The organism is Actinokineospora lacus (genome assembly GCF_053813445.1).
On the sequence record NZ_JBQERA010000001.1, the window covers coordinates 613,079 to 669,349 of the forward strand.

At 71.7% G+C, this 56,271-nt stretch carries 50 protein-coding genes, 3 tRNA genes and 1 pseudogene (2 of these 54 only partly in view); 34 read left to right on the forward strand and 20 right to left on the reverse strand.

The features are described 5' to 3' along the window. Together ACTG9Q_RS03020 and ACTG9Q_RS03025 are read left to right on the forward strand one after the other, a co-directional pair. Positions 1-1,474 carry the 3' portion of a tetratricopeptide repeat protein gene (locus ACTG9Q_RS03020; protein ID WP_455571008.1) on the forward strand. Its footprint begins 713 nt before the window's first position, so the window shows 1,474 of its 2,187 coding nt (coding positions 714-2,187); the start codon falls outside the window, past its left edge; it ends in the stop codon at positions 1,472-1,474. 168 nt (positions 1,475-1,642) lie between these two features. Beyond that, positions 1,643-2,344, forward strand: coding sequence for an SDR family NAD(P)-dependent oxidoreductase (locus tag ACTG9Q_RS03025; protein ID WP_455571009.1), 702 nt, complete (start codon positions 1,643-1,645; stop codon positions 2,342-2,344). Positions 2,345-2,347: 3 nt separating this feature from the next. Here ACTG9Q_RS03025 and ACTG9Q_RS03030 read toward each other — a convergent pair whose 3' ends face one another. Both ACTG9Q_RS03030 and ACTG9Q_RS03035 read right to left on the reverse strand, forming a co-directional pair. Then, positions 2,348-3,481, reverse strand: coding sequence for a metallophosphoesterase (locus ACTG9Q_RS03030; protein WP_455571010.1), 1,134 nt, complete (start codon positions 3,479-3,481; stop codon positions 2,348-2,350). Between the two features lie 9 nt (positions 3,482-3,490). Continuing rightward, positions 3,491-4,027 carry a PaaI family thioesterase gene (locus tag ACTG9Q_RS03035; RefSeq protein WP_455571310.1) on the reverse strand — a complete coding sequence of 179 codons (537 nt, stop codon included), beginning with the start codon at positions 4,025-4,027 and terminating at the stop codon, positions 3,491-3,493. Between the two features lie 420 nt (positions 4,028-4,447). Between ACTG9Q_RS03035 and ACTG9Q_RS03040 the strand changes: the two genes are divergently transcribed. Beyond that, positions 4,448-4,651, forward strand: a complete 204-nt coding sequence (locus tag ACTG9Q_RS03040; protein ID WP_455571011.1) for a cold-shock protein — start codon at positions 4,448-4,450, stop codon at positions 4,649-4,651. Between the two features lie 80 nt (positions 4,652-4,731). On the opposite strand, the gene ACTG9Q_RS03045 is transcribed toward ACTG9Q_RS03040, so the two are convergent. Further along, a complete protein-coding gene (locus ACTG9Q_RS03045) occupies positions 4,732-5,082 on the reverse strand; it encodes a hypothetical protein (protein ID WP_455571012.1) in 351 nt (116 codons plus the stop codon). Positions 5,083-5,626: 544 nt separating this feature from the next. Between ACTG9Q_RS03045 and ACTG9Q_RS03050 the strand changes: the two genes are divergently transcribed. From ACTG9Q_RS03050 to ACTG9Q_RS03115, 14 genes are all read left to right on the forward strand, one after another. After that, on the forward strand, positions 5,627-5,872 hold the full coding sequence (locus tag ACTG9Q_RS03050) for a hypothetical protein (RefSeq protein ID WP_455571013.1): 246 nt from the start codon (positions 5,627-5,629) through the stop codon (positions 5,870-5,872). A 328-nt stretch (positions 5,873-6,200) separates the two neighbouring features. Then, positions 6,201-6,273, forward strand: a tRNA-Glu gene (locus ACTG9Q_RS03055). 15 nt (positions 6,274-6,288) lie between these two features. Beyond that, positions 6,289-6,362: transfer RNA gene (locus ACTG9Q_RS03060), tRNA-Asp, on the forward strand. A gap of 34 nt (positions 6,363-6,396) precedes the next feature. Beyond that, positions 6,397-6,473 (forward strand) — tRNA-Phe (locus ACTG9Q_RS03065). Between the two features lie 578 nt (positions 6,474-7,051). After that, positions 7,052-8,572: a sugar transferase gene (locus tag ACTG9Q_RS03070; protein WP_455571014.1), complete on the forward strand. Its 1,521-nt coding sequence runs from the start codon at positions 7,052-7,054 to the stop codon at positions 8,570-8,572. Between the two features lie 25 nt (positions 8,573-8,597). After that, the gene (locus tag ACTG9Q_RS03075) at positions 8,598-9,659 is read left to right on the forward strand and encodes a Gfo/Idh/MocA family protein (RefSeq protein WP_455571015.1); all 1,062 of its coding nucleotides are present in this window, start codon (positions 8,598-8,600) and stop codon (positions 9,657-9,659) included. Further along, complete coding sequence (locus ACTG9Q_RS03080) at positions 9,656-10,651, forward strand: SDR family NAD(P)-dependent oxidoreductase (RefSeq protein WP_455571016.1); 996 nt, start codon at positions 9,656-9,658, stop codon at positions 10,649-10,651. Before ACTG9Q_RS03075 ends, ACTG9Q_RS03080 begins: the two co-directional genes overlap by 4 nt. Further along, positions 10,651-11,769, forward strand: a complete 1,119-nt coding sequence (locus tag ACTG9Q_RS03085; RefSeq protein WP_455571017.1) for a DegT/DnrJ/EryC1/StrS family aminotransferase — start codon at positions 10,651-10,653, stop codon at positions 11,767-11,769. The genes ACTG9Q_RS03080 and ACTG9Q_RS03085 overlap by 1 nt, the downstream gene beginning before the upstream one ends. Then, complete coding sequence (locus ACTG9Q_RS03090) at positions 11,766-13,799, forward strand: glycosyltransferase (protein WP_455571018.1); 2,034 nt, start codon at positions 11,766-11,768, stop codon at positions 13,797-13,799. Before ACTG9Q_RS03085 ends, ACTG9Q_RS03090 begins: the two co-directional genes overlap by 4 nt. Positions 13,800-13,801: 2 nt before the next feature. Beyond that, positions 13,802-15,622 (forward strand): asparagine synthase (glutamine-hydrolyzing), encoded by a 1,821-nt coding sequence (gene asnB / locus ACTG9Q_RS03095; RefSeq protein ID WP_455571019.1) that lies wholly within the window; start codon positions 13,802-13,804, stop codon positions 15,620-15,622. Next, positions 15,619-16,266: a NeuD/PglB/VioB family sugar acetyltransferase gene (locus ACTG9Q_RS03100; RefSeq protein ID WP_455571020.1), complete on the forward strand. Its 648-nt coding sequence runs from the start codon at positions 15,619-15,621 to the stop codon at positions 16,264-16,266. Before asnB ends, ACTG9Q_RS03100 begins: the two co-directional genes overlap by 4 nt. Beyond that, positions 16,263-17,366, forward strand: a complete 1,104-nt coding sequence (locus ACTG9Q_RS03105) for a DegT/DnrJ/EryC1/StrS family aminotransferase (RefSeq protein WP_455571021.1) — start codon at positions 16,263-16,265, stop codon at positions 17,364-17,366. Before ACTG9Q_RS03100 ends, ACTG9Q_RS03105 begins: the two co-directional genes overlap by 4 nt. Before the next feature lie 272 nt (positions 17,367-17,638). Continuing rightward, positions 17,639-21,601, forward strand: a complete 3,963-nt coding sequence (locus tag ACTG9Q_RS03110) for a DUF4082 domain-containing protein (protein WP_455571022.1) — start codon at positions 17,639-17,641, stop codon at positions 21,599-21,601. A gap of 24 nt (positions 21,602-21,625) precedes the next feature. After that, positions 21,626-22,669, forward strand: coding sequence for a glycosyltransferase family 2 protein (locus ACTG9Q_RS03115; protein ID WP_455571023.1), 1,044 nt, complete (start codon positions 21,626-21,628; stop codon positions 22,667-22,669). A 9-nt stretch (positions 22,670-22,678) separates the two neighbouring features. Here the strand turns inward: ACTG9Q_RS03115 and ACTG9Q_RS03120 are convergent, their stop codons facing one another. The 4 genes and pseudogenes from ACTG9Q_RS03120 to ACTG9Q_RS03135 all read right to left on the reverse strand — a co-directional run bounded on the left by ACTG9Q_RS03120 (position 22,679) and on the right by ACTG9Q_RS03135 (position 24,802). Next, on the reverse strand, positions 22,679-23,158 hold the full coding sequence (locus ACTG9Q_RS03120) for a hypothetical protein (protein ID WP_455571327.1): 480 nt from the start codon (positions 23,156-23,158) through the stop codon (positions 22,679-22,681). A gap of 13 nt (positions 23,159-23,171) precedes the next feature. Next, a pseudogene (locus ACTG9Q_RS03125) lies at positions 23,172-23,342 on the reverse strand (NucA/NucB deoxyribonuclease domain-containing protein); the annotation flags it as partial. 80 nt (positions 23,343-23,422) lie between these two features. Continuing rightward, on the reverse strand, positions 23,423-24,307 hold the full coding sequence (locus ACTG9Q_RS03130) for a hypothetical protein (protein ID WP_455571024.1): 885 nt from the start codon (positions 24,305-24,307) through the stop codon (positions 23,423-23,425). Positions 24,308-24,316: 9 nt separating this feature from the next. Next, positions 24,317-24,802 carry a SigE family RNA polymerase sigma factor gene (locus ACTG9Q_RS03135; protein ID WP_455571025.1) on the reverse strand — a complete coding sequence of 162 codons (486 nt, stop codon included), beginning with the start codon at positions 24,800-24,802 and terminating at the stop codon, positions 24,317-24,319. A gap of 102 nt (positions 24,803-24,904) precedes the next feature. On the opposite strand from ACTG9Q_RS03135, the gene ACTG9Q_RS03140 reads away from it, so the two are divergent. Next, positions 24,905-25,435 (forward strand): MOSC domain-containing protein, encoded by a 531-nt coding sequence (locus ACTG9Q_RS03140; protein WP_455571026.1) that lies wholly within the window; start codon positions 24,905-24,907, stop codon positions 25,433-25,435. Positions 25,436-25,438: 3 nt separating this feature from the next. Here ACTG9Q_RS03140 and ACTG9Q_RS03145 read toward each other — a convergent pair whose 3' ends face one another. The 5 genes from ACTG9Q_RS03145 to ACTG9Q_RS03165 form a co-directional block, all read right to left on the reverse strand. Beyond that, positions 25,439-26,215 (reverse strand): glycosyltransferase family 2 protein, encoded by a 777-nt coding sequence (locus tag ACTG9Q_RS03145; RefSeq protein ID WP_455571027.1) that lies wholly within the window; start codon positions 26,213-26,215, stop codon positions 25,439-25,441. Further along, entirely contained in the window at positions 26,212-27,648 is a 1,437-nt protein-coding gene (locus tag ACTG9Q_RS03150; protein ID WP_455571028.1) for an oligosaccharide flippase family protein, read from the reverse strand. Before ACTG9Q_RS03150 ends, ACTG9Q_RS03145 begins: the two co-directional genes overlap by 4 nt. Continuing rightward, positions 27,645-28,970, reverse strand: a complete 1,326-nt coding sequence (locus ACTG9Q_RS03155) for an O-antigen ligase family protein (RefSeq protein WP_455571029.1) — start codon at positions 28,968-28,970, stop codon at positions 27,645-27,647. The genes ACTG9Q_RS03150 and ACTG9Q_RS03155 overlap by 4 nt, the downstream gene beginning before the upstream one ends. A 4-nt stretch (positions 28,971-28,974) precedes the next feature. Continuing rightward, on the reverse strand, positions 28,975-29,910 hold the full coding sequence (locus ACTG9Q_RS03160; RefSeq protein WP_455571030.1) for a hypothetical protein: 936 nt from the start codon (positions 29,908-29,910) through the stop codon (positions 28,975-28,977). 181 nt (positions 29,911-30,091) lie between these two features. Then, positions 30,092-31,684, reverse strand: a complete 1,593-nt coding sequence (locus ACTG9Q_RS03165) for a hypothetical protein (protein WP_455571031.1) — start codon at positions 31,682-31,684, stop codon at positions 30,092-30,094. A 182-nt stretch (positions 31,685-31,866) separates the two neighbouring features. On the opposite strand from ACTG9Q_RS03165, the gene ACTG9Q_RS03170 reads away from it, so the two are divergent. Continuing rightward, positions 31,867-32,985 carry a right-handed parallel beta-helix repeat-containing protein gene (locus ACTG9Q_RS03170; RefSeq protein WP_455571032.1) on the forward strand — a complete coding sequence of 373 codons (1,119 nt, stop codon included), beginning with the start codon at positions 31,867-31,869 and terminating at the stop codon, positions 32,983-32,985. On the opposite strand, the gene ACTG9Q_RS03175 is transcribed toward ACTG9Q_RS03170, so the two are convergent. Both ACTG9Q_RS03175 and ACTG9Q_RS03180 read right to left on the reverse strand, forming a co-directional pair. Next, on the reverse strand, positions 32,986-33,954 hold the full coding sequence (locus ACTG9Q_RS03175) for a TolB family protein (protein WP_455571033.1): 969 nt from the start codon (positions 33,952-33,954) through the stop codon (positions 32,986-32,988). After that, positions 33,951-35,174 (reverse strand): MFS transporter, encoded by a 1,224-nt coding sequence (locus ACTG9Q_RS03180; RefSeq protein ID WP_455571034.1) that lies wholly within the window; start codon positions 35,172-35,174, stop codon positions 33,951-33,953. Before ACTG9Q_RS03180 ends, ACTG9Q_RS03175 begins: the two co-directional genes overlap by 4 nt. Positions 35,175-35,310: 136 nt before the next feature. Here ACTG9Q_RS03180 and ACTG9Q_RS03185 point away from each other — a divergent pair, with 136 nt between their 5' ends. Then, positions 35,311-36,678, forward strand: a complete 1,368-nt coding sequence (locus tag ACTG9Q_RS03185) for a glycosyltransferase family 4 protein (protein ID WP_455571035.1) — start codon at positions 35,311-35,313, stop codon at positions 36,676-36,678. 3 nt (positions 36,679-36,681) lie between these two features. After that, positions 36,682-37,998, forward strand: a complete 1,317-nt coding sequence (locus ACTG9Q_RS03190; protein WP_455571036.1) for a UDP-glucose dehydrogenase family protein — start codon at positions 36,682-36,684, stop codon at positions 37,996-37,998. A 36-nt stretch (positions 37,999-38,034) separates the two neighbouring features. Here ACTG9Q_RS03190 and ACTG9Q_RS03195 read toward each other — a convergent pair whose 3' ends face one another. Next, the gene (locus tag ACTG9Q_RS03195; RefSeq protein ID WP_455571037.1) at positions 38,035-38,787 is read right to left on the reverse strand and encodes a protein phosphatase 2C domain-containing protein; all 753 of its coding nucleotides are present in this window, start codon (positions 38,785-38,787) and stop codon (positions 38,035-38,037) included. 66 nt (positions 38,788-38,853) lie between these two features. Between ACTG9Q_RS03195 and ACTG9Q_RS03200 the strand changes: the two genes are divergently transcribed. Next, complete coding sequence (locus ACTG9Q_RS03200) at positions 38,854-39,063, forward strand: helix-turn-helix domain-containing protein (RefSeq protein WP_455571038.1); 210 nt, start codon at positions 38,854-38,856, stop codon at positions 39,061-39,063. Next, complete coding sequence (locus tag ACTG9Q_RS03205) at positions 39,063-39,575, forward strand: Clp protease N-terminal domain-containing protein (protein ID WP_455571039.1); 513 nt, start codon at positions 39,063-39,065, stop codon at positions 39,573-39,575. The genes ACTG9Q_RS03200 and ACTG9Q_RS03205 overlap by 1 nt, the downstream gene beginning before the upstream one ends. A 42-nt stretch (positions 39,576-39,617) precedes the next feature. On the opposite strand, the gene yczE is transcribed toward ACTG9Q_RS03205, so the two are convergent. Further along, positions 39,618-40,259, reverse strand: a complete 642-nt coding sequence (gene yczE, locus ACTG9Q_RS03210; protein WP_455571040.1) for a membrane protein YczE — start codon at positions 40,257-40,259, stop codon at positions 39,618-39,620. 82 nt (positions 40,260-40,341) lie between these two features. Here yczE and yczR point away from each other — a divergent pair, with 82 nt between their 5' ends. Then, entirely contained in the window at positions 40,342-41,748 is a 1,407-nt protein-coding gene (gene yczR, locus ACTG9Q_RS03215) for a MocR-like transcription factor YczR (protein WP_455571041.1), read from the forward strand. 316 nt (positions 41,749-42,064) lie between these two features. Here yczR and ACTG9Q_RS03220 read toward each other — a convergent pair whose 3' ends face one another. Together ACTG9Q_RS03220 and ACTG9Q_RS03225 are read right to left on the reverse strand one after the other, a co-directional pair. After that, positions 42,065-43,066, reverse strand: coding sequence for a hypothetical protein (locus tag ACTG9Q_RS03220; protein ID WP_455571042.1), 1,002 nt, complete (start codon positions 43,064-43,066; stop codon positions 42,065-42,067). Between the two features lie 166 nt (positions 43,067-43,232). Continuing rightward, entirely contained in the window at positions 43,233-44,417 is a 1,185-nt protein-coding gene (locus tag ACTG9Q_RS03225) for a pyridoxal phosphate-dependent aminotransferase (RefSeq protein ID WP_455571043.1), read from the reverse strand. 95 nt (positions 44,418-44,512) lie between these two features. Between ACTG9Q_RS03225 and ACTG9Q_RS03230 the strand changes: the two genes are divergently transcribed. Next, complete coding sequence (locus ACTG9Q_RS03230; RefSeq protein WP_455571044.1) at positions 44,513-45,721, forward strand: DUF445 domain-containing protein; 1,209 nt, start codon at positions 44,513-44,515, stop codon at positions 45,719-45,721. Here ACTG9Q_RS03230 and ACTG9Q_RS03235 read toward each other — a convergent pair. Then, on the reverse strand, positions 45,711-46,178 hold the full coding sequence (locus ACTG9Q_RS03235; protein WP_455571045.1) for a CGNR zinc finger domain-containing protein: 468 nt from the start codon (positions 46,176-46,178) through the stop codon (positions 45,711-45,713). The genes ACTG9Q_RS03230 and ACTG9Q_RS03235 overlap by 11 nt on opposite strands. A gap of 56 nt (positions 46,179-46,234) precedes the next feature. Between ACTG9Q_RS03235 and ACTG9Q_RS03240 the strand changes: the two genes are divergently transcribed. The 5 genes from ACTG9Q_RS03240 to ACTG9Q_RS03260 all read left to right on the forward strand — a co-directional run bounded on the left by ACTG9Q_RS03240 (position 46,235) and on the right by ACTG9Q_RS03260 (position 51,673). Then, on the forward strand, positions 46,235-46,630 hold the full coding sequence (locus ACTG9Q_RS03240) for a VOC family protein (RefSeq protein ID WP_455571046.1): 396 nt from the start codon (positions 46,235-46,237) through the stop codon (positions 46,628-46,630). A 61-nt stretch (positions 46,631-46,691) separates the two neighbouring features. Then, complete coding sequence (locus ACTG9Q_RS03245; RefSeq protein ID WP_455571047.1) at positions 46,692-47,216, forward strand: PadR family transcriptional regulator; 525 nt, start codon at positions 46,692-46,694, stop codon at positions 47,214-47,216. Beyond that, positions 47,213-47,908: an ABC transporter ATP-binding protein gene (locus ACTG9Q_RS03250; RefSeq protein WP_455571048.1), complete on the forward strand. Its 696-nt coding sequence runs from the start codon at positions 47,213-47,215 to the stop codon at positions 47,906-47,908. Before ACTG9Q_RS03245 ends, ACTG9Q_RS03250 begins: the two co-directional genes overlap by 4 nt. After that, a complete protein-coding gene (locus tag ACTG9Q_RS03255) occupies positions 47,905-50,193 on the forward strand; it encodes an FtsX-like permease family protein (protein WP_455571049.1) in 2,289 nt (762 codons plus the stop codon). The genes ACTG9Q_RS03250 and ACTG9Q_RS03255 overlap by 4 nt, the downstream gene beginning before the upstream one ends. A 142-nt stretch (positions 50,194-50,335) precedes the next feature. Continuing rightward, positions 50,336-51,673, forward strand: coding sequence for a tannase/feruloyl esterase family alpha/beta hydrolase (locus ACTG9Q_RS03260; RefSeq protein WP_455571050.1), 1,338 nt, complete (start codon positions 50,336-50,338; stop codon positions 51,671-51,673). A gap of 247 nt (positions 51,674-51,920) precedes the next feature. Here the strand turns inward: ACTG9Q_RS03260 and ACTG9Q_RS03265 are convergent, their stop codons facing one another. Beyond that, a complete protein-coding gene (locus tag ACTG9Q_RS03265; RefSeq protein WP_455571051.1) occupies positions 51,921-52,721 on the reverse strand; it encodes a helix-turn-helix domain-containing protein in 801 nt (266 codons plus the stop codon). A gap of 238 nt (positions 52,722-52,959) precedes the next feature. Between ACTG9Q_RS03265 and ACTG9Q_RS03270 the strand changes: the two genes are divergently transcribed. The 4 genes from ACTG9Q_RS03270 to ACTG9Q_RS03285 form a co-directional block, all read left to right on the forward strand. Further along, complete coding sequence (locus tag ACTG9Q_RS03270) at positions 52,960-54,219, forward strand: helix-turn-helix domain-containing protein (RefSeq protein WP_455571052.1); 1,260 nt, start codon at positions 52,960-52,962, stop codon at positions 54,217-54,219. After that, positions 54,219-55,133, forward strand: coding sequence for a phosphotransferase family protein (locus tag ACTG9Q_RS03275; RefSeq protein ID WP_455571053.1), 915 nt, complete (start codon positions 54,219-54,221; stop codon positions 55,131-55,133). Before ACTG9Q_RS03270 ends, ACTG9Q_RS03275 begins: the two co-directional genes overlap by 1 nt. Positions 55,134-55,221: 88 nt before the next feature. Continuing rightward, the gene (locus ACTG9Q_RS03280; RefSeq protein ID WP_455571054.1) at positions 55,222-55,398 is read left to right on the forward strand and encodes a DUF397 domain-containing protein; all 177 of its coding nucleotides are present in this window, start codon (positions 55,222-55,224) and stop codon (positions 55,396-55,398) included. After that, positions 55,374-56,271, forward strand: the 5' portion of a protein-coding gene (locus ACTG9Q_RS03285; RefSeq protein WP_455571055.1) for a helix-turn-helix transcriptional regulator. The gene runs 296 nt beyond the window's last position; 898 of the gene's 1,194 nt are visible here — the first part of the coding sequence; its start codon is at positions 55,374-55,376; its stop codon lies off the right edge, out of view. Before ACTG9Q_RS03280 ends, ACTG9Q_RS03285 begins: the two co-directional genes overlap by 25 nt.

Genomic DNA, 56,271 nt, shown 5'->3' on the forward strand with positions numbered 1-56,271 from the left:
GGTGATCGCCTACGGGCTGGAGATCCTGCCCGCCATGGGCTACCTGCACAGCGTCGACATGCTCTACTGCGACCTCAAGCCGGACAACGTGATCCAGACCGGCGAGCAGCTGAAGCTGATCGACCTCGGCGCCGTGCGGCGGGTCGACGACTACGAGAGCCCGCTGTTCTTCACCGCGGGCTATGCCGCCCCGGAGCTGGCCAGGGAGGGCGCGTCGGTCGCCTCGGACATCTACACCGTCGGGCGGACCCTGGCGGTGCTCTCCATCGAGTTCGCCGGCTACACCTCGCGCTACAAGCACACGTTGCCCGGTCCGGACGTGGAACCGCTGTTCGCGCTGTTCGGCAGCTACCACCGCGTGCTGAAGCGCGCGACGCACGCCGACCCGGCCAAGCGGTTCACCTCATGCGGGGAGATGGCCGACCAGCTCACCGGTGTCCTTCGTGAGGTCATGGCGCTGGGCACCGGCAAGCCGCGGCCGGGCCCCTCGGCGGTGTTCGGCGTGGAGACCCGCAGCTTCGGGGTGGGGCTGACCGCGGAGGGGCAGCCCGCGCTGCCGACGCCGGACCCGCAGGAGGTGGCCACGATCCTGCCGCTGCCCTTGGTCGACACCGCCGACCACGCCGCGTCGGCGCTGGCCAGCATCACCGCCACCGAGCCCGCCGAGCTGGCCGCCGCGCTGGCGGCGGCCCCGCAGGACTCGGTGGAGGTGCGGCTGCGCCTGGTCAAGGCCCGCATCGAGCAGGGCGACCTGCGCGCGGCGTCGGGGGAGCTGGCCTCGGCGCGGCGGCTGGTGACCGACCCGGCCGACTGGCGCCCCGACTGGTTCCACGGGCTGATCGCGCTGGCAGGCCGCGCCCCGCAGGCCGCGCGCGAGGCGTTCGACCGGGTCTACGACGCCGTGCCCGGCGAGCTGGCCCCGAAGCTGGCTCTGGCGGTGAGCGCGGAGCTGGCGGGCGACATGTTCGCCGCCGCGCGGACCTATGAGCTGGTGTGGCGCACCGACCGCTCCTACGTGAGCGCGGCGTTCGGCCTTGCCAGGGTGTACCTGGCGCAAGGCGCGCGGACCAGCGCGATCGAGGTGCTGGAAGCGGTGCCGGAGACCTCCAGCCACCACGTGGCCGCCCAGGTCGCGGCCATCAAGATCAAGGCGCGCAAGGGCGACTGGGCCGCGCTGGCCGAGCAGGACCTGCACGACGCGGCGAGCAGGCTGGAGCGCCTGGCCCTCGACGCCGAGCGGCGGACCCGGCTGTCGGCCGAGGTGCTGGAGGCGGCCCACGCCTGGGTGAAGGCCGGGCGGCAGGGTGGCGGCCCGCCGGGGCGCAAGGTGCTCGGGTGCGAGCTGTCGGAGAAGGAGCTGCGGTTCGGCCTGGAGCGGTGCTACCGCGCGCTGGCCCGGCTGGCGTCCACCCCCGAGCAGCGCCACGCCCTGGTCGACAAGGCCAACTCGATCCGACCGCGCACCCTGACCTAGGCGTTTCAGATGTGAGTCGTGATCAGCCGGTCGCAGGCGGTGCGGACGGATCGTTTTGATACCGGTGTGTTCGGGCGTGTCCGGATTGGCGCGCACACCTGAAACACGCCTCAAAGCGGCGGCTGATACCCGCCGGCAGATAGTTCGCCGGTTGGCGAAGCTATGGGTATGAACACTTTGGACGGAAAGGTCGCCCTGGTCACCGGCGGGAGCCGGGGTATCGGGGCGGCGATCGCGGTTGTGCTGGCCGAGCAGGGCGCCGATGTCGCGCTGACGTACCAGTCGGACGCCTCCACCGTGGTCGAGGCGGTGAAGGCGACCGGGCGGCGGGTGCTGGCCCTGCGCGCGGACGCCAGGGACACCGCGGCGGTGGAGCGCGCCGTCGAGGACGTCGTGGCGCACTTCGGGCGGCTCGACGTGCTGGTGAACAACGCCGGGGTGGTCGGGGACCTCGATGACATGTGGGCGGTCAACGTGCGGGCGCCGTGGGTGGCCGCGCAGGCGGCGGCGCGGCACCTGCCCGACGGCGGCCGGATCGTCAACATCGGCAGCAACCTGGCCGAGCGGGTGCCGATGCCGGGGATCACCGCGTACGCGATGACCAAGTCGGCGCTGAACAGCATGACCCGCGGCCTGGCCAGGGACCTCGCCGGGCAGGGGATCAGGGTCACGCAGGTCGACCCGGGCTCGACCGACACCGACATGAACCCGGCGGACGGCCCGAACGGCGACCCGCAGCGCGCGATGATCCCCCTGGGCCGCTTCGCCGCGCCGCGGGAGGTGGCGCTGACGGTGGCGCACCTGGCCGGGCCCGGCGGGTCCTACATCACCGGCACCTCGGTCCTGGTCGACGGCGGGGTGAACGCCTGAGGGTCAGCGCAGTTCCAGGACCGAGATGTCCGGCGGGGCGCCCACGCGGACGGGTGGGCCCCAGAAACCGGCGCCGTTGGTGACGTAGAGCCAGGTGTCGTCCACTTTGGACAGGCCGGAGACCGCGGGCTGCTGCAGGGTCACGAGGTGGTGGAACGGGTAGAGCTGGCCGCCGTGCGTGTGGCCGGAGAGCTGCAGGTCCACCCGCGCCGCGGCGGCGTCCTCCACCTGGACCGGCTGGTGGGCGAGCAGGACGACCGGGTTGGCCGACCCGGCCAGGGCGCGCGGCAGGTCGGGGCCGTCGTCGAAGGACTTGCCCGCGATGTCGGTGATGCCCGCGATGTCCAGCCGCCCGCCGCCGCGGGAGAGCGTCGTGTGGGCGTTGTGGAGGTAGTGCAGGCCGAGCCGGTCCAGTTCGGCCACCCACTGCTGGTACCCGGAGTAGTACTCGTGGTTGCCGGTGACGAAGAAGGTGCCCTCCCGGGACACCAGGTCGCGCAGGGGTGCGGCGGCCTCGCCCAGCTCGGCCACCGTGCCGTCGGCGAGGTCGCCGACCATGGCGACCAGGTCGGCGTCCGCCTCGTTGATCATGCGGACCAGCCGCTCGGTGTGGGCGCGGCCCAGCATCGGTCCCAAGTGGATGTCGCTGACCACGGCGATCCGGAACCCCGAGAACGCCGGGTCCAGGCGGCTGATCGGCACGGTGAAGCGCCGGACGTGCGGGGTGCCCAGGGCGGACAGCACGCCCGTCCCGGCGATGCCGGTGGCCGCCACGCCCGCGACCACCGCGGCCGAGCGGGCCAGGAACAGCCTGCGGCTCTCGTCGGTGTCCGCGTCCTCGGCCTTGGCCACCGTCCTGCGGACCACGAACCGGGGCAGCTCCAGGACCAGGAGCACCACCATCAGGTAGAAGAACACCCCGAACCAGAGGTAGCCCGGCCAGACGAACCAGCGGGCGGCGTCGACGCCGACGAACCGCGGCAGCGCCAGCGTCGCGGCCACCAGGACCGCCAGGGCGGCCAGCGCGACCGTCCCGACGCGGCGCCACCGCGCCGTGCGGGTGGTGTCCCGGACCAGGCGCTTCCATAAGTACCAGTGCAGCAGGACGACCAGGGCCGCGACGACCACCAAGAACATGCGACCAGCCTACGGATTCAGGTCGAGCGGCCGACCGAGCAGGCTCGGGTCGGCGGCGACGCGGCGGATGTCCTCCGCGCGGCCGTGATCGATGAAGTGCTTCAGCTCCACCTGGACGAACACCGCCCGCGCCCGCACCGCGATGTCCCCGACCGGACTGTCCATCCTGCCCTCGGCGCTGACGAACACCTTGCGGCCCGCCACGCCGTCGATGTGGGCGTCGATGAACAGCACCGTGCCCACCGGCACCGGGCGCAGGAAGTCCGTCTCCAGCTTCCCGGTGACCGCGGGCCGCCGCAGCAGGTGGCCGACCGCGGTGCCCAGCGCCTCGTCGAACGCGCACGCGAGCAGCCCGCCGTGGGCGAGGCCGGGCGCGCCCTGGTGGACGTCGGTGACGGTGAACCGGGAGCGCACGGTCAGCTCCGTGCCCGCCGTGGCCCGCAGGTGCAGGCCGTGGTCGACGCTGTCGCCGCAGCCGAAGCAGTGCGCGTAGTGCTCAGGCAGCTCGGTGTCGGGTGCGGGCGCGTCCGGATGGCGCGCGGGCATCTCGGTCTCGACCGGTGGCCAGGAGTTCACTACCGCAGGGTAGGTGCCCTCAGGCGCGGCTGGGGGGTCGGGTGCTGGGCTCGGTGTGGCGCAGCGGCGAATGCCACCGTGGCTGGAGTGTGATTCAGGCCACTAAGCGTGGACAGCTGGGGGTTCATGTTTTGCGCGGGGAACCAATTCGGAGAGTGCGCATTGACGTCACTCGCTTGGCCTAGCGCTAAGCCCGAGAGGCAGTAGAAAGGGGCCGTTCCAGCCGATAACCTAAGCGTTGCTGGCCGTGGATTCTGTGTCGTGCTTTCCACGCTCGCGGAATGAAAACGCGGGCGGGCTGTTTCCGCTGGACTGGGGCGGGGGCGCCGCCCGGGGGCGGCCCGGGGTTGCACGGTGCAACCCCAAGCTCCTGCGATGGAGGCAGGTTTTATGGCACAGGGCATAGTCAAGTGGTTCAACGCCGAAAAGGGCTACGGATTCATCGCGCAGGACAACGGCGGCGCGGATGTCTTCGTGCACTACTCGGAGATTCAGTCGAAGGGCTTCCGTACGCTGGAGGAGAACCAGCGGGTGGAGTTCGAGGTCGGCCAGGGCACCAAGGGGCCGCAGGCCACCAACGTCATCCCGCTGTAAGGGCCGATAAAACGACGTGAGCCCCCGGCCGAATCCGCCGGGGGCTCACGTCGTGGTCGAAAAGGAGTAACGCGGCCCAATCAGCGCTGCATCTGGTAGTGCTCCAGCTGGCGGGCCTCCCAGTCGAGGCGCTGCATGATCCACTCCTGGGCCAGGGCCATCGGGGAGGTCTGGCGGTAGGCGGCCAGCTCGCGGAGCTTCTCGTTGGCGGCCAGGGGCAGGCGCAGCTGGTGCACCTCGGCGGTGCCGAAGCGCCTGCCGGTGGCCGTGGTCTCGGTGTCGCTGTCCGGGGCCAGGGCCGCCAGGTACGACTCCAGTTCGTCGTCGGGCAGCTCGTCGGCCTGCTCGCGCACCGCGGTGCGGTGGCGGCCGGTGTTCTCGCCTACCGGCTTGAGGTCTGAACGGCTGCGTCCGAATGAGGGGAAAGGCACCGGGACACGATAACGAATCGGTTGCGGCGTGCGGATCAGTGTGACCGGCGTCACGCAACCTGACGGGGTGACACATCTCCCAGCCATGGAGAGGCCCCCGCGCCAGGGGGAGGAACGCGGGGGCCGGAGGGGATCTCCACAGGCGCTGACTGGGGGTGTGTCAGCACGACGATTGTTGCACGCGCACGCGTCTCGCGGGAGGGTCCGCTCGGGGAAAATCTCGGCAAAAGTTCACTTGACGTTCGTCTTGTGAGCAACCCTCTCCATCCGCTAGCGCCGCCGCCCGACCGTCCGGCCGGGGGACGCCAGGGGTCCCGGACCCACCGTTGCGGCGCTCGTGGTGACCGCCTGGTCGCCTCCATACCGGCCCATAGCCCGAACGGGTGGCGCGGTTGCCGGTTAACCAGTGTCCAGTCCTGGCGACAACTGGGAAGCGGGTTACACACGGCTACTCAGCGAGTAAGCCCGGTTCACCCCCCAGGGGGCTGTGACCTGAGCGAGATCTCTCATAGCCTCACGCCAAACAAAAAGCCGGGGAGGCAGGATGAGCGGGTCTTTGGAAGTTCGTTCGTTTTTGCTACGTCAGGACAGCTTGGGTGGGTCGGCGAATTTCGCCACCGGTGTGCCCGCGCCCCGTTCTGGGGAAGGGTCCCGCGTCACCGCGGACCAGGTCCGACGAGCGCGCATGGCCGTGGCCTGCGGCGCGCAGGATACCGAAGACTGCCGCGAGCTGCTGGAAATGCTGGGCCTCATCGAGGGGGAAGATGGTCTTCCACCCGTTTGCCGATAGCGCGAACGGCGTGGCGGGCGCAATTTCGATCATGCTTGATCTGACATGCTTGATCTGGGGAGTCGAAACGGCTCCGGTGAATTTCCGCCGGAGCCATCACCCGAACACCGGGTGACGGTTTCCCGAGGACCGCGGCGCCCTCGCCTCGCGCGAGGGTCGGCAGCGGACCGTGCTCAGCCCCCCGCCGGACCTCCGGCACGGGCCGCCACGGGGCGTCGCAGGCGTGTTTGCCCTGGTAGAGCGGTTTAGGGGGTACCCGTTTTGGTTCCCGGGGCGCCGTGTCATAAGCTATGGCTGCTCCCAGCGAACACCGGACGAGCATAGGTCGGCTCCCATCGTCTAGCGGCCTAGGACTCCGCCCTTTCAAGGCGGCAGCGCGGGTTCGAATCCCGTTGGGAGCACGGATAGACAAGCAAGGCCCTGTGGCGCAGTTGGTTAGCGCGTCGCCCTGTCACGGCGAAGGTCGCGGGTTCGAGTCCCGTCAGGGTCGCAAGTTTCGGTGTCGAAGCCGAAGCAGGCGATTTGGCCAGGTAGCTCAGTTGGTACGAGCGACCGCCTGAAAAGCGGTAGGTCGGCGGTTCGACCCCGCCCCTGGCCACCACGAAGCAGCCGAACGGCCCTCCCCCATCGGGAGGGCCGTTTCGCGTGGCGGGGTGTGACCGCCGATCAAGGGCCCAATGGCCACAAAACGACTACCGTGATCTAGGTCACATCACATTACCAGTCTTGGTAATCGGCGCAATTTGCGAAGTGCGGGTGCCGTAGTGCAGGCAGGGCCACTTGGTCGGTCACGGGAAATCCGGCATCCTGTGACGTAGTCGCCCCGGGCCCTGGTGGGCGCGCAGAGTGACGGTCGCGGGTGGCCTGGCCTGACTGTCCTTTGTGATCATGCAACCGGGTCGAGCGGCCACGATGGGCGGCAGGGTGTCCATTTGACGCACGACACAACTACGCAGTGTGTAGTGAAGCGGTACCGGATGGTGAGATCGCGCGCCCGGTTGCGCCAAAACTGACTCTCCGTGTAACGGCATTGCCCGGGGGAACGAATCAGCTATCGCGACCCGAGAACGGCCACCGTCGGCCGAGCTCGGTCGCCCATGACATTCACGGGGTGCGGGGCTCTCGGGGACCACCCGCACCGACCGCGTGAGGCACACCGGACCAACCGGGGGAAATACAATGCGTGACCAAGTAGGGTTCCCGCGCCGAAGATCAGCCACCTGGCCCGCTCCGCCGACGCTCCGGCGGACCCGCGGCGCCCGGGGCAGCCTTCCCGCGGGAGAGCCTTCGTTCCCGCCCGTGGCCGGGTGGGAGCCGCGCTACCGGGCGGGCGTCCTGCTCGGGGACGTGTTCGCCCTGCTCGTCGGCGTGGTCGTCGTCGGCGGGCTGGTCACCGCGCACACCCGGCCGGGGGAGTCGGTCGTGCATCCGGTGACCTTTGTCACTTTTGGCATCCTGGTCGCCGCGTTCGCGGTGAACCGGGTCTGGACTTCCACCGTGCTCGGGCACGGGGTCGAGGAGTTCCGCAGGGTCGGCCGGGCCTTCGTGGCCGCGGCCGTCGTGCTCGCGCTGGCCGGGCTCCTCTTCGACGTCGACCGCATCCGCCCGTGGGTGTTCGCGGTCATCCCCGCCACCGCCCTGCTCGTGTTCCCCCTGCGCTACGCGCTGCGCCAGTTGCTGCACCGGGAGCGGCGGGACGGGCGGTGCCTGCTGCCGGTCATGGCCGCGGGCAGCACCGAGACCCTGCGCGACCTGATCACGCGCACCCGCAACACCCCGTACCTGGGCTGGCGCGTCGACGCCGTCTGCACCACCGACGGCGTCGGTGACGACGAGTTCGAGCTCTCCGGCGTCTCCGTCGTCGGGCGGCTGCCGGACCTGGCCACGCACGCCCGCCGCGGCGGGTACCGGATCGTGGCGGTCACCCCGGACCAGTACTGGACGCCCAAGCGGCTGCAGCAGCTGGCCTGGAACCTGGAGGGCAGTGGCGCGGAGATGGTCGTCGCGCCCGTGCTGATGGAGGTCGCTGGCCCGCGCCTGCACGTCGACCACGTGCTCGGGATGCCCCTGCTGCGAGTTTCGGCGCCCTCGTTCACCGGCGTGCGCCGCGTGATCAAGGACGTCTTCGACAAGGTCGGCTCGTTCCTGCTGCTGGCCGTGCTGACCCCGCTCATGCTGGCCGTCGCCCTGGCGATCAAGGCCGACAGCCGCGGGCCGGTGTTCTACAGGCAGAACCGCGTCGGCAAGGACGGCCGCCACTTCACCATCGTCAAGTTCCGCACGATGGTCACCGACGCCGACAAGCTCCTGGCCAAGCTCACCGAGCAGAACGAGGGCCACGGCCTGCTGTTCAAGATGCGCCGCGACCCCCGGATCACCCGGGTCGGCGCGGTGCTGCGCCGCTACTCCATCGACGAGCTGCCGCAGCTGTTCAACGTGCTCGCGGGCCCGATGTCGCTGGTCGGGCCGCGCCCGCCGCTGCCGGAGGAGACCGCCCGCTACGCCCCGGACGTGCGGCGGCGGCTGCTGGTCAAGCCGGGGCTGACCGGCCTGTGGCAGGTCAGCGGGCGCAGCGACCTGCCGTGGGAGGAGGCGGTCCGCCTCGACCTGCGCTACGTGGAGGACTGGTCGCTCGCGCTGGACGCGGTGATCCTCTGGAAGACCATCCGGGCCGTGTTCTCCGGTCAAGGCGCGTACTAAAAACACCATTTAAGGGGATTTCACCGTGGGAACCATCGGCCTCGCCGTCATCGGCGCCGGGTACTGGGGACCGAACCTGGTCCGCAACGCCCAGGCCACGCCCGGACTGCGCCTGGAGTACCTGTGCGACCTCGACGCCGAGCGCGCGCGCCGGGTCCTCGGGGGCTACTCGACGGTCAAGGTGTCCGACTCGCTCGAGGAGGTGCTGGCCGACCCGGCCGTGCACGCGGTGGCCATCGCCACGCCCGCCAAGACCCATCTGCCGGTCGCCATGGCCGCGCTGGAGGCGGGCAAGCACGTGCTGGTGGAGAAGCCGCTGGCGGCCACCTACACCGAGGGCCGCGAGCTGGTCCAGGCCGCGGAGCGCCGCGGCCTGACCCTGATGCTCGACCACACCTACTGCTACACCCCGGCCGTCGAGCACCTGCGCGGGCTGATCCGCGGCGGCGGGCTCGGCCAGATCCAGTACCTGGACTCGGTGCGCATCAACCTGGGGCTGGTGCAGCCCGACGTCGACGTGCTGTGGGACCTGGCCCCGCACGACCTGTCGATCTTCCTGTCGATCCTGCCCGAGGGCGTGACGCCGGTCGCGGTGGCCGCGCACGGGTCGGACCCGATCGGCGCGGGCCGGGCCTGCGTGGCGCACCTGACCCTGGAGCTCTCCGGCGGGGTCATGGCGCACGTGCACGTCAACTGGCTCTCCCCCACCAAGATCCGCACCATGATCATCGGTGGGTCGGCCAAGACCGTCGTCTGGGACGACCTCAACCCCAGCCAGCGCCTGGCGGTCTACGACCGGGGCGTGGACCGGGTCGCCGCCGAGGACATCGGCGCGGAGGCCAAGGCGCAGACGCTGGTCTCCTACCGCACCGGCGACATGGTCGCCCCCGCGCTGCCGGAGAAGGAGGCGCTGCGCGCGGTGATGGCCGAGTTCCAGTCCTCGATCGCCGAGAGCAGGCCGCCGCTGACCGACGGGCGCTCCGGGCTCAAGGTGCTCGCGATCCTGGAGGCCGCCTCGGCGAGCCTGTCGCAGGGCGGGGCGTTCATGCCGGTGCTGAGCGAGCTGGCCGCGGGGGTGTCGGCATGAGCGGGCAGCCGATCACGGGCCAGCGGGCGCTGGTGACCGGTGGCGCGGGCACGATCGGGTCGGCCGTGGTCGACCGGCTGATCGAGGCGGGCGCGGCCGAGGTCGTCGTGCTGGACAACTTCGTGCGCGGGCGCCGCGCCAACCTCGCCGACGCCGCGGCCAAGGCCGGGGACCGGCTGCGCGTGGTCGAGGGCGACATCAACGACCGCGCGCTCGTCGGCGAGCTGACCCGGGGCACGGACCTGGTGTTCCACCTGGCCGCCATCCGGATCACCCAGTGCGCCGAGGAGCCGCGCCTGGCGCTGGAGTGCCTGGTCGACGGCACCTTCACCGTCATCGAGGCCGCGGCCGAGCACGGCGTGAAGAAGGTGATCGCCTCCTCGTCGGCCTCGGTGTACGGGCTGGCGGAGGAGTTCCCGACCACCGAGCGGCACCACCCGTACAACAACGACACGTTCTACGGCGCGGCCAAGGCGTTCAACGAGGGGATGCTGCGCAGCTTCCACGCCATGACCGGGCTGGACTACGTGGCCCTGCGCTACTTCAACGTCTACGGCCCGCGCATGGACGTCCACGGCCTCTACACCGAGGTGCTGATCCGCTGGATGGAGCGCATCGCCGACGGCGAGGCCCCGCTGATCTTCGGCGACGGCGCGCAGACGATGGACTTCGTGCACGTCCACGACATCGCCCGCGCCAACCTGCTCGCCGCCAGGGCCGACGTCACCGACGCGGTCTACAACATCGCCGCCGCGCAGGAGACCAGCCTGCTGGGCCTGGCCAAGGCGCTGCTGGCCGCGATGGACCGCGACATGGCGCCCGAGCACGGCCCGGAGCGCAAGGTCAACGGCGTCACCCGCAGGCTGGCCGACATCTCCGCCGCCGACCGCGACCTCGGCTGGCGCCCGGAGATCAAGATGGCCGACGGGCTGCGCGACCTGGTGGCGTGGTGGCAGGCGGAGAAGCGCGCGGCGGGAACGGACGCCGTCTGATGGCCATTCCCGTCATGAAGCCGATGCTCGGCGAGGCCGAGGCCCAGGCGGTCGCCGAGGCCGTGCGCTCCGGGTGGGTGGCGCAGGGGCCGCGGGTGGCCGCCTTCGAGAAGGCGTTCGCCGAGCGGGTCGGCGCCGCGCACGGGGTGGCGGTCTCCAGCTGCACCGCGGGGCTGCACCTGTGCCTGCACCTGCTGGGCATCAAGCCCGGTGACGACGTCGTCGTGCCGTCGCTGTCGTTCATCGCCACGGCCAACGCCGTGCGCTACTGCGGGGCCAACCCGGTCTTCGCCGACGTCGACCCGGTGACCGGCAACCTGACCGCCGCGACGGTCGCCGCCGCGCTCACCGAGCGCACCAAGGCCGTCATGGTGGTGCACCAGGCGGGCGTGCCCGCCGACGTGCCCGCGATCCGCGCGGCCGCCGGGTCGATCCCGGTGGTGGAGGACGCGGCGTGCGCGGCCGGGTCGACGCTGCGCGGGCGCCCGGTCGGGGCGGGCGCGCTGCTGGCGGCGTGGTCGTTCCACCCCCGCAAGCTGATCACCACCGGCGAGGGCGGGATGGTGACCACCGATGACCCCGAGTGGGCCACCCGGCTGCGCAGGCTGCGCGAGCACGGGATGAGCGTCTCCGCCGCCGACCGGCACGCCTCCGGCGGCGCGGTGGTCGAGTCTTATGTGGAGACGGCGTTCAACTACCGGATGACCGACGTGCAGGCCGCGATGGGCCTGGTCCAGCTCGACCGCCTCGACGGCATCGTCAAGCAGCGCCGCGAGTTGGCCGCCCGCTACCACGCCCTGCTGGCCCCGCTGGGGCTGCGCGCGATCGCCGACCCGCCGCACGGCACCACGAACTTCCAGTCCTTCTGGGTCGCGCTGCCCGACTCCGCGCCCGGCCTGGCCGCCGTGCTGGCGAGCCTGGCCGCGGCCGGGGTCTCCGCGCGGCGCGGGATCATGGCCGCGCACCTGGAGCCCGCCTACGAGACCCACCCGCACCCGCAGCTGCCGCACACCGAGCGGATCGCGCTGCGCTCGGTGATCCTGCCGCTGCACCACGAGCTGACCGACGCCGACCAGGAGCTGGTCGTCGCCGCGCTGGCCGAGGCGGTGGGCGGGTGAGCCGCCCGGTCGCCGTCGTCGTCGTCACCTACAACAGCGCCGAGGTCATCACCGAGTGCCTGGCCGCGCTGCCCGCCGCCCTCGACGGGGTCGACGGGCGGGTCATCGTGGTCGACAACGCCTCCTCCGACGCCACCACCGAGCTGGCCGCCGCGGCCGACCCGGCGGCCAAGATCGTGCACCGCCCCGGCAACGACGGCTTCGGCGCGGGCGTCAACGCGGGCATCGCGCACGCGCAGGGCTGCGACGTGCTGGTGCTCAACGCCGACGTCCGCCTCGCGCCGGGCTCCGTCGCGCTCCTGCAGAGCACGAACCCGGGCATCGCCGTGCCGAAGCTGACCGACGCCGAGGGCCGCGTGCAGCACTCGCTGCGCCGCGCGCCCACCGTCGCGCGCACGCTCGGCGAGGCCGTGCTGGGAGGCACCCGTGCGGGCCGCTGGCGGCTCCTGGGAGAGACGATCACCCACCCCAGGGCCTACGAGCGCGCGGGCACGCACGACTGGGCCACAGGGGCCGCCTGGCTCGTCTCCCGGGAGTGCCTGGAGGCCGTCGGCCCGCTGGAGGAGCGGTTCCTGCTCTACTCCGAGGAGACCGACTTCATGCTGCGCGCGGGTCGGGCCGGGTTCCCCACCCGGTATGAGCCCGCGGCGCACGCCGTGCACCTCGGCGGGGAGTCGACGACCTCGCCCGCGCTGTGGTCGCTGGTGGTCACCAACAAGGTCCGCCTGCACCGCGAGCGCTTCGGCCACCTCGCCGCGATGGGCATGTGGCTGGCCGCGCTGGCCGACAGCGCCGTGCGTGCCCCCGGCTCGGCCAGGCACCGCCAGGCCGTGCGCGCGCTGCTGTCGATGCGCCGCTGGCCCGCGCCGCTGGACGGCGAGGGGCCGTCCTACATCTGCTTCTCCGCGCAGGACTGGTGGTACCACAACCAGGCGCACTCGGACTTCCAGCTGCTCACCCGCGTCGCCGAGCACCGCAAGGTGCTGCTGGTCAACAGCATCGGCCTGCGGATGCCGACGCCTGCCAAGAGCACCCAGGTGCTGCGCCGGATCACGCGCAAGGCCGCCAGCATCGCCAAGCTGGTGCGCCGCCCGCTGCCGGACGTGCCCGGCTACCACGTCATGACCCCGCTGCCGCTGCCCTTCTACGGCTCCCCGGCGCTGCGCAGGATCAACGCCGTGCTGGTGCGCGCGCAGGTGCGCGCGGTGTCGCTGGCCCTGGGCATCCGCAACCCGGTGATCGTGGCGACCATCCCCACCGCGTGGGACGTCGTGGAGCCGATGAAGCGCCGGGCGCTGCTGTACAACCGCTCGGACCGCCACTCCGCCTTCCCCGAGGCCGACCAGGGCACGATCGCCGCGCTGGAGCACAAGCTCCTCGACGGCGCCGACCACGTGCTCTACGTCAGCCGCTCGCTGCAGGCCGAGGACGCCGTCGGGCAGCGCGCGCACTTCCTGGACCACGGCGTGGACCTCAGGCACTTCCAGCGCCGCGCCGAGCTGCCCGCCGACCTCGCCGCGATCCCCGGGCCGCGGATCGGGTTCTTCGGCGGCCTCGACGACTACCTGGTCGACTTCGACCTGCTGGAGCGCCTGGCCGCGGAGATCCCGGAAGCCTCGCTCGTGCTCGTCGGGGACACCTCGATCTCCATGGAGCGCTTCGAGAAGTACCCGAACCTGCACTGGCTCGGCTTCAAGCCCTACGCCGAGATCCCCGGCTACGGCACGGGCTTCGACGTGGCGATCATGCCGTGGCTGGACAACGACTGGATCACCCACGCCAACCCGATCAAGCTCAAGGAGTACCTGGCGCTCGGGCTGGCCACGGTGAGCACCGACTTCCCCGAAGTGCGCCACTACGCCGACCGGATCGCCGTGGTCAAGGGCCACGACGCGTTCGTCGCGGCCGTGCGGGACGCGCTGAGGACCGGCGGGCTGTCCACCCCGGACGGCCGCCGCGCCTCGGTGCTGTCCGCGTCCTGGGACTCGCGCGCCCGTCAGCTGATGGACCTGGCCGAGAGGCAGCGATAGCGATGTGCGGCATCGCCGGATACCGGCGGCTCGACGGCGCGCCCGCCGACCAGGGGCTGCTCGCCGAGATGGCCAAGGTCCTGCACCACCGCGGCCCCGACGACTCGGGCACCTGGGCGCGCGGCCCGGTCGGGTTCGCGCACACCCGGCTGTCGATCATCGACCTGGGCGCGTCCAAGCAGCCGATGTCCGACCAGGACGTGCACCTGGCGTTCAACGGGGAGATCCTGAACTACCGCGAGCTGCGGTCCTCCCTGGACTACCCGTTCCGCACCGGCGGCGACACCGAGACGCTGCTCGCGGTGTACCTGCGCGACGGTGTCGAAGGAGTGACCAAGCTGCGCGGGCAGTTCGCCTACGCGGTTTTCGACGCGCGGTCCGAGGAACTGCACCTGGTGCGCGACCGCCTCGGCATCCTGCCGCTGTACTACTACCTCGACGACAAGGTCTTCGCCTTCGCCTCGGAGATCAAGGCGCTGTTCCCGGTCATCGGCAGGCCCGAGGTGGACCGGGAGAGCCTGCACGACTACCTCGCCCACCGCTCGGTGCCCGCGCCGCACACCCTGGTCAAGGGGGTGCGGAAGGTGCCGCAGGGCCACCGGCTGACGCTGGGCCGCGACGGGCAGGTCCGGCTGCGGGCGTACTGGCGGCTGCCGGAGTCCGGGGCGCGGCACGTGCGCCCGGAGGAGGCGGTGCGGCTGGTCGGCGAGGCGCTGGACGCCTCCATCGCCGACGCGCTGGTCGCCGACGTGCCGGTCGGGGCGTACCTCTCCGGCGGCATCGACTCCAGCCTGATCGCCGCGCTGGTCGCCGAGGCCCGCGACGGCGCGGGCCTGCACACCTTCAGCGCCGGGTTCGGCGACGAGCGGGTGGACGAGACCCGGTGGGCGCGGCGGGTGGCCGGCCTGGTGGGCAGCGAGCACCACGAGGTCACCGTCACCGCCGAGGACTTCCGCGACTCGTGGGCCAAGCTGAGCTGGCACCGTGACGCGCCGCTGTCCGAGCCCGCCGACGTCGCCGTCTTCCGGCTGGCCGAGCTGGCCCGCCGCGAGGTCAAGGTCGTGCTCTCCGGGGAGGGCAGCGACGAGCTCTTCGGGGGCTACCCCAAGTACAAGTTCGCCGGGCTGACCCGCTTCGCCGGGCTGGCGCCGGGGCGCGGGGCGGTGCTGTCCCGGCTGGAGCGGGCGCTGCCCGCGTCGAAGGCCCGGCTCGGGGTGGCGCTGCGGGCGCTGGCCGAGCCGACGGCGGCCGAGCGGATGCGCGGCTGGTTCGCGCCGTTCACCACCGGCGAGCGGGCGTCGCTGCTGGGCGGGCCGTCCGCGCGCGCGGTGCCCGAGGCGTACACCCGCGGGCGCGGCGACGCGCTGCGCCGGATGCTCTACGCCGACTCGCACGCCTGGCTGGCCGACAACCTGCTGGAGCGCGGCGACCGGATGTCGATGGCGGCGTCGCTGGAGCTGCGCCCGCCGTTCCTGGACCACCGGCTCGTGGAGCTGGCCTTCTCGCTGCCCTCGTCGGTGAAGGTGCGCGGCGGGGTGACCAAGTGGGTCGTCAAGGAGGTCGCCCGCAGGCACCTGCCCGACGAGGTCGTGGACCGGCCCAAGGCCGGGTTCAAGGTGCCGCTGGACGCGTGGTTCCGCGGCGGGCTGCGGGAGATGGCCGCCGACCTGCTGACCGGGCCGTCGTCCTTCGTCGCCGACACGCTCGACGCGGACGCGGTGCGGGGCCTGCTGGACGCGCACAACTCCGGGGACCGCAACGAGCAGCCCCGGCTCTGGACCCTGCTGTCGCTGGAGGTCTGGCACCGGGAGCTGACCCGGTGACCCGTCCGCTGCTGCTGGTCGGCGCGGGCGGGCTGGCGCGGGAGGTCCTCGCCGCGGCCCGCGCGTGCGGCACCTTCATGCCGCTGGGGATGCTGGACGACGCCCCGGAGCTGCACGGTTCCATTGTGGACGGCCTGTCGGTGCTCGGCGGGCCCGACCTCGTCCACGAGCACACCGACGCCCTGGTGCTGGTGTGCGTGGCCAATCCGGCCCGGCCCGCCGCGCGGGCGAAGGTGGTCGCCCGGCTCGGCCTGCCGGAGCGGCGCTACGCCACGCTGGTGCACCCGGCCGCCTCTGTGGCCGCCGGGGTCGAGCTCGGCGCGGGCACCGTCCTGCTGGCCGGGGCCGTGATCACCGCGCCGCAGCGGGTGGGCGCGCACGTGGTGGCCATGCCGCACGTGCTGCTGACCCACGACGACGCCGTCGCCGACCACGTGACCCTCGCCGGTCGCGCCACCCTGGCGGGCGCGGTGACCGTCGGCGAATCGGCCTACATCGGCGCGGGCGCCCTGATCCGCCAGGGCGTCCACATCGGACCTGAAGCGGTCGTCGGGATGGGGGCGGTCGTGCTCGGCGACGTCCCCGGCGGCCAGACCTGGGCGGGCGTCCCGGCCCGACCCCTCATTCGCGAGGAGAAGACATGACCATCCCGTTGGTGGACCTGGCGGCCCAGCACGCCGCCGTGGCCGAGGAGGTCGCCGCGGGCTGGGCGCAGGTCCTGGCCCGCACCGCCTTCGTCGGGGGCCCGCAGGTCACCGAGTTCGAGGCCGAGTACGCCCGCTACGCCGGGGTCCCGCACTGCGTCGGCGTCGGCAACGGCACCGACGCGCTGGAGCTGGCCCTGCGCGCGCTGGACGTCGGGCCCGGCGCCGAGTGCGTGCTGCCCGCCAACACCTTCATCGCCACCGCCGAGGCCGTCGCCCGCACCGGCGCGACCCCGGTCCTGGTCGACTGCGACCCCGACACCGCGCTGATCGACCCCGAGGCCGCCGCCGCCGCGGTGACCGCCCGCACGCGCGCCGTGCTGCCGGTCGACCTCTACGGCCAGGCCGCGCCGGTCGAGCGGCTGCGCGAGCTGCTCCCGGACGGCGTGGCCATCGTCGAGGACGCCGCGCAGTCGCAGGGCGCGACCCGGTTCGGGCAGGTGTGCGGCTCGCTCGGCGACATCGCGGCCACCAGCTTCTACCCCGGCAAGAACCTCGGCGCCTACGGCGACGCGGGCGCGGTCACCACCGCCCGCGCCGACCTCGCCGAGCGGGTGCGGCTGCTGGGCGCGCACGGCTCGCCGCGCAAGTACGAGCACCCGGTGCTCGGGTTCAACAGCAGGCTCGACACGCTGCAGGCCGTGGTGCTCTCGGCGAAGCTGCGCAGGCTCGACGGCTGGAACGCCGCCCGCCGCGAGGCCGCCGACCGCTACACCGCGCTACTGTCCGATGTGTTCGGTGTCACCACTCCGGCTGTCGCTCCGGGGAACGTCCCGGTGTGGCACCTCTACGTGGTGCGGGTCGCCGACCGGGACACGGTCCTGGGCAAGCTGCACGCGGCCGGGATCGGCGCGGGCATCCACTACCCGACGCCGCTGCACCTCACCGGCGCGTTCGCCGGGCTCGGGCTGGGGGTCGGCGCGTTCCCGGCCAGCGAGCTGCTGGCCTCGCAGATCCTGTCCCTGCCGCTGTTCCCGGAGATCACCGTCGGTCAGCAGGAGCGGGTGGTGGCCGAGCTGGCCGAGGCGGTGCGGGTGTGACGGCTGTCGAGAGAGGACTGTTCGAGTAAGCGGTCCTCACGAGCTGTCACCGCGGTGACGAGTGCCGGGACCTCCCGGTAATTGGGAGCACATTCCCTTCCCCCAACAGGGGTAACGGGATGGCGCCTGGCAGCGATGTGTAGTCGAGGTGCTCGGCGCTCTGGGCGATGCTGTCCGCATCTCACTACACAGGGTGACTAGCCGTGGAGGCTCGAATGGACCGTGCGAACGGTCGGGCGCGGACGACCAGAATCGTCCTGTCGGGTTTGCTCGTGGCGGTCGGACTACCGCTGCTGATCACCACGCCCGCCTCCGCGGGTCCCTGTGACGCTCCCACGAACGCCATCGTGTGCGAGAACTCCAAGCCGGGCACCCCGAAGGACAACTGGTTCGTCGAGTCGCCCTACGGCAGCATCGAGGGCTTCGCGACCGCCACCAGCGTCCAGCCCGGCGAGCGGCTGGACTTCAAGATCAAGACGCCGAGCGCGAACTACGTCGTCGACATCATCCGGCTCGGCTACTACCAGGGCAACGGCGGACGGCGCCAGGCCACGCTGAGCCCCGCGGTGCCGCTGCCGCAGACCCAGCCGCAGTGCGGTTACGACAACACCTCCGGCATGGTCGACTGCGGCAACTGGGGCGTCTCGGCGAGCTGGTTCGTGCCGTCGACGGCGGTGCCCGGCTTCTACGTCGCCAACTTCATCCGCAACGACGAGGCGGGCGCCAGCCAGTTCCCGTTCGTCGTGCGCAACGACTCCTCCACCTCCGACATCGTCGTGCAGACCTCGGACCAGACCTGGCAGGCGTACAACAAGTACGGCGACCGGCCGGGGATCAACGAGTTCAACATGTACGAGGGTGGCTTCCCCGGCTCCCCGGACGGGCGCGCGTACAAGGTCAGCTACAACCGCCCGTACCGCAACGCGGGCACGTCGAACTTCCTCAACGCCGAGTACCCGTTGGTGCGCTTCCTGGAGCGCAACGGCTACGACGTCACGTACCTGTCCGGTGTGGACGTCACCAGGAACCCGAACCTGCTGAAGAACCACAAGGTCTACGTCTCCAGCGGCCACGACGAGTACGCCAACGCCGTGCAGCGCGCGGGCATCGAGGCCGCCCGCGACGCCGGGACCAGCCTGTTCTTCGCCACCGGCAACACGATGTTCTGGAAGACCCGCTTCGAGGGCTCCATCGCCGGGCCGAGCACCCCGCTGCGCACGCTGGTCTGCTACAAGGAGACCAAGTCCCCCGGCGGGGTGAAGATCGACCCGCACCCGGAGTGGACGGGCACCTGGCGCGACCCGCGCTCCTCCCCGCCCAGCGACGGCGGCAGGCCGGAGAACGCGCTGATCGGCGCCCTGTTCATGGTCAACGGCTACCGCGCCGACGCCCTGCAGGTCCCCGCCTCCTTCGGCCGCAACCGCCTGTGGCGCAACACCTCGGTGGCCACCGCGACCGGCACGACGACCTTCCCGGCGGGCACGCTGGGCTACGAGTGGGACACCGACCCGGACAACGGCTTCCGCCCGGCGGGCTCGATCCGGCTCTCGGACACCACCGTCAACGTCGACGACGGGATGCTGCTGCTCGACCACGGCCACCTCTACGGCGCGGGTCCCGCCCAGCACAACATCACGCTGTACCGCGACCCGGAGAGCAAGGCGCTGGTGTTCAACGCCGCGACCGTGCAGTGGGCGTGGGGCCTCGACGCCGACCACACCTTCCCCTACGGCGCGCCGCCGACGGCGCCGACGAGCCCGGCGATGCAGCAGGCCACCGTCAACATGCTCGCCGACATGGGCGCGCAGCCGCGCACGCTGATGGCGGGCCTGGTCTCGGCCACCAAGGGCGCAGACCTCACCGGCCCCACCGTCACCGTCACCGGGCTGGCCAACGGCCAGACCATCCCCGCGGGCACCCCGGTGACCATCTCGGGCACCGCGGCCGACGTCGGCGGCGGCAAGGTCGGCGGGGTCGAGGTGTCCATCGACGGCGGCGCGACCTACAAGCGCGCCACCGGCCTGGACAGCTGGAGCTTCCCGTGGACGCCCTCGGCGCTCGGGCAGGCCACGATCAAGGTCCGGGCCTCCGACGACGGCGCCTCCATCGGCAACACGGTCACCATCACCGTCACCATCGGCGCGCAGCAGTGCCCGTGCTCGATCTTCGGCAACGCCGCGCCCGCCACGGTCGACAGCGGCGACAACGCCTCCATCGAGGTGGGTACGAAGTTCACCACCTCGGTGAACGCGACGGTGACCGGGATGCGCTTCTACAAGGCCGCGGCGAACACCGGCCAGCACACCGGCTCGCTGTGGTCCCCCGGCGGGCAGCGGCTGGCCACCGGCACCTTCATCAACGAGACGGCATCGGGCTGGCAGACGCTCAACTTCGCCCAGCCCGTCCAGATCCGCTCCGGCACGCCGTACGTCGTCTCCTACCACGCGCCCGCGGGCCGGTACTCCGTCAACGCGGCGTTCTTCAACGACAAGGGCGCGGGCATCGTGCCGCTGACCGCGCCGCGTTCGGGCTCGGTGGCGGGCGGCAACGGCGTGTACCGCTACGGGGCAGGCTTCCCGGACAGCTCGTTCAACGGCGGCAACTACTGGGTCGACGTCATCGTCACCACCGACACCGCCGACAACGTCCAGCCGCTGATCAACTCGACCGCCCCGGGCAGCAACGCGACCGGCGCGTACATCGACTCCACCATCTCCGCGACGTTCAACGAGGACGTCGACCCCGGCAGCGTGCAGTTCATCGTGCAGGCGGGCGGCAACCCGATCGCGGGCACGGTCAGCACCGACGGCCCCGTGGTGACCTTCACCCCGAACGACCTGCTGCCCGGCAACACCGCGCACTCGGTGACGCTCAACGCCACCGACGGCTTCGGCAACCCGCTCGCGGCGCCGAAGTCGTGGAACTTCACCACGGGCACGAACCTCGGGCCCTGCCCGTGCAACCTGTTCGGCCAGCGCACCCCGGCGACGCTGGACGCCCTGGACGGCGGCGACGTCGAGCTGGGCGTGAAGTTCACCGTGGCGGCCAACGCGACGGTGACCGGCGTGCGGTTCTACAAGGCGTTCAACAACACCGGCACGCACACCGGCTCGGTGTGGACCTCCGCGGGCCAGCGCGTCGCGCACGGGACGTTCACCGACGAGACCGAATCGGGCTGGCAGACGCTGACCTTCGACGAGCCGGTGCAGATCTCGGCCGGGCAGACGTACGTGGCCTCCTACCGGGCGCCCAACGGCCGGTACTCGGTCGACCCGGGCTACTTCGCCGCCCAGGGCGCCGGTCGCGGCATCCTGACCGCGCCGACCTCGCCCGCGGCGGGCGGCCAGGGCGTCTACGTCTACGGCGGCGGTTTCCCGTCGAGCTCGTTCAACCACAACAACTACTGGGTCGACGTCGTCGTCGACACCGATGGCGCCGACACGACCGCGCCGACGGTCACCAGCACGGACCCGGTGGACGGCGCGACCGGCGTGTCGACCGGCGCGGGCATCACGGTCAACTTCTCCGAGGCGGTCAACCCCGCGTCGCTGCAGTTCACCGTGGCGGACGGGCCGGACCCGGTGCCCGGCACGGTGCACCTGGCCTCGGACAACCGCAGCGCGACGTTCGTCTCCACCGCGTCGCTGCCGGGCTCGGCCCAGCTGAGCGCGACGGTCAACGCGGGCGACCCGATGGGCAACCCGATGGCGGCCCCGCACAGCTGGTCGTTCACCACGGCGGGGGCGGGCACGTGCCCGTGCAGCCTGTTCCGGCCGACCGACGCGCCCGCGTCCTTCGCGGTCGACTCACCGGTCGAGCTGGGCATGCGGATCACCCCGTCGGCCGACGGCGCGATCACCGGCGTCCGCTTCTACAAGTCCGCGGGCGACCCGGGCGAGCACACCGGCACGCTGTGGTCGCCCACGGGCACGGTGCTGGCCACCGGGTCCTTCGCCGAGGAGTCGGGCAGCGGCTGGCAGACGATGACCTTCGACGAGCCGGTGCCGGTCACCGCGGGGACGACGTACCTGGTGTCGTACTGGAGCTCGGCGGGCCGCTTCGGGTACACGCCGAACTACTTCGGCGCCGACAAGGTCAACGGGCCGCTGACGGCCCCGGCGTCCTCGCCGTCGGCGTCCAACGGCGTGTTCCAGTACGGCGGCGGCGGAGTGTTCCCCGCCGGACCCGGTAACGGATCGAACTACTGGGTCGACGCAGTGTTCGAGACGAGCTAGCCGTTGTCCGGAGGGGGCGCACCTGTGGCCAGTGTCGATGTGGTCATCCCGTGCTACAAGTACGGATCGGTCCTGCCGGTCGCCGTGCGCAGCGTTCTCGACCAGCCGGGCGTCGACGTCCGGGTGCTGGTCATCGACGACGCCTCCGGCGACGGCAGCGCCGACGTCGCGCGCGGGCTGGCGGCCGAGGACGGCCGGGTGCAGGTGTGGGAGCACCCGGTCAACCGCGGGCACATCGCCACGTACAACGAGGGCCTGCTGGAGTGGGCGAAGGCGGACTACTCGGTCCTGCTCTCCGCCGACGACGCGCTGACCCCCGGCGCCCTGGGGCGGGCCACGGCGCTGCTGGACGCGCACCCGGAGGTCGGGTTCGCCTACGGCAGGCCCCTGCACTGGGACGGCAGCGACCCGCTGCCGGTCGCGCGGACGGCCTCGCGCGGCTGGACCGTCTACAACGGATTCACCTGGCTGCGGCGGCGGTTCTCCCTGGGCGAGGGGTGCATCACCTCGCCTGAGGTGGTCGTGCGCACGGAACTGCAGCAGAAGCTGGGCGGCTACGACCCGGAACTGCGCCACTCCGGCGACATCGAGATGTGGATGCGCTTCGCCCTGCACGCCGACGTCGGTTATCTGCCGGGCGTCGACCAGGCGTACTACCGCAAGCACGGCGCGAACATGTCCACGGCCTACTACGCGACCCAGGTCGGGGATCTGCGACAGCGCCTGGCCGCCTTCGAGAGCACGGTCCGCCGCGCGTCGGGCATCCTCCCCGACCGCACCGCCCTGGACACCCAGGTCCGCCGCGTCCTGGCCCGCGACGCCCTCCGCAGGGCGGGCCGCTCCTACGACAAGGGCCACGCCGACACCGCCCCCATCACCGAACTGGTCGAATTCGCCCGCGAAGCCTTCCCCGCCATCGCCTCCCTCCCCGAATGGCACACCCTCCGCCTCCGCCAACGCCTCGGCACCCGCCGCGCCCGAGCCCTCTCCCCCCTGGTCCTGACCGCCCCGGCCAGGCGCGTCCGGCAGCTCTACCGAGAGGCCCGCTGGGCCCGCCAAGGCGTCTGACGTTTGGGCTCAAGCCGGAACTTGGTAGGTCGGCAGGGGTTGCGCTAGCCACTCTGGATCAAAGGTCAAACCCGTCACCCGTTCGTCAGCGGCGAGGCTGGCCGAGCGCAGGTGCTCAAGGGGGAAGTCGTCGGGCTCCACCCAACCGGGAGACAGGTCATTGGCTCCGGCGGGCCTGCCGATGAACGTGGGGTCGAAGCGCGCCACGAGCTGGCCGTCCATGGCCTGGACGAGTTGGTGGGAGCTGGGACTCCAGTACACCGACAGGAATCGTCCCGCAGGACTGGAGAGTGTGCGGGCGACCTCGGGTGCGTTGCCGACCCACCCGTTCGGCTCGATGGCCAGGACATGCCCGTGGTGCTCCTTGAGCTGGACGAGACCGTAGTCGTCCAGGTGTTCGTTCCGCTCCAGCATGGCGACCTCGAACGGCAGGCTGGTTGGCCTTGGCGTAGCCCGCCGTAACCGCACCGCCCTGGCAACGCTGCTCACGGATGGGGACTTCTTCGGTTCGGGCGCCACTGCCACCCTCATCAGTAGTGGCAAAGGCGTACTCGTCACAACTGCCGCCGTACTTGGGAACGAACTTGCCGCAGGCCGCTGCTCGGTTGGCTGCCTGCTTGGCAGAGTTGCGGGTGAGCACCGAGGGCACACCCGACGACCATGCCAGTGACACGCCAATTCGAGGTGATCACGGAAACTGTAATTGAAGAGTGGCGTCTCCTGTAGGGCTACAGGAGACGCCACTCTGGGGGATCAGCTGAGGGCGAAGCGGTCGGTGGTGACCAGTTCGGCCAGTTGGTCGAGGGTTAGGGGCTGCTTGAGCAGGGGAGGGTTGGAGATGCCCTCGTAGGTGCGGGTTTGGGCGGCGTAGACGGTTGTCCCGTCTGCGTGGCGGTAGGCGGCCCACTGGTCGAAGCGGTTGTCGTCGGTGGGTTGGCTTACCACGCCCACCTTTTTGCCGTTGACGTTCCGGACTTCGCACTTGCCGCCCATGCCCCAGAAGTTCTTGGCCAGGGCACAGGGACTGGCGGGGTCGTTGTTGCCCGCGGTGTGGACTTCCATCAGGAGTTTGCCGTAGCGGCCGTTGGCGCCGACGGGCATTCCCGCCATGTACTCCCAGACCTCGACGCCGTTGATGGTGTCGGCGTACTGGGCTTGGTGGTAGCGGGTCTCGCCGTGGCTTTCGGCCGGGTTGGTCCACTCCAGCGGCGGTGACTGCAGGTGCGCGGGGAGGGCGGCGGTCATGAGGTCCAGCAGTTCGGCGCCGCGGGCGTGCTGAGGGCCCTGGCTGGCGGTGCGGTCGGTCTGGCCATTGGGCCAGGACGGCTTGGTGGGCACGTCCGAGCCGGGCAGGGTTGACACCGGTGAGCTCGGGACCGGGGCGGCCGAGGGGGTGACCTGGACGGTGCTGGACAGCGCGGACCCGGGCTGGGCGGCGGGACCGCCCATGGCGCCTGCCAGGGCGATGGCGCCCGCGGCGATGACGGCGACGCCCGCGGCCGCTCCGCCGCCCATCAGGGCGTTGCGGCGGCGGCGGTGGGCCGCTTGGGCCAAGGACAGGGTCTCGGCGGGGTCCATGGGGGGTGGGGTGTGGGCCATCGCCTGGTTCATGGCGTGACGCAGCTCGTGCTCGTCCATCCGGTCCTCTCAGCGGGTGTGCGCGGGCAGCAGTGCGCGCAGGGTGGACAGGCCGCGGGACGTCTGGCTCTTGACGGTGCCGGTGGAGCACCGCATCGCGGTGGCGGTCTCCTCCACCGACAGGTCTTCCCAGAACCGCAGCACCAGCGCTGTGCGCTGGCGGAGCGGCACCCGGGCCAGGGCGGCCAGCAGCACCATCCGGTCCTCCGGCCGCTCAGCGGCCAGCGACCCGTCGGCGGGCTGGTCGGTCACCCGTTCCCGGTGGAAGAACCCCCGTCTCGACTCGTCGAGGAAGGTACGCACCACGATCTGCCGGGTGTAGGCGTCCAGGCGGTCGCGTCGCGACACCCGGTTCCACACCCGATAGAGCTTGACGAACGCCGACTGCACGAGGTCCTCGGCCCGATGCCAGTCGCCGCACAGCAGATAAGCCGTGCCGCGCATGGCATCCGCCCGCGCCGCGAAGTAGGCGGCGAACTCGCCGTCCCGATCCATCCATCCCCCTGGGGCAGTGCGTAGCTACGCCATAGTCACGCCCGCACGCTCTCGGGAGGTTGCACCCGCGTGGATACTGGGGGCGAATCCTGGGGAGGAACCATGTCCGAGGTCGCGACGGTCGTCGCCGTTTGCCGGGACGGCGAGCACCGGTTCAGCAAGGCGGTCAGCGGGGCGATCACGCTGGTCGCCGGGATCGGCGTCGAGGGTGACGCGCACGCCGGGGTGACCGTGAAGCACCGCTCGCGGGTGGCCGTGGACCCGAGCCAGCCCAACCTGCGGCAGGTGCACTTCATGCACGCGGAGCTGTTCGAGGAGCTGGGGCTCGCCGGGTTCGAGGTCGGGCCGGGGGAGATGGGGGAGAACGTGACGACGCGGGGCATCGACCTACTCGGGCTGCCCCAGGGCACCGTCCTCCGGCTCGGCGCCGATGCCGTCGTGGAGGTGACCGGGCTGCGCAACCCGTGCGCCCAGATCGACAAGTTCCAGCGCGGGCTGCTCAAGCAGGTCGTCCGCCCGGTCCGCAAGGCGGGGATCATGGGGGTCGTCCGCCACGGCGGGCGGGTGGAGCCGGGCGACCCGATCCAGGTCGAGCTGCCCGCCCCGCCGCACCTGCCGCTGGAACGGGTGTGAGGCTCAGTCCCAGTTCGTGTAGTAGCTCTCGGGGTTGACCAGGTAGCGGACGGTCGGCTCGGGGACGTGGCGCACCACCCGGGTGCGCGAGGCGCGGTGGACGAACTCCCAGTCCTCCTTGGGCAGGGTGGCCTTCGTGCGGGGGAGCCTGCTGTAGAGCACCTGGGGGTCGCGGCGCAGGACCAGGCCGTTGGTGTCCACGTACGGGTCGCCGTCGGCCAGGGTGTGGCGGTCGAAGGGGGCGCTGAGCACGTCCACCGGGGTGCCGTCGGCGCGGTGGCGCTCGACGGCGGAGTACGTCAGGTCGGCGCCGGAGCGCAGGGCCGCCAGGGCGTGCTCCAGGTGGTCGGGGCGCCAGGTGTTGTCGTCGTCCAGGAACGCCAGGTACGGCGAGCTGGTCAGGCGGATGCCCACGTTGCGGACCACGCCGACCACGCCGGTGTTGCGGGAAAGGCTCACCGCCACCACGCGGGGGTCGGCGGGCAGGGCGGGCAGGCCGCCGCCGTCGTCCACGACCACGACCAGCTGGTCCGCAAGCGTTTGCGCCAGCGCGGACTCCACCGCCGCAGGCAGCGTCGCCGGGCGCTTGTACGTCGGGATCACCGTGGTGACCAGCGGCGTGGGCAGGTCGAGCCGCAGGCGGGCCACCTCGGCGTCCTCGAAACGGCGCAGCGCGGGCGCGTGCCTGCCCAGCACCAGCTTGGTCTTGGCCTCGTGCATCGGCCAGATCCCGAACGCCGCGCGCAGGGCGCGCCGGGCGGTCGCCGGGAGTCCGCTCATGCCGCCGCTCCTTCCACCTTGGCCCGGCCGGGAAGCAGGGCTCGCATCGGATACACCACGGGCAGGTACAGCAGCGCGGCCACCAGGCCGCCCACCAGCAGCCGGGGCAGCGGGTCGGCGAACACCAGGTGCACCACCACCGCCGACCCGGCGATCAGCACGGCGCCGAGCGCGGGCCGGGCGCAGGCCAGGACGGCGGGGCGCAGCCGCAGCCCGCGCCGCCGGATCACCCAGACGAACGTGGGCAGCACGATCAGCACGGCCACCGCGACCTGGGCGACCGCCGCGCCCCGGATGCCGTCGACCCGCGTGCCGACGACCAGCGCGGGCAGCACCGTGCCCAGCCACAGCGCCTGCAGCCACACCAGCGAGCGGTTGCCGTCCAGGGCGACCAGCAGGTCGTAGCCGATGAACAGCAGGATGCGCACCATCCCCAGCGCGGCCAGCACCTGCAGCGCCACCGCGGCGGGCGCCCACTGCGCGCCGTAGACCACGTGCAGCATGGGCATCGCGTAGCAGGCCAGCAGCGTGCACACCGGCAGCGCCGCGGCCACCAGCAGCCCGGTGCCCCGCGCCAGCGACTGCTCCAGCCGGGGCCGGTCGTCGACCAGGCGCGCGAACCCGGCCAGCGACACCCGCCGCGCCGCCTCGGAGAACACCTGCAGTGGCAGGCTGGACTGGTTGAACGCCATCAGGTACAGCCCCAGGGCGACCGCGTCGGTGTGCGCGCCAATGACGATCTTGTCCACATTGGTCACCGACAGCACGAGCAGGCTCGCCGCCGCGAGCGGGAGCCCGAACCGCACCAGCTCGCGCGCCGTCGCGGGGTCCCAGCCCGGCCGCACCCGCACCGGGCACAGCGCCAGGTAGCAGATGACCGAGACGATGTTGCCCGACACCTGGCCGATCGCGAAGCTCATCGGGCCCGCGCCGCCCACCGCCAGCGTGATCGTCAGGGTGGTGACGACGACGAACGCCGCCCCGTCGCAGAAGAACCTGGTGCGCTGCAGGAACTCCCGGTTGAGGATCGTCGCGGGCACCACGGCGACGCCGTCGAGCACCACCGCCAGGCACAGCACCCGCAGCACGGTCACCGCGTCCGGGCTGCCCATCAGCTCGCAGTAGTACGGCGCGGCGAAGAACACCAGCGTGTACAGGGCGAAACTGCACCCGACGGCGATGGTCAGCGCGGTCGGGGCGAACTCGCGCACGTCGCGCTCCCAGCGCACCAGCGCCAGCGTCACCCCCAGCTCGTTGAACGCCTGCAACAGCGTCAGCGCCACCAGCGCCACGGCGAACACGCCGTAGTCGGCCGGGGTCAGGATGCGGGCGAGGGCGATCCCCGCGATCAGCGTGCCGAGCCGGAGCACGACGGTGTTGAGCAGGCTCCACACCGCGCCCCGGCCGACTCTCGCGCCGACGTCCGCGCTCACCTGGCCACCTCTGTTCTGGGTAAGGCCGCACCAGCGGCGTCTGCTTGGACGATCCGCCAGAGCGCCCCCGCGGCGCCGACGAGGAGGAAGGTGAACCCGGTGGCCACGGCGAAACCGAGCAGGTCGAAGGTCGCCGAGGAGATGCCGGGCACGGCGACGCTGGCCGCGATGGCGACCGCGAGGTCCTTGATCCGCGGGTCCTTGGTGATCAGCCGGGCGCGGAACACGCAGTACCAGGCCGCGCCGTAGAGCCCGATCAGCGCCAGGACCCCGATCACGCCGTTCTGCACGAGCGTGCCGAGGTACTGGTTGTCCAGCCAGCCGTACCTCTCCGGCAGGTAGGTGCCCATGCCGCGGCCGAGTATCAGGTGTTCGGCGATCTCCGAGCCCGCCCGCTCGATGGCCCGGCGGCGGCTCTCCGCGCTGGGGTCCTTGTCGATGGTGGTGAACAGGCTCAGGAGCGTGCCGACGAGGCCGGGGACCATGACCCGCATCGCGCCCAGGAACAGCACGATCGCGAACATCGCCCGCACCCGCCGCTTCGGCGGCATCGCCGGGATGATGAACATCGCCGCGATGGCCAGGGCCAGCACCGCCGAGCGCGACAGCGACTGCATCGAGGCCATCGCCAGGATGCCCAGGCACAGCCACCAGCGCTTGTCCGGGCCGCCGAAGTCCCGGGCGCGCATGGCGTAGTGCAGGGCGAGCGGCACGCCCATCGCGCACACCACGCCGAACTCGATCGGGTGCCCGGCCGTGCCCGCGGGCCTGCGGAAGTTCGAGCGCTCCAGCACGAAGGACATCTCGCCCTGGGACTTGAGGATCGGCGGGGCCAGGTACTGGGTCAGGTCGAAGGCGAAGGAGAACTGGAGCACGCCGACGAAGGCCATGAAGGTCGCGCCGACGACCATCGTCTTGAGCACCCGGTCGAGCCGGTCGAGCCCGCGGACCCCGTCGCAGACCGCCAGGCCGACGGAGAACACCGCCATCAGCGTGATCAGCGTGCGGTCGGCGCCCGCCAACTCGTCGGAGGGCAGGTAGCCGTAGGTGGCGACGCCGTAGGTGGCCAGCTGGGACAGGGCGAAGAGGAACAGCGCCGTGCGCGCGGCGTTGCGGCCCTTGGCCGCGCCCAGCGTCGTCACCAGCTGCGAGCAGAACCACAGCAGGCCCATCACGAAGCCGACCGCCATGCCGGGGGTGACGGCCATGGGCACGCCCTTGAGCACCATCATGGCCGGGATGAAGGTCATCACCAGCGCGTAGACGCAGGCGAGGGTGGCGCCGTCGGCGCGCGGTTTCGCCGGGGCTTGGGTGCCGCTCATGGACTCAGCCGTCGGACTCGGGCTGCTTGGCCTTGGGAGCGGGCCGCATCTTCATCGTCGGCGGCTCGCGCCACTCCTCGGCGGGCCAGGCGCCCGCCTGGTTCGCGCCCGCCTGGGACTTGCCTGCTTGGGACTTGCCTGTCTGGGGCTGGCCTGGCTGGGGTTGGCCTGCTTGGGGTTGGCCTGCCTGGGATTGAACTGCCCCGTTCACCGCGCTGTTGACCGGAAGCTGGACCGGGCGCACCCGCTGGGTCCGCTCGACCACGGCGGGCGCGCTGGTGTGCCGGGGCGCGCCTTGGACCCGCTGGGGCTCACGCGCGGGCGGGGCGCCCTGCGGGGGCGCGGGCTGGGGCTCGTCGTCGTCGGTCTCCGGCTCGTCCCGCCTGCGCTTGCGGGTCTGGTAGCTCTCCAGCCCGAACACCGCGCCGAGGCAGGCCGCGAAGCCCAGCACCATCGCCACGCCAGCGGCGCGCACCTTGCCGCCGGTCAGCGCCTCGGGCGCGGTCGGCGGGACGATCTCGTTGACCCCGATGAACGTGCTCGGCGCGGCGCCGAGGTCCTCCTGGCGCTTGGCCAGCTCGGCGCGAACCCGGTCGAGCACGCTGACCGCCAGCTCCCGCGAGCCCGGCTCGGAGGCGCTCTCGGTGACCACGCTGATGAACGGCCCGCCCTCGTTGCCGCCGCTGAGCTCGAAGGTGTGGTCGGGCTTGTTCGCGCCCAGCTCCTTGACCACCTCGGGGGTGTTGATGCTCTGGATCACGATGGAGGCCGAGATCGCCAGGCTGCTGTCGAAGGCCAGCAGCGGGTTCGTCTGCCCGGTCTCCTTGTCCTCGATGCTGGTCGGCCCGCTGGATGGCGAGGTCAGCACCAGGATGCCGGTCGACTGGTAGTGCATCGGGGTGCTCAGGTAGACCGCGCCCGCCGCACCGACGGTGATCACGAACACTGGGAGCGCGACATACCAGCGCTTCAGCAGTACTAGGAGTGTTTTCCAGAAATCCATTCGTGCCCCAACCCACGACGCAGCGCCTGCTTGTCCATCGCGGCCACCAGGGCGACCGTTACTCCATGTGATCCAGCCCAAGCGCCCGTTAGGCCGTTCAGGCGGATTACATCAGGCCTCATCGGGCTAGTTCCGGCCGATAACGCCACACGCGGTAGGACGTCCCGTCACTCAACGGGGTTGTGAGAACGAGATCACGGTCGCACACCAGGACGGTGAACTTCGACCCCCCGCCCTGCTGGGGCTCGGTGAACCGGCGGCAGCCGGGCTCGTCGGGCTCGGGCACGCCGGGGTCGGCGTCGCCGCGGCCGTAGAAGGCGACGCCGCGCTCGGCGAGGAAATCCGCCACCGTGCCGGTGCGCAGGGCGTCGAGGTAGGCGGCGGAGTTGACCAGGCCCTCCAGGTGCACCAGGGGCCGGGTGAGGTGGTAGCCGACGCTGCCCGCGCGGTCGCCCATGGCCAGCGGCGCGTCGAGCGGGGCCACGGTGTTGAGCTGGGCGGCGACGGCGGGCCCGGCCTCGATGAAGGCCGAGCGCTCGACACCGCCCCTGGCCGCGCGCACCGCCGTGAGCCCGGTGGCGGCCACGGCCAGCACCACCAGCGCCAGGGTGACCAGCTTGCGCAGGGGGACGGCCAGGTTCAGCGCCGGGCCCGCGAGCGCGACGGCCAGCGGCGCCGCGGAGAAGTACCAGGGCCACAGCTGCCAGGACGAGGTGAGGGCGTAGTAGCCGACGGTCAGCACGCCGCCCGCGAGCACGACGGCGCCGTACCGCGCGAGCAGCGCCCGCGGCGCGCGCAACAGCGCCGCGCTGACGACGACCAAGGCCACCGCGCCCAGCAGCGTCGGGACGCCGAAGACGACCGGGGAGAGCAGGAACTGGCCGAGCACGCCGCCGTTGACCCCGCCCCCGCCGAGCGCCTTGGCCTGCCCGGACACCGGCAGCGCGGTGTCGAACAGGGCCAGGTTGACCGCCAGGTACGCCGTCAGCGCGACGGCCGGGACGGCGGCCAGCGCCAGGCCGAGCCGCGCCCACGGCAGCCCCGCGCGCCGCCAGGTGTGCAGGGCGAGCAGGCCGAGCAGGGCCATCGGGAAGACCGCGTCGAGACGGGCCAGGACGGTCAGCGCCATCAGCGCGCCCGCGGACAGCGCCGCGGCCGGGCCGAACCAGGGCGCGGTGAAGCCGTCCGAGCGCAGCCAGGTCGCGGCGAGCCAGAGCAGGCCGAGCAGCAGCAGGCCGGTCTCCATCCCGGAGAACCAGAACGACGGGCCCGCCGTGCCCACGACCAGCAGCGGGACCGCCCAGGCCAGGGTGAGCACCGGGCGGCCGGTGAGCGCGCCGATCCGGTCGACCTGGCGGGCGGAGGCGACGAAGACGGCCAGTGAGACCAAGGACACAGCGATGAGCGCGGCGTGGCCTTGGGCGATGGAGAAGACCGGGACCAGCACGAGCAGCCACAGCGGGTGGTAGCCGTTGGTCGGGTCCAGGGCGTTGAAGGTCGACCCGTCACCCTGCGCGATGTGCCGGGCGACGCCGAAGTAGTAGAACGCGTCGTCGTCGAACAGGCCGACCGCTTGGGGGTAGGGCGCGAGGGCCACCACCGCGAGCCGGATCGCGCCGAGCACGCAGGCCAGTGCCGTCGCTGTGCGCCACCAGGCCACGGTCGTCCGTGGCGCGGGGTCGCGCAGCTCGGCAAGAGTGGCAGCGGGCATCAGCGGGGGTCCGTTCTCGGTGTGGGTCTCCCGGAAAGGGATCGCCCGTCAGGCTGAATCGTTACGCTCCGTCGTTTCTTCTGTTGACATCCGCGCCGTGACCTCATTGTGATCTGAGCGGCGATGTGCATAGAGTGCCGCTGGCGAAGGTCGGGGCGACTGAGCAGAACCGGAAGGAAGTCATGTCCGCGGACTTATCCGCTCGACTGATCACCCGATTGGGCGCGGCCGTGGGGGTCGCGGTCCTGCTCGCGGCCTGCAAGCCGCTGGCGGGCAAGCCCGCGCCCGACCTGCCGGTGCCGACCGACCCCGCGGTGATCCAGCCCGCGCCGACCACCTCGCCCGAGGCGACCACCACCAGCCTGCTGCCGCCCACTTCGGTGACCGCGGGCCGGACCGCGGCGACGGCGACCCTCGCGCCCCCGGCCAAGCGCCCCGCCGCCACCACACCCGTCCCGCCCGGGGCGCTCGCCCCCGGCACGATCCCGGCGCCCGGCCAGGTCGGCTTCCGCGGCGACCGCGGCTCCCTCAAGGTCATCGACGGCCCAAGCTCGGCCCCGCCCGGCACCCAGTGGAACGTCGGCGCCCTGCGCTTCGGCGGCGGCGACGTCACCCTGGAGGGCGTCCTGGTCAAGGGCGGCGTCGAGTACAGCGGCAGCGGCACCCTGACGATCCGCGACTCGGTGATCGAGGGCAACCACCACAGCTGGGCCCCGCTGATGGGCGTCAGCGGCCACATCGATGTCCGCGACACGACGATCACGTACAAGGACAAGCAGTGGCCCGGCCCGGAGTGGGGCAACGGGGTCATCCACGGCGACGCCCGCATGACCGTCATCCGCTGCGACATCTCCGGCGCGCCCGACGGCATCCAGAACGGCGCGGGCAACAGCCTCATCGAGCAGAACCACATCCACGGCATGCTCGTCGCGGGCACCCCGCCCAACAACACCCACAACGACGGCATCCAGAACTACGGCGGCCCGAACCTGAAGATCCGCCACAACCGCATCGACATCAGCGTCGGCGGCAGCGCCTACGACGGCGCCCACCAGAACGCCGCAGTGTTCATCATGCCCAGCGGCCAGTGGCCGTCGAAGAACCTCGAAGTGGTCGGCAACTACCTCTCCGGCGGCGGCTACATCCTGCGCCTGGGCACCCCGATGAGCGGGACCGTGGTCACGGGCAACCGCTTCGGCCCGACGAAGGGCGGCTGGGGCGAGGTGCTGCTCGACGGCGGCGGCATCGCCCAGTGGTCAGGCAACCTCGACGCCGGTGGCAAACCCGTCCCCCAACCCTGATCAGGCCCGCGGCGAGGGCGAGGAGGCGGCCTTGACCAGCTCGCGGGGGGTCCCGGTGCCATCGGCCGCGGAGGCGTAGATCGTGGGCACGCCGCCGGTGGGCACCTTCGCGTAGGCGAGGGTGTGGTCGTCCAGCCAGGTCGCCTGGTCGTCGACGCCGTCGGACCCCGGCAGCTCGGTCTCGGTGCCGGACGCCAGGTCATAGACGAACAAACGCCACCCGCCCAGGCGTCCGGCGCGCTTCTTGTAGGCCACTTTGGACTCGTCGGGGGACAGCGACGGGCACTCGGCGTCCGCGCGGAGCGTGGTCATGGTCCGGGTGGCGAGGTCGCCGCGGACGAGCCAGGTCTTGTCGCCGGAGGCGAGGGTGGCGTAGAAGGTCGTGTCGTCCCCGGCGACGGTCACGCCCCAGTAGTTCTCGTTGGCGCGCTTGTCCGGCCTGCCGTCCACGATGACGTTCGGGAACTCCTCCAGCGACTCCACCAGCGCCCCCGTGCCCAGGTCCAGCACCCCGGTGCGGGTGGAGAACCCGCCCGGCGCGAGGTAGGAGTCGCCGGTCACGAAGACCGTCCAGGACACGACCTGGCCCGAGGCCGAGACCCGCGCCCGGCTCGGCGTCCCCGGCAGCGGCACCGTGCGCACCAGGGCGTCCCCGACGTACACCGCGGCCTCGTACGCCCCCGGCACGCTCATCCGCAGGCAGACCGTGGTGCCGCCGTCGGTGTAGACGCGCAGGCAGGACAGCTCGCCCGTGCTGCGGGCGCCCGAGGGGTCCACTTCGGAGACCAGGTTGCGCCCGCCGCCGTTGTCGACGAACCGCAGGCCGGTGGGCACCGCGGCCCCTGGGGCCGAGGCGGTCGCGCGCTCCGAGCGCACCGTGCCCACCACGTACACCGTCACCGCCGCGATCACCGCGACCATCGCCACGACGCCGATCACGACCCGGTGCCTGCCGAGCCAGTCCTTCACCACGACACCTCCGGGCGGATCACCAGCACGACGGTCACGAGCACGGCCGCGAGCGCCCCGACGGCGACGAGCACGGCGACGGAGAACGGCAGGGTGGTCAACAGCAGGCCGAACGCGACGGAGGACGCGAACCGCGCCAGCGCCTGCCCGGTCTGCACGATGGCGAGCCCGCCCGCGCGCAGCCGCTCGGGCACCAGCGTCGCCCCGTGCGCCATCAGCACGCCGTCGGTGGCCGCGTAGAACAGCCCGTGCAGGGCGACGGTCACCAGCACCAGGGCCAGCCCGCCGACCGGTCCGAGCAGCATCAGGTACACCCCCAGCAGCACGACGTGACCGGCGAAGAACACCCGCCAGCGCCCGACCCGGTCGGCCAGCCTGCCCAGCGGGGTGGCGAAGGCCAGGAACGTCAGCGCGGTGCCCACCGGCATCAGCGCCAGCCAGGTCGGCGACACCCCGGAGACCCGCTGGAGCACGACGAAGACGAACGCGTCGGAGATCGTGGCCAGCCCGAGCAACCCCGCGGCGATGGTGGTCCGGCGCAGGCCGGGGTGACGCAGCAGGCCGACGGTGTCGCGCAGGGTGGCCCGGACCCGGGGGCCGTCGAAGCGGTGCTCGCGGACGAAGAACACCAGCACGATCAGGCCGAGCAGCCCGAAGCAGAAGCTGATCATGAAGATCGGGCCGGGGCTGGTGGTCAGCCAGGTCAGCACCGCGAAGGTGATCAGCGGCCCGATCAGCGCGCCGATGGTGTCCATCGTCCGGTGCACGCCGAACGCCGCGCCGAGCTGGTCGGCGGGCGTCGACAGGGAGATCAGCGCGTCGCGCGGGGCGGTCCGCAGGCCCTTGCCCGCGCGGTCGACGGCCAGCACCCCGCCGAGCCCGCCCGCGGACGCCCCGACGAACGGGAAGGCGAGCTTCGTCACCGCGGAGAGGCCGTAGCCCGCCACCGCGACCGCCTTGGGGCGGCGAACCCGGTCCGACACGTGCCCGCCAACCAGGCGCAGCACAGCGGTCGCGCCGGTGTAAATCCCGTCGAGTAGACCCAGCTGCAGGTAGGACATCTGCAGGTTGAAGATCACGTAGACGGGCAGGAAGGCGGTCACCATCTCCGCGGAGACGTCGGTGAGCAGGCTCACCGTCCCCAGCAGGACGACCGTGGTGGGCACCCGCCCGCGCGCGGAGGGCGCCGAGCCACCGCCCCTGGTCGAGGCCACGTACACCCGAACACCTCCACCGCCGCTGAGCCCTCGTCCTGCACATCGGACAACGACCACGGTCTGTAACAACTTTCCCCCGGCCACCGACCCAGTGGTGTCGGCCCCCACCGTGAGTTTGGCGAGGAATGAGGTTGTCCGCGTGAGCCGGGCCCCGCATGTGTTGATCATCGTGCAGAACCTGCCGGTCCCGCTCGACCGTCGGGTCTGGCTGGAATGCCGCGCCCTGCGGGCGGCGGGCTATGAGGTCTCCGTCATCTGCCCGAAGGGCCCGGACGACCCGGCCCACGCCGTGCTGGAGGGCGTGCACCTGTACAAGTACGCCCCGCCCAAGCAGGCGGACGGGCTGCTCGGCTACGCCTGGGAGTTCCTCTACTGCTGGCTGCGCACGGCCGTGCTGACCCGCAAGGTGCACCGCCGCGCCCGCTTCGACGTCATGCAGGCGTGCAACCCGCCGGACACCTACTGGGCGTTGGCACTGCTCTGGCGGTTGGCCGGGGTGAAGTTCGTCTTCGACCACCACGACCTCAACCCCGAGGTGTTCCGCTCCCGCTTCGGCGAGCCGACCGGCCGCGCGGGCAAGGCCCAGCTGGCCATCCTCACCTGGCTGGAGCGCCGCACGTTCCGCACCGCGGACCGGGTGATCTCCACCAACACCTCCTACCAGGACATCGCGGTCAACCGCGGCAGGGTCGAGCGTGCCCACACCACCGTCGTGCGGTCCGGGCCGGACACCTCGGTCATGCGCCCGGCGTACGTGCCCGACCCGCCGCTGCGCGGGGGCAGGCACCTGGTGGCGTACCTGGGGATCATGGGCCCGCAGGACGGTGTGGACGGCGTGCTCGACGTCGCCGACCGGATCGTGCGCCACCACGGCCGCACCGACGTCCGCTTCGCCCTGCTGGGCTTCGGCGACTGCCTCGACGACCTCAAGCGCCGGAGCGCCGAGCTGGGCCTGGACGAGTACGTCGAGTTCACCGGCCGGGTCGGGCCCGAGCAGATCTCGCGGTACCTCTCCTCGGCGTGCGTCGGGCTCTCCCCCGATCCGCGCAGCCCGCTCAACGACGTCTCCACGATGAACAAGACCATGGAGTACATGGCCTACGCTCTGCCGGTGGTGGCCTACCGGCTCACCGAGACCGTGGTGTCAGCGGGCAACTGCGCGGTCTACGTCGAGCCCGGCGACACCGACGGCCTGGCCGACGCCGTGCTGCACCTGATCGACGACCCCGCCCGCCGCGCGGAACTGGGCACCCAGGGCCGCCGCCGCGCCGAGCGCGTGCTGGACTGGCGCCCGCAGGCCGAGGCGTACGTCGGGGTCTACGACGAGCTGCTGGGCTTCGCCTCGGCCGGTCCCTTCCCGCAGGGGTGGCCCACCGCCGAGCGCCGCGGCGGGGGCGGCACGGCTCCGAAAGACCGGTGGGGCAACCAGCTGGTCGACCTGCGTGACCAGGACGCGCTGCGGAACTTCGCCGCGGCCCGCGTGCCAGAGCAACTTCGGGAGGGGTGAGCGGTGTTCGTACGACGGATCGCCGTGGTCGGGACCGGGTACGTGGGGCTGACGACCGGGGCCTGCCTGGCCTCGCTGGGGCACGAGGTCGTCTGCGCGGACGTGGACGCGGCCAAGCTGGCGCGCCTGGCCACCGGTGAGGTCGACATCCTGGAGCCGGGCCTGGCCGAGCTGGTCGCCGAGGGCATCGCCGCGGGCAGGCTGAGCTTCATCCTCGGCGCCACCGCCGCCGTCGAGGCGTTCCCGGACGGCCCCGAGGTCATGTTCCTCTGCGTCCCGACCCCGATGGGCGTCGGCGGCGTCGCCGACCTGAGCATCGTCGAGTCGGTGGTGGAGGAGGTCCGCGAGCTGCTGCCCGCCGGGTGCGTGGTGGTCAACAAGTCCACCGTCCCGGTCGGCACGGCCGAGCGCACCGAGGAAATGCTGGGCCGCGACGACGTCGCCGTCGTCTCCAACCCGGAGTTCCTGCGCGAGGGCACCGCGGTCTACGACTTCCTCAACCCCGACCGGATCGTCGTCGGCGGCAGCAAGCAGGACGCCGCCGAGCGCGTCGCCGCGCTGTACGCGCGCCTGGGCGCGCCGACGGTGCTGACCGACGCGCCGAGCGCGGAGCTGGTGAAGTACGCGGCGAACTGCTTCCTGGCGATGAAGCTGTCCTATGTGAACGCCGTGGCCGAGCTGTGCGACCGGCTGGGCGCGAACATCACCGACGTGACCGAGGGCATGGGCTACGACAAGCGCATCGGGCAGGCGTTCCTGATGCCCGGCCCCGGGTGGGGTGGGTCGTGCCTGCCGAAGGACACCTCGGCGCTGCTGCAGCTGGCCGACGCGGCGGACTTCGAGTTCCGGCTGCTGCGGGCGACGATCGACACCAACACCCGGCAGCGGCAGCGGATGGTGGAGAAGGTCAGGGTGGCGGTCACCGGGAAGCGGACCGGGTCGCTGTCGCACGTCCGGCTGGGCCTGTTCGGGCTGACCTTCAAGGCGGGCACGGACGACCTGCGCGACTCCCCCGCGCTCGCGGTGGCGGCGCTGCTGCGGCAGGCGGGGGCCGACCTGGTCGGCTACGACCCCTCGCTGGCGGCGGACATCCAGCACCGGGACCTGAACTCGGTCACCGTGGTGGACGACCCGTACTTGGCCGCGAAGGACGCCGAGGCGATCGTCGTGCTGACCGAGTGGCCGGAGTTCCGGTCCCTGGACTGGCCGCGCCTGGCGGAGACCGTCCGCAGGCCCATCGTGATCGACACGCGCAACCTGCTGGACCCGGCGGTGGCCAGGCGCGCGGGCTTCGAGTGGATCGGCCTCGGCAAGAACTAGGGCGCGCCCCGCGGTCACCAGGTGGTGGCCGCGGGCTCAGGCGCGGAAGTCGATCCAGGCCAGGGACTGGTCGTCGTGGTGCTTGGTCCTGGGCCAGCGGGTCCTGCCCGCGTCGGAGTCCTCGGCCGCGCGGACGGCGTCCAGCACGGCGAACGTCCCGCCCGCCCTGGTCATCGCCAGGGCGTCGGGCCAGGTGAGGATTCCGTAGTCGTCCACACCGCAGGACACGCCGTCGCTGGCCAGCAGGACGTCGGTGACCTCCGCGCGCGGCCACCGCGCCCGGACGGCCTGGCGGGCGGCGGCGGGCAGGGCCTCGGCCACCCAGAACCCGCCGTCGCGGTTGCGCAGCTCATCCGCCTGGGCGCCGGACAGCGGGCGCAGGTCGCGCAGCCGGTGGTCGGCGACGACCGTGTGCGAGCCGTCGGGGTGGAAGGCGACCACCGGGCTGTCCCCGAGCACCAGGGCCTCCACACCGGACTCGTCCCAGCGGACCAGCGCGACCGTGCTCGACGGGCTCTGGCCCGGCGTGTGGCCGTGGTGGCGGGCCACCGCCCGGATGGCGCCCGCCAGGTGGTCGGCCAGGTCCACCTCGGCCGCGGCGGTCAGCCGCCCGGCCAGCTGGGCGGCCAGCGCGATCGCGTAGGGCCCGCCCGCCCGTCCCGGATCGGGCGAGGTCGCCCCGTCCAGCAGGATCACCGCCTCGGGCAGCGTGACCACGACGTCCTCGCTCGGCCTGATCACCCCGTCCGGTCCGTGCCCGGCCTGCTCCGCCACCCCGACTTCCGGCATGGCCCGATCCTGCCTTTCGTCAACCAGGGTTGACAATCGCGGGTGTGTCAACCTAGGTTGACGACCATGACCGAAGCGACCCGATTGGCGGACGCGGCGGGCGACCGGGACCCGCGCACCGGGCTCCGCGCCGTCGCCGCGCTGCGGAAGTTGTTGGAGCGGCTGGAGGCCGTGCAGGTGCGCAGCGCGCGCGCCCACGGCTGGTCCTGGCAGGAGATCGCGGCCGAGCTGGGGGTCACCAAGCAGGCCGTGCACAAGAAGTACGGGAGGCAGTGATGTTCGAACGGTTCACCCGGGCGGCCAGGGACGTCGTCACCGGGGCTGTCACCAAGGGGGAGGCGGAGGGGGTGGTCCTGCCCGAGCACCTGGTGCTCGCCCTGCTGGACAGCGAGGGCACCACCGGCGCGGGCGTGCTGGCCCACTTCGGCGTCGACCCCGAGGCCGTGGCCGCGGCGGTGCGGGCGAACGCGCGGCGGGGCGGGATGGGCGAGTCCGACGCCGCCGCGCTGGCCGAGTTGGGCATCGACCTCGACGCCGTCGTCGCCGCGGTCGAGCGGGCGCACGGGACGGGCGCGCTGGCGCCGAGGCGAGCCCGGCGGCGATTTCACACCCCGTTCGCGGCCGAGTCCAAGAAGGTGCTTGAGCGGGCCCTGCGGGAAGCGCTGGACCAGGGAGACCGGTTCATCGGCGACGAGCACCTGCTCCTCGCCCTGCTCGCCGAGCCTGCCGGGGAAGCCCTCGGCCTGAACCACTCGGACGTGCGGGCGCACCTGGCCAAGGCGAGTTGAGCCCTCAGGCGAATGGCGCGGGCGAGAGCGTCTCGCCCGCGCTCACCGCCCGACCGCGGCCTCGGCCCGCGGCTCCCAGAGCACCCACGGCAGCATCGCCTGGGCCAGCGGGCCGATGAGCAGGGCGTACGCGGCCGTGCCCAGGCCCACGGTGCCGCCGAGCGCCCAGCCGGTGAGCAGCACCACCACCTCGATCCCCGTGCGGACGACCCGCAGGGAGAACCGGGAGCGGGCGGCCAGCCCGGTCATCAGCCCATCGCGCGGGCCCGGTCCGAGCCGGACGCCGATGTAGGCCGCGGTGGCCAGTCCATTCAGGACGACCCCGGCGGTGAGCATCGCGGCGCGGACGGCGAGGTGGTCGGGCGTGGGCAGCAGGTACAGGGTCAGGTCGACCGACACCGAGATGACCAGGACGTTGGCGACGGTGCCCACGCCCGGCCGCTGCCGCATCGGCACCCAGCACAGCAGCACGGCCAGGCTCACCAGCGCGGTCACGGTCCCGTAGCTCAGGCCGGTGCGCAGGTGCAGCGCCTCGTGCAGCACGTCCCACGGCGCCAGGCCGAGCGCGGCCTCGATCTGCAGGCCCATGCTCGCCCCGTAGAGCGCCAGCCCGCCGAACAGCTGCGGCAGGCGGCGTCCCGGGCTGACGCGGACAGGGACGTGCTGGAGGTCGAGAGCGGCCATGTCCCCATCTTGACGGGTGATTGGTCTTGGCTCCGATAGCCAATCAGCATAAATTGGCCTGGTGTCTCACCCGATAGGACGCGTGTCCGGTACTCGATTGGCCCGGTTGCTGGGCCGGTGGCAGACCGGCGGCAGGCCGGGCTCCACCGCGCTGGCGGGCGCGCTGCGGCTGCTCGTGCTCGACGGCAGGCTCCCGCCGGGCACCGCCCTGCCCGCCGAGCGCGAGGTCGCCACCGCGCTCGGGGTCAGCCGGACCCTGGTCACCACCGCGTGGGACGCCCTGCGCGCCGACGGCCTGGTCCGCACCCGCCGCGGCGCGGGCACCTGGACCGCGCTGCCCGGACCCGGTCGTCCGATCGACAGCCCAGAGGACCAGCCGCTGGACCTCGCCCGCGCGGCCCCCGCCGCCCCACCCGCGCTCGCCAGGGCGCTCGACACCATCGGCCCGGGGCTGGCCGCCGAACTGGCCGGGCACGGGTACTACGAGTACGGCATGGACGTCCTGCGCGAGCGCCTCGCCGCGCGCTACACGGCCCGCGGCCTGCCCACCGCGCCCGAGCAGATCCTGGTCACCAACGGCGCCCACCACGCCTGGGCCCTGGTGCTGCGCGCCTTCACCGGCCCCGGCGACCGGGTCCTGGTCGACCAGCCCACCTACCCCAACGCCATCGACGCCATCACCGCCGCGCACGCCGTCCCGGTGGCGGTGCCGATCGAGGACGGCTGGGACTTCGACGGCATCGCCGCCGCCCTGCGCCAGGCCGGGCCGCGGCTGGCGTACTTCATCGTCGACTTCCACAACCCCACCGGCCACCACCTCGACGCCGCCGGGCGCGACCGGCTGGCCGCGCTGGCCGCGCGCGCCCGCACCCCGCTGGTGGTGGACGAGACGATGGCCGAGCTGGACCTCGGCGGCGACCCGGCCGCGGGCGCGCCGCCGCTGTCCGGGCCCGGCACGGTCATCTCGATCGGCTCGGCGGGCAAGTCGCACTGGGGCGGGCTGCGGCTGGGCTGGGTCCGCGCCGACGCGGACGTGGTGCGCAGGCTGGTCGCCGCCCGGCACGCCTTCGACCTGGGGTCCCCGGTCGTCGAGCAACTGGTGCTCGCCGAGCTGTACGCCGACCCGGAGCCCGCGCTGATCGAGCGCCGCGCCGACCTCGCCCGCCGCCGCGACGTGCTGGTCGACGCCGTCCGCGCGCACTGTCCCGACTGGACGTTCCGGGTGCCGGGCGGCGGCCTGGGCCTGTGGTGCGCGCTGCCCGGCCCGATCGGCTCGCGGCTGGCCGTCGCCGCGCGGGCGGTGGGGGTGCGGGTGGCGCCGGGCTCGCGGTTCAGCGTCCACGGCGGGCTGGAGCGCTGGCTGCGGCTGCCGTACACCCTGCCGGAGGCCCAGCTGGTGGAGGCCGTGCGCAGGCTGTCGCTGGTCGCCGCCGCCGTCACCGGATCGCCTGTTTCCGATGGTCCGGATGGGCTCATCCCGGTGGCGTGACTGGTGGCGGAGCCGCCACCGCGAGTGCAACGTGGGCCACGGTCACCCGCCATCCGGCCCGGCCCCACGTCGGGCCGGACGGCGGGTGACTCGATGGGCCCCGGCGTCGCGGGGGCATCGCGGCGCCGGGGCGGAGCTCCGATCCCACCGGACGCGGTCGGTGGGATCGGAGGGGTTCGCCGGTCGCGGCTTCCACAGTGGGCCCGGCGATGCCGGGACGCCGCGACGTCACAGAGTCAAAGAGCAACGGGCCAAAGATCAACAGATCAAAGATCAAGGGAATGGCGCAAAGGGCAGACTGGTCCCGCTGGGACGGTCAGTCAGGCCTTGAGGCGGGCGTGTCCGCCGCGCTGCCGGTGGCGTCATCCACCTGGGGATCGGAGACGGGCCAGCCGCCCGCCGGGGTCGCCGCGTGCGCGCGGGTGGCCAGCACGCCGTGTGATCCCCGGGCCTGCCCGCCGCCGTCGTGCGCCCAGGTGCTCATGGACGTGCCGGAGGCGGGGGCCGCGGGGGCGGGCGGGGTCGGGGGCTGGGTGGGACGGTTGGCGGGCGCGGTGCGCTCGCCCCGGCCCGTGCTGTCGACAGTGGTCTCGGCGCGGTCCACAACCGACACGACAGGCCCGCTCACGTAGGCGCGCACCGAGGTGGACGCGGGGGTGGGCGCCGGGGGCGCGGGCTTGGCGGGAGGAGGCGGGGCCGCCGGGCGGACGGCCTCGGCGACGGGCGCGGCCTCGGGGAGCACAGTGGACGGCGTGCCGGGCGCGCTGCCCGGGGCGGGGCCGTAGTCGACACCGCCGTAGGTGATGGTGGGCCTGACCTCGACACCGGGGGTGGAGGACGCCGAGCCGGACGCCGAGCTGCTGGACCCGGCCTGCCCGGATTCGGCCGGCTCGGATTCGGCAGGCTCAGGCTCGGTGAAACTGGTCCCGGCCTGCATGGCCCCCTGCTGCCCGGACCCATCCTGCGTGGACTCGTCTTGCGAAGAGTTGTCCTGCGTGGACCCCGGCCGGGTAAACCCGGGCCATGGGGAACCGGTTTGCGTGGACCCGGTTTGCGGGAACTGTGCGGGGGTGGAGTCGGCCGGGTCGGAGACGACGCCGTGCGCCGCGTTGGCGAGCAGCGCGTCGAGGTCGCTCGTGAGCGTCCGGTCGACCAGCTCATGGGCCAGATCGGACACCGGGCGCCCATCGGCCCCCAATGTGGCCCCCGATGTGGCCGCCGCACTCGTCGCGACGAGCAGCCAGCCGCCGAGGAGCAGGCCGACCACGACGGCGACCCGACTGGACCAGCGCGTGAGGACGGCGCGCATGGTGTCCACCGGCCTCACCCCGCTCAATTCGTCCCGGCGATTCCCGATGCCGTGATCCAGCCACTATCCAGCACCAAGTCGCGTCACCGCACCCTAACCGGGCGGGTTCCACCCGGAAAGACGGATAGCGCTCCCATATCCACAAAAAATGCCGTTACGGACGGTGGAATTCACCTCATCGGGTGACAGCGTTCGAGCCGAGCCCACGCAGGCGCGTCAAAGCCTCGTCGATGACCTCGTCCCGCTTGCAGAAGGCGAACCGGACCAGGTGGCGCCAGCGGTCGGGGTTGTCGGTGAACACCTGCACCGGCACGCCCGCGACCCCGGCCCGCTCGGGCAGCGCCCGGCACAGCTCCAGGCCGTCGGTGAAGCCCAGCGGGCGCACGTCGGCGCACACGAAGTACGTGCCCTCGGCGCGCCGGACCCCGAAGCCCGCCTCGGCGAGGCCCGCGGTCAGCCGCTCGCGCTTGGCCGACAGCGAATCGCGCAGCCTGGCGACCCAGGCGTCCTCGTGGACCAGGGCGTGGGCGACCGCGGGCTGGAACGGCGCGCCGCCGACGAAGGTGAGGAACTGCTTGGCCGCGCGGACCGCGGCGACCAGCTCGGCGGGCCCGCACACCCAGCCGATCTTCCAGCCGGTGCAGTTGTAGCTCTTGCCCGCGCTGGAGATGGTCAGCGTGCGCTCGGCCATGCCGGGCAGGGTGCCCAGGGGGACGTGGGTGTGGCCGTCGAAGACCAGGTCCTCGTAGACCTCGTCGCAGAGGGCGATCAGGTCGTGCTCGGCGCAGACCGCGGCGATCCCGGCCAGCTCGTCGCGGGTGAACACCGTGCCCGTGGGGTTGTGCGGGCTGTTGACCAGCACCGCCTTCGTGCGCGGTGTGACGGCGGCGCGCAGGGCGTCGAGGTCCACCCCGAAGCGGCCGGACTCCTGCTCGGCCAGCGACACGGTGACCCGGGTGGCGCCCGCCATCGCCACGGACGCGGCGTAGGAGTCGTAGTACGGCTCGAAGACGATCACCTCGTCGCCGGGCTCGACCAGCGCGAGCAGCGACGCGGCGATGGCCTCGGTCGCCCCGACGGTGACCAGCACCTCGGTGTCGGGGTCGAAGTCCTGCCCGAAGCGCTTGCGGCGGGTGGCGATGGCCTGGCGCAGCTCGGGCATCCCGGGGCCGGGCGGGTACTGGTTCAGGCCCTCCCCGATGGCCCGCTGCGCGCGCTCCAGCATGGCGGCGGGCCCATCGGTGTCGGGGAAGCCCTGGCCGAGGTTCACCGCCGCGGCCCGCACGGCCAGCGCGGTCATCTCGGCGAAGATCGTGGAGGTGAACGGTCGCAGGCGCGGCACAAGCGGGGTTCGGGGCACGGGATCACATACTCACGGACAATGGCGGGGTGGAGCAACCGACAGCGCTCGCCCCAGTGCCGGCTGAGCAAGAAAAAGCACGCGCCCTGCGCCGGATGAAGCTCGTCGCCCTCGCCTTCCTCGGCGGGGCGACGCTGATCTTCCTGGGGACGACGCTGTGGCAGTCCGCGGGCGCGCCCGGCTGGGTCGGCTACCTCAAGGCCGCCGCCGAGGCGGGCATGGTCGGCGCGCTGGCCGACTGGTTCGCCGTGACCGCGCTGTTCCGCAGGCCGCTGGGCCTGCCGATCCCGCACACCGCGATCATCCCGACGAAGAAGGACCAGCTCGGCACGAGCCTCGGCGACTTCGTGGGCACGAACTTCCTGTCCGAGTCGGTCGTGCGCGAGCGGCTCAAGCGGGTCGGGGTGGCCGCGAAGCTGGGCGGCTGGCTGGCCCAGCGCGACAACGCCGACCGGGTCACCGCGGAGCTGTCCACCGTCCTCGGCGGGATGGTGACGGTGCTGCGCGACGAGGACGTGCAGGCGGTGGTGGAGCAGGCCGTCGTCAAGCGGATCATGGACGCGCCGTGGGGGCCGCCGCTGGGCACGCTGTTGGAGCGCGTCTTCGCCGACGGCTCGCACCACAAGCTGGTCGACCTGATGTGCGACCAGGCCCACGTGTGGGTGCAGGCCAACCAGGGCCAGATCGTCAACGTGGTCTCCGGCCGCGCCCCGACGTGGTCGCCGAAGTTCGTCGACTCGATGGTCGCCGACAAGATCTACGGCGAGGTGCTCTCCTTCACCTGGAACGTCAAGAACGACGTCAACCACCCGATGCGCCTGTCCCTGGACCGCTTCCTCGGCGAGTTCGCCCACGACCTGCAGAACGACCCGAAGGTCATGGGTCGGGCCGAGGCGCTCAAGCAGCAGGTGGTCGACCACCCCGAGGTGCAGAACCTCATCGGCTCGATCTGGGCCACCGCCAAGCGGATGCTCCTCAACGCCGCCGACGACCCCTCCAGCGAGCTGCGCACCCGGGTCCGCGCGGGCCTGATGACCCTCGGCGAGCGCCTGGTCTCCGACGACGCCCTGCGCGCCAAGGCCGACGGCTGGGTCGAGGGCGCCGCGGCCTACGTCGTGCTGAACTACCGCGACGAGATCACCACGCTGATCTCCGACACCGTGCGCCGCTGGGACGGGGATGAGACCGCGCGCAAGGTCGAGCTGCAGGTCGGGCGCGACCTGCAGTTCATCCGGATCAACGGCACCGTGGTCGGCGCGCTGGCCGGGCTGGTGATCTACGCGGTGGCCCAGCTCATAGGCTGAGCTTGGCGCGCTCCCGCCAGGCCCTGGCCTTCTCCCGGTTCCCGCACACCCGCATCGAGCACCAGGTGCGCGAGCGGTTGCGGGAGCGGTCGAAGAAGACCCACTGGCAGTCGTCGGCCGGGCAGATCTTGAAGCGCTCCCACTCCTCGACGACCGCGAGCCTGCTGGCCGCGGCCAGCACCGCGCCGGTGATCTCGGCGGCGACCAGTTTGGGTATGCCCGCGATGAGCTCGACGCGCACGTCGACCGACGGGGGCGGCGGCGCGGGCGGCCCGCCGACGGCGGCGCGCAGACCCGCCCGCACGGCCCGCACGCGGGCGGGCGGCCCGGCGGTCAGCGTCCGGTCGGCCAGCCAGCCCTGCCAGGCCAGCGGGTCGTCCAGCACGTCGGTCCCGCGGTCGAGGTCGAGCGTGTTGAGGAAGTCGAGAACCAGCTCCACGTCGTGGTCGGTGGTCACGACACCACTGTAGGCCCGATACCGGTTGCCGCGGTGAAGGATAACCCCCATAATTCATGACACCGGTTACGAATGGAGGAGATGTGGACGCCACTTCGCCCATCCGGCTCACCACCGTGCTCGACTGCCCCGATCCGGCGGCACTCGCCGACTTCTACCGGCGGGTGCTGGAGTGGGAGGTCGAGCCCGACGTCGAGGAGGACGGCTCGTGGGTCACGCTCGACGGGCCGCTGGGCCGGGTCGCCTTCCAGCGGATTCCCGACTACGTCCCGCCTACGTGGCCGGGCGGCGAGCACCCGCAGATGCTGCACCTGGACTTCAAGGTCACCGACCTGACCGCGGCGCACGAGCGGGTCCTCGGCCTCGGCGCCCGGCTGCTCGACGACACCTACGCCACGTCCTTCCGGGTGTACGCCGACCCGGCAGGCCACCCGTTCTGCCTGACCGTCTGATCATCTTCCCTGGTCAGGCCACTATTCTTCACGTGTATACGCGTGTAGTACAGTGCTCGGCATGTCAATCGGACACGCCTTGCTCGGCCTGCTGGAAACCGGGCCCCGGCATGGGTACGACCTCAAACGCGTCTACGACGAGCGGTTCGGGCACGACCGCCCGCTGGCCTACGGGCAGGTCTACGCCACGCTCTCCCGCCTGCTGAAGAACGGCCTGGTCGAGGAGGGTGGCGTCGAGCCGGGCGGTGGCCCCGAGCGCAAGCGCTACGCGATCACCCACGCCGGGGTCACCGACCTCTCCGGGTGGCTGGTGACCCCGGAGAACCCGCAGGTCTACCTGCAGAGCGCGCTCTACACCAAGGTCGTGCTCGCGCTGATGTCCGGCCGCGCCGCCGAGGACGTCCTCGACGCCCAGCGCGCCGCGCACCTGCGGACCATGCGCGAGCTGACCGCGCGCAAGCAGCGCGGCGACCTCGCCGACAAGCTCATCTGCGACCACGCGCTGTTCCACCTGGAAGCCGACGTGCGCTGGCTGGAGCTGACCACGGCGCGCCTGGCCGAGCTGGCGCGGGAGGTGGCGGCATGACCGAGCCAATCCTGACCGAACCCATCCTGGCCGCGTCGGGCCTGCGCAAGACCTTCGGCAGCACGCCCGCCCTCGACGGCGCCGGGATGTCGGTGCTGCCCGGCGAGGTCGTCGCCGTGATGGGACCCTCCGGCTCGGGCAAGTCGACCCTGCTGCACTGCCTGGCGGGCATCGTCGCGCCCGACGCGGGCTCGGTCGTCTACGCCGGGCGCGAGCTGTCGGCCATGGCCGACAAGGAGCGCAGCGCGCTGCGGCGGGGCGAGTTCGGGTTCGTCTTCCAGTTCGGCCAGCTCGTGCCCGAGCTGTCGTGCCTGGAGAACGTGGCGCTGCCGATGCGCCTCGGCGGGCTCAAGCGCAAGGCGGCGGAGGCCAGGGCGGCGCAGTGGCTGGAGCGGCTGGAGGTCGGCGAGGTCGGTGCCAAGCGGCCCGGCGAGGTCTCCGGCGGACAGGGCCAGCGGGTCGCGGTCGCCCGCGCGCTGGTCACCGGCCCCAAGGTGATCTTCGCCGACGAGCCGACCGGCGCGCTGGACTCGCTCAACGGCGAGCAGGTCATGCGCCTGCTCGTGTCCACCGCCAAGGACACCGGCGCCGCGGTCGTGCTCGTCACGCACGAGGCGCGGGTGGCGGCCTACTCCGACCGCGAGGTCGTGGTGCGCGACGGGAAGACCCGCTCCGTGGAGCTGGTCCCGTGAGCGGGTGGCGCGAGGACCTGGCCATCGGGGTCCGGCTGGCCGTCGGGGGCGGCCGGACCTCGATGGCGCGGTTCGCGCTGAGCGCCTTCGGGGTCGGCATCGCGGTCGTGGTCCTGCTGCTGGCCGCGTCGGTGGGCACGATCCTGGACAACCGCGACGCGCGCGGCGCGGCGGCCTCGGCCGTCCAGGAGCCCGTCCTGGGCGTCGACCCGACGCACCAGGTCCGGCACAGCACGAAGTTCCGCGGCGAGTCGATCCAGGTCCAGCTCTTCCGGGCGACCGGGCCGACGTCGCCCGTGCCGCCCGGGCTGCCCCGGATGCCCACGACCGGGGAGATGTACCTCTCCCCGGCGATGGCCGACCTGCTCGCCGCCCCGGGCTCGGACCTGCTGCGCCCGCGGTTCCCCCAGCAGGTCGCAGGCCTGCTCAGTCCGTCCGTGGTCGCCGACCCCTACGACCTGGTCGTCTACACCGGGCTGCCCGGGGGCGAGAAGGTGGACTACGTCACCGAGGTCTACGCCTTCGGAATGCAAGGCGACGACCGCGTCCTCCAGCCCGACCTCCTGCTGCTGATCCTGCTCGGCGTGGTCGCGCTGCTGGTGCCGGTGTTCATCTTCATCGCCGCGAGCACCCGCATCGCCGGGGCCGAGCGCGACCGGCGGCTCTCCGCGCTGCGGCTGGTGGGCGCGGGCGGCAGGCAGGTGCGCCGGATCGCCGCGGCCGAGACGCTGGTCAGCGCCCTGGCCGGGCTGGTCCTCGGCGCGCTCGGGTACCTGCTGCTGCGGCCGGTGGCCGCGAGCGTGCGGCTGCTCGGGGTCGGCGTCTACCCCTCCGACGTGGTGCCCAACTGGTGGCTGGTCGGCGTGATCGCCGTCGGCGTGCCGGTCCTGGCGGTCGTCACCGCCCAGAGCGCGATGCGCAGGACGATCATCGAGCCGCTGGGGGTGGTCCGATTCAGTCGTCCGGTCCGCAGGCGGGTGCTCTGGCGGCTGGCGCTGGTCGGCGCGGGAGCCGGGCTGCTGCTGTGGAACGGCGGCGGGCGCGGCGGCGACCTGTGGGCGTACAGCATCGCCGCGGGCGCGACGCTGATGCTCGTCGGCGTCCCGCTGCTGCTGCCGGTCGTGGTGGAGCGCTCGGTCACCCGGTTGCGCGGCGGTCCGCCGTCGTGGCAGCTGGCCGTGCGGCGGCTCCAGCTCGACAGCGGCACGTCGGCCCGGGTGATCGGCGGGGTCGCGGTGGTGCTGGCGGGCGCGACCGCGCTGCAGGCCGTGCTGCTCTCCCAGGCCAGCTCGATCGGGTTGGCGGCGCGGGAGGTCGTCCAGTCCGAGCCCGTGGCCCGGATGATGGCCGACCCCGAGGAGTCCGCCGAGGTGGCCCGGGTGGTCGAGGGCACCGACGGGGTGCGCTCGATCGCCGCGTTCACCTCGGCGGAACTGGCCAAGGACCCCTCCGGCGGGGATTTCCTCTCCGCCTACGTCGCCTCGTGCGCCGACATCGAGCTCTCCTACCGCGTGGTGGACTGCGCGGACGGGGAGGTGTTCGTGACCCCGTCGACCAACCTCGCCGAGCAGGGGTTCGCGGCGGGGCAGCGGCTTTCGTCGATCGCCTGGGCCAACGGCGCCGAGGCCCCCCACACAATCGGTGAGTGGACCATCCCCGCCGACCTGCGGCAGTTGCCCGCCCAAGACCTGCCGGACAACAAGTGGGGCGTCATCGCCACCCCCGGGGCCGCCGTGCCCGTCGGCCCGGAGGCGGTCACCTTCCTGGAGGCGTCGCTGGACCCGGCCAAGCCGGACGCGATCGAACTGCTGCGCAACGCCACGTTCGCCAACCTCTCGGTCGAGGTGTACCTCGCCAACGAGATGTCCGACCGAACCGAGGAGCAGGAGACCTTCCTGACCATCAGGCGGGCGCTGTTCATCGGGGCGGTATTCACGCTGATGCTGGCCGGGGTGAGCCTGCTGGTGCTGGCCGTCGAGCACATCCGGGAGCGCCGCAGGCCGCTGGCGGTCCTCGCCGCGAGCGGGGTGCCGACCGGGTCGATCGCCCGCTCCCTGGTCTGGCAGATCGGCGTGCCGATCGGCCTCGGGGTGGTGGTCGCCATCGGCACCGGCCTTGTCCTGGCCGCGCTGATCACGCGCCTGTCGTCGGCCCCGCTGCGGATCGACTGGAACGGTGTCCTCACGATGTCCGGCGCGGCGGTGGTGCTCGGCCTCCTGGTGTGCCTGCTGACCCTGCCGTTCCTCCGCAGCGCCACCCGGGTGGAGTCCCTGCGCACGGAGTGAGCCGCGCCGTCGCCGGGGTTTCCCGCCCCGGCGACGGTGGTGGCCACCACATCGGGGGCGTCCGGTATGTGGTTCGCCGTCATGGTCGCGGTGAGTGCGCGCGCCTACCGTCAGCACACCCGTTGACGTCGTGGAGGTTGCCGTGTTTCCCCGCATCGTGCTGGCGGTCGTCGGACTGCTGGCGGCCACCGCCGCCCCCGCCTTAGGCCATAGTGGACAGTCCTGCGCCGCGCCCACCGTGCTGGGGGCGGCGGCGCAGAAGTCCGCCTGCCTCGGCGACCTGACCACCACCGGCACCGTTGCCTCCGGGCACACCGTGGCCGCGGACTGGTCGGGCCTGACCTCGGCGGGGCTGCCGCAGCCCTCGGGGGTGCCCGGCGTCCAGGTCGACGGGTACTTCCCGGACACCTCCACCGGGAACACCAACAACGGGTGGAACCACGACAGCCAGTTCGTCATCCGGCTGCCCGAGCGGTGGAACGGGGGCCTGGTGGTCTCCGGGGCCCCCGGCGTGCGGCGGCAGTACGCCAACGACCGGGCCATCGCCGACCACGTCCTCGCCGCGGGCTACGCCTTCGCCGCCACCGACAAGGGCAACACCGGCGTCGCGTTCCACACCGACGGCCGCCGCCCCGGGGACGCGCTGGCGGAGTGGAACGCCCGGGTCACGCAGCTGACCGTGGCGGCCAAGCTCGCCGTCACCCAGCACTACCGGCGGCCACCGGCCCGCACGCTGATGGCGGGGATCTCCAACGGCGGCTACCTGGTGCGCTGGCAGCTGGAGAACGTGCCGTGGCTCTACGACGGCGGCGTCGACTGGGAGGGCACCCTCTGGACGGCCAAGGGCCCCAACCTGTTCACCACCCTGCCCGAGGTCCTGCGCAACTACCCCGCGCACAAGGCAGGCGACCCCGCCGCCCGCCAGGCGATCATCGACGCGGGCTTCCCGGCGGCCACGGAGTTCCTCTGGGACTTCCACCACACGGTGTACTGGGACCTGACCCAGCGGATCTACCGCGAGGAGTTCGACCCGGCCTACGACGGCGAACTCCAAGCAGGCATCCCCTTCTGCACCACCGGAACCCCGAACTGCGACGCGGACTACGACTACGCCACCCGCCCGCGCTCGGTGCACAAGGCCGTCTCCCGGATCGCCCTGACCGGCAAGATCGGCAAACCGATGATCACCCTCCACGGCACCCTCGACACCCTCCTGCCGATCACCGACTCCGACACGTACACCACGATGATCGCCGACCGCGGCCGAGCGAACCTGCACCGCTACTTCCGCGTCGAGGGCGGCACCCACGTGGACGGCCTCTACGACGCCTACCCCGACCGCCTGCGCCCCATCGGCCCCTGCTTCCTCAGCGCCCTCGACGCCCTGGGGACCTGGCTGGACAACGGCACCGCCCCACAATCAGCCACGATCCCCCGCACCGGCCCCGGAAACCCCGCGACGACCTGCGCCCTGAGCTGATACACGGCTCCCCTGGCGGCGGAGCCAGCCTCCGCCGCCAGAGGGGCCGGGCGAATACACCGCAACTGGACGCCCGTTTCAGCCGCCCTCGTCGTTCTCGGCCGCTTCCGGGTTGACCCACACCAGGCGGGCGTGGATGTGCGTGCCGGAGTCGAAGCCGCGCAGCGCGTTCTCCGGGGCCTGCAAGCTCATCCGCCCGCGTTCGACCGAGATCACCTCGGCGCGGCCCGGACTTCAGCGGAGGTGGTCACCGCGACATCAGCCGGGAAATCAATTCGACGGATGCCCGTGCGTCGAGTGCCTGCCGATCGAGGGTGCCGAGTACTTCGGTGAAGTACTCCACCGCTTCCCTCGCATAGGTGAAATACACAGCCAACCGGCCGTGTTCGACCACCATCGGGGACGTTCCCCAAATGATCTGGAAGCTGTTGCCCGCCCCCACGAAATCCATGTCGGCTGGTATGACCCGTATGGAGATATTGGGCCGCCCACCTATCTGCGCCAAGTAGGCAAGCTGATCGCACATCACCAGCGGCGAGCCGACGCGGCGACGTAAGACGTGCTCCGTGGTCACCCACAGAAAATCGAGCGGATCATCACCGGAGAGCGGTGCCTGCCGCCGCTCACGACTCGTGTTCCGAAGATCGCCATCCAGCGCCGTCAGGGCGTCGGCGTACATCTCGGTCCGCAAGTGCAGCGGCACCCGCCAGGGATCGAAGACCATCAGCCGCTCGGCGAACGCCTCCATCCCGATCGCCAGCTCGTGGTCGTGCGCTCCCGGCCCCGGCTCCCGCTCAGCCGACCGCAGCCGCGCCACGGCGAGCAGTTCAACCAGCCGAGGCAGCTCCCGCGTGGCATCGAGGTGCTGAGCCATGATCTCCAGGGCCGGTCTGCTGGGCAGGTTCTTGCCCGCCAACAACTGGGTGAACGACGCACGGGACACCCCGAGACGCGCCCCCATCTCGGCGTGCGTCACCCCGGCCTTGGCGCACATCTGCTCCAACTCGTACCGCAGCAGACGCCGTGCCTCCGCCGGGGTGAGCGGCATCCGGGGCTGACTACGCACGGCCCCGAATCTCGGTGTTCACCTAGATCATCTCCGGGTGGTCGCCCTGTCATACGACGCAGGGGGTGTCTTGGGATCGACCCTGTCGGCCCGGGGAGACTCCGGAAAGCGTCCAGACGCTGCGCCGATGATGCAGAGATGACGCACTGTCACCGTGACCTGCGATAATGGCTCGGTTACCGACCGTGCGTGATCAAAGATCGAACAGGCGGCGTGGTTTATGGGGTCATCACCGAAAACGGCGAAACGGCTCGCCCTGATCGCCGCCCGCAAAGCCGCTGGTTTCACCCAGGAAGCACTAGCCGCTCGGGTCGGTGTGGAGCGCAGCACGGTCTTTCGCTGGGAGTCAGGTGAGACGACACCGCAGCCGTGGCTGCGCCCCGGCCTGGCTCAGTTGCTCCGGCTGAACAACGACGAGCTGGCCGACGTACTCGGCGAACGCGTGGCACGACCCGCGATCGATCTCAAGCAGGTGCACTCCGTGGCCACTTTGACGGGCACCTCCACAGGTGACGACTTGTTCCGCGTGCTCGATGATGCGCGCCTGTTGACTGATGACGTGCTATCGGCTTCAAGCGTGTCCGCATCCTTGATCGATGTCATCGAACAGCGTGTGGCCGACTACATCATGATGTACCCGATGACGCCGCCCTTGACGGTACTTGGCGCGATTTCGACCGACATCGTGGAAGTCCAAGGGTTGGCGCGCCATCGGGAACCCGCCGCGACTCAAGCTCGGCTGTCCGCCGTGACCGCTGTGCTGGCGCTGCTCAGCGCTGACGCTCTGATGAAGCTGGGAGACGTCAACCGCGCTCGGTACTGGTACGGCACGGCCCGGCTCGCTGCCGATGACACCTTGAATCCAGAGCTGCGGGCCCGTGTGCGTGCCCAAGAGGCCATGCTGCCGTACTACTTCGGTCAGGTTCAGCAGACTGTCACGCTGGCGCGAGCGGCCCAGTCCTTCGTGTCCAAACCCTGTAGCGCTGGAGCGCTTGGGGCAGCAGCCGAAGCTCGCGCTCTTGCACGGCTGGGCTACCGCGATGAAGCAGAACAGGCGATGAACCGGGCGCGGCACGTGGTCGACCACTTGGGCGAGGCGCCGAGTGATGCCGCTTTTGAGTTCAACGAGAAACGTCTGCTGCTGTACCTGTCCGGCACACTGACTTACATGGGAGAGTACGAACGCGCCTATCGAGTCCAGGATGAAGCGTTGGAGCTCTACCGCCACGATTCCAGCGTGGTGATCGACCCCGCCCTCATCGCGCTCGACCGAGCCGTGGGACATGCCGCCTCGGGGCACGCTCAGGACGGCTGCCAGCTCGCCACCGCGACGCTTGATCGCCTGCCTGCCGAGCATCGGACGAAGATCGTGCTGGCCCGTGCCGCAGACGTCGTGCACTCCATCCCCGCGGGACGGCGGCAGATCCCCGCAGCGACAGAACTTCGTGAGTTGATCGCCGAGCAGACCGGAACTTCCTGATGGCTCCGCTCGACTGCAACCTCGATCACCTGACCGAGAACACCTTCACCGCAGGCCGTACCCGACAGGTGGCCGATGCCGCGTGCAGGCTGGTGAGTCTTGAGTCGCGCGGTATGGAACTACTTCGCCACCAAACCAACGCGGTGTACAAGCTCGCCAGCGCCCCCGTCATCGTGAAGGTGGCACGGCCCAACGTCAGTCATTCCGACGCCGTGGTCTCGTTGGTGCGGTGGCTCTCAACGCACGGCGTCCCCACCGTCACGTTGATTCCAGGACTGGACCAGCCGCTAACGCTGGCTGGGTGTGCCGTCACCTTTTGGCAGTACCTGCCGCAGGCCGGACCCATCCGTGCCTGCGATATAGCTGAGCCGCTGGCCATGCTCCACCAAGTGCCGCCACCTGCTATGTCACTGCCGCGACTGGCACCTGTTCATGCCATTCAGCGAGCAATCAGCACGAGTGCCCTCCTTGTGGAGTCTGAGAAAACTATACTTCAGCGACGCTGCGATGACCTCGCCGAGTCCTTCGCTGACCTGAGATACATGTGGCAGCCAACGCTCATTCACGGTGACCCCCAGCACCGCAACGCGCTATGGAACGAGGAGACCGGGCAGCCAGTGCTCTGCGACTGGGAAAGCGCGGCCATTGGCCAAGCAGAATGGGACCTGGTGACGGTTGAGATTCACTGCCGCCGGTTTGGGCATCTGCCTCGGGAGTATCACGCCTTCTGTCAGCGCTACGGCTTCGACATTCGCGAGTGGGATGGTTACGATATTCTGCGCGATCTCCGAGAGTTGCGGATGATTACCACCAACGCCCGTAAGTCGCACCCTGGAAGCCCGGAGGCGAGCGAAGTGCGTCGGCGTGTGGCCGAGTTGGATCGCGGACCGAGTCGACGATGGGTTATCTTGTAGGCGCCAGTCTCCGTGGACATTGGTCTGCCTCATAGAGGTGTCTATATTGCAATTCTCCGTGGGCGTATCGACAACATCGGAGGGTCGGATGGACCAGAGCCAGTGGCGTAAGCCGAACCGCTCAGACGGAGCCAACAACTGTGTAGAGCTGCATCCGGACGGGTGGCTCCGGGACAGCAAGCACCCTGCCGGGCCGATGCTTCGGGTCGACCTGCGGCAACTCGTGCTCGCAGCCCGAACGTGCTCGACGATGCGCGCCTGTTGACCCCGGTCGACCCGGGCAACCCACTTGGTCCTGAAATCGCCGAACGTGTTCGGCAGAGCCAGGTTGAGTGGCTTCGGGTTCGCCGCGCTGCGGGTGTGCGGGGGCGGGAACTGGCGGAACTGGCCGCGTGGCTGTATCCGGCCGGCCAACGAGCACCCGGCGGGCACGTGCTGACCGGTCCTGGCTGGCTGTTGGACACCCCCGTGGAACTGGATTCGGTGCGGCTGACCTTCTCCACTGTCGAGCGTCCGGTGTCGAAGCTCGAGCCGGTTGACCACGTGTTGCCGCTCACCGCTCGCGGCGAGCGCTATGCGAGCTACAGCCGGGCTGTGCGCGACCTGGTGCGGCCTAGGCTGCTGGAGAACCGCCCCAGTTACCGGCTGCTGGAGGTGTCCCAGCGCGATGGGCTGGAGTTGACGTTCGGGACCACCACGTTCTTCGAGGTGTTCGACATCAAGGAGTGCCTCGCGCACGAGTTCAAGGCCGCGTGGCTGGCCTCTGCCGGATCGGTTCCCGACTGGAGCGCGTTGCCGCTGCGATCGGCGATCGGTGACCCGTTCGACCCGGCTCGGCTGGTGATATCGCCCGGCATCAGCACTTTGACCATCCGCAAGGACCGGCGGGGCGATCACCGGTTCATGATGCACCAGCGCGATGGCCGCGCTGTGGCCGACGGCGGCGGCATGTGCACTGTCATGCCCTCCGGCGAGTTCCAGCCCTCATCACTCGCCGCGCGCGACGTGCACAACGACTTTTCCTTGTGGCGCAACATCATGCGTGAGTACTCCGAGGAGTTTCTCGGCAACCCCGAACACGACGGGGCCGGAGCGGGCTCCATCGACTACGCCGAGCAGGAGCCGTTCCGCTCCCTCG

What these genes read in the sequence shown, in the direction of transcription:
- ACTG9Q_RS03205 (WP_455571039.1), top strand. Translation starts at nt 39,063, where the DNA reads ATGTTCGAACGGTTCACCCGGGCGGCCAGGGACGTCGTCACCGGGGCT.
- ACTG9Q_RS03270 (WP_455571052.1), top strand. Translation starts at nt 52,960, where the DNA reads ATGGGGTCATCACCGAAAACGGCGAAACGGCTCGCCCTGATCGCCGCC.
- ACTG9Q_RS03145 (WP_455571027.1), bottom strand. Translation starts at nt 26,215, where the DNA reads ATGAGCGGACTCCCGGCGACCGCCCGGCGCGCCCTGCGCGCGGCGTTC.
- ACTG9Q_RS03195 (WP_455571037.1), bottom strand. Translation starts at nt 38,787, where the DNA reads ATGCCGGAAGTCGGGGTGGCGGAGCAGGCCGGGCACGGACCGGACGGG.
- ACTG9Q_RS03130 (WP_455571024.1), bottom strand. Translation starts at nt 24,307, where the DNA reads ATGGACGAGCACGAGCTGCGTCACGCCATGAACCAGGCGATGGCCCAC.
- ACTG9Q_RS03040 (WP_455571011.1), top strand. Translation starts at nt 4,448, where the DNA reads ATGGCACAGGGCATAGTCAAGTGGTTCAACGCCGAAAAGGGCTACGGA.
- ACTG9Q_RS03105 (WP_455571021.1), top strand. Translation starts at nt 16,263, where the DNA reads ATGACCATCCCGTTGGTGGACCTGGCGGCCCAGCACGCCGCCGTGGCC.
- ACTG9Q_RS03070 (WP_455571014.1), top strand. Translation starts at nt 7,052, where the DNA reads ATGCGTGACCAAGTAGGGTTCCCGCGCCGAAGATCAGCCACCTGGCCC.
- ACTG9Q_RS03025 (WP_455571009.1), top strand. Translation starts at nt 1,643, where the DNA reads ATGAACACTTTGGACGGAAAGGTCGCCCTGGTCACCGGCGGGAGCCGG.
- ACTG9Q_RS03165 (WP_455571031.1), bottom strand. Translation starts at nt 31,684, where the DNA reads ATGCCCGCTGCCACTCTTGCCGAGCTGCGCGACCCCGCGCCACGGACG.
- ACTG9Q_RS03200 (WP_455571038.1), top strand. Translation starts at nt 38,854, where the DNA reads ATGACCGAAGCGACCCGATTGGCGGACGCGGCGGGCGACCGGGACCCG.
- ACTG9Q_RS03085 (WP_455571017.1), top strand. Translation starts at nt 10,651, where the DNA reads ATGGCCATTCCCGTCATGAAGCCGATGCTCGGCGAGGCCGAGGCCCAG.
- ACTG9Q_RS03280 (WP_455571054.1), top strand. Translation starts at nt 55,222, where the DNA reads ATGGACCAGAGCCAGTGGCGTAAGCCGAACCGCTCAGACGGAGCCAAC.
- yczE (WP_455571040.1), bottom strand. Translation starts at nt 40,259, where the DNA reads ATGGCCGCTCTCGACCTCCAGCACGTCCCTGTCCGCGTCAGCCCGGGA.
- ACTG9Q_RS03155 (WP_455571029.1), bottom strand. Translation starts at nt 28,970, where the DNA reads ATGAGCGGCACCCAAGCCCCGGCGAAACCGCGCGCCGACGGCGCCACC.
- ACTG9Q_RS03250 (WP_455571048.1), top strand. Translation starts at nt 47,213, where the DNA reads ATGACCGAGCCAATCCTGACCGAACCCATCCTGGCCGCGTCGGGCCTG.
- ACTG9Q_RS03035 (WP_455571310.1), bottom strand. Translation starts at nt 4,027, where the DNA reads ATGCCCGCGCGCCATCCGGACGCGCCCGCACCCGACACCGAGCTGCCT.
- ACTG9Q_RS03265 (WP_455571051.1), bottom strand. Translation starts at nt 52,721, where the DNA reads ATGCCGCTCACCCCGGCGGAGGCACGGCGTCTGCTGCGGTACGAGTTG.
- asnB (WP_455571019.1), top strand. Translation starts at nt 13,802, where the DNA reads ATGTGCGGCATCGCCGGATACCGGCGGCTCGACGGCGCGCCCGCCGAC.
- ACTG9Q_RS03245 (WP_455571047.1), top strand. Translation starts at nt 46,692, where the DNA reads ATGTCAATCGGACACGCCTTGCTCGGCCTGCTGGAAACCGGGCCCCGG.
- ACTG9Q_RS03030 (WP_455571010.1), bottom strand. Translation starts at nt 3,481, where the DNA reads ATGTTCTTGGTGGTCGTCGCGGCCCTGGTCGTCCTGCTGCACTGGTAC.
- ACTG9Q_RS03140 (WP_455571026.1), top strand. Translation starts at nt 24,905, where the DNA reads ATGTCCGAGGTCGCGACGGTCGTCGCCGTTTGCCGGGACGGCGAGCAC.
- ACTG9Q_RS03170 (WP_455571032.1), top strand. Translation starts at nt 31,867, where the DNA reads ATGTCCGCGGACTTATCCGCTCGACTGATCACCCGATTGGGCGCGGCC.
- ACTG9Q_RS03275 (WP_455571053.1), top strand. Translation starts at nt 54,219, where the DNA reads ATGGCTCCGCTCGACTGCAACCTCGATCACCTGACCGAGAACACCTTC.
- ACTG9Q_RS03230 (WP_455571044.1), top strand. Translation starts at nt 44,513, where the DNA reads ATGAAGCTCGTCGCCCTCGCCTTCCTCGGCGGGGCGACGCTGATCTTC.
- ACTG9Q_RS03135 (WP_455571025.1), bottom strand. Translation starts at nt 24,802, where the DNA reads ATGGATCGGGACGGCGAGTTCGCCGCCTACTTCGCGGCGCGGGCGGAT.
- ACTG9Q_RS03050 (WP_455571013.1), top strand. Translation starts at nt 5,627, where the DNA reads ATGAGCGGGTCTTTGGAAGTTCGTTCGTTTTTGCTACGTCAGGACAGC.
- ACTG9Q_RS03080 (WP_455571016.1), top strand. Translation starts at nt 9,656, where the DNA reads ATGAGCGGGCAGCCGATCACGGGCCAGCGGGCGCTGGTGACCGGTGGC.
- ACTG9Q_RS03240 (WP_455571046.1), top strand. Translation starts at nt 46,235, where the DNA reads ATGACACCGGTTACGAATGGAGGAGATGTGGACGCCACTTCGCCCATC.